The organism is Luteimonas sp. S4-F44 (genome assembly GCF_022637415.1).
GTDB lineage: Bacteria > Pseudomonadota > Gammaproteobacteria > Xanthomonadales > Xanthomonadaceae > Luteimonas.
Map to the genome: position 1 here is coordinate 2,778,428 of NZ_CP093340.1, position 55,838 is coordinate 2,834,265.

A 55,838-nucleotide genomic window follows, 5' to 3' on the forward strand; every position below is an offset into this window, starting at 1 on the left:
GCCTTGTCGCTGGTCGGATAGCGCTGCAGCAGCGCGCGGAACTGTTCTTCGGCCAAGGCGTAGTTCTGGGTGACGTAATAGCTCTCGCCCAGCCAGTACAGCGCGTTGGGCGCGTAGGTGCCCTGCGGGTGCTGGGCCAGGAAGCCCTGGAACAACGTGGCCGATTCGGCGTAGTCGCCGTTGCGCAGCGCGGCGAACGCCTGCTCGTAGGCGCCGCGCTCGTCGGCCGGCGCCTGGGCCGTGGCCGGTGCGGCGGCAGGCGGCGGCGTGAGCGCACCTTGCGCCCCCGTCCCCGTCGCCGGGGCCGGTGCGGACCCGACGGCCCCGCGTCCAAGTTCGGGCAGTTCCATGCCGCCGGCACCGCCGGCGCCACCCGCTTCGCCACCCGTGCCTTCGAGCCGGTTGAGCCGGCCGTCGATATCCAGGTACTGGCTGCGGTTGCTGTTCTTGAGCTGTTCGTTCTGCTGCTGCAGCTCCTCGACCTGCGAACGCAGGGCGACGAGTTCCTGCCGCAGCTGATTGACCTGGTTGAGCAGGTCCATGTTCGCGCTGGTATCTCCCGAGCGGGCCTCGAGCGCGGCGACGCGGTCGGCCAGGCTCGCGCGCTGCGCGGACGCGGGCGCGGCGACCACGAGGGTCGCCGCGAACGCAACTGGGAGCACCAGCCATTGACGCATCGAAGGCATCAGCGGGCGGTGTAGATGATCTCGACGCGACGATTGCGGGCCCAGCAATCTTCGTTCGACTCGGTGCACACCGGACGCTCTTCGCCGTAGCTCACGACGGCCAACTGGGCGGCCGAACCACCGTTGGCCTGCAGCGCCGAGGACACGCCATTGCCGCGGCGCTCGCCCAGGCCCTGGTTGTACTCGCGGCTACCGCGCTCATCGGCGTGGCCTTCGAGCGAGATGCGCGCCGAGCTGCGGTCGCGCAGGTACTTGGCGTGGCAGCTGACGATGGCCTGGAACTCCGGACGCAGCGAGTCCTGATCCAGATCGAAGTAGACCACGCGCTGGCGCAGGCAGGCATCGCTGTCCAGATCGGCCGGCGTGTAGGCACCCGCGGTCGACGGGGTCGGCGCGACCGTGCCGGTGGACGGACCGGTGTCGACCGGCGCTTCTTCCTTCACCTTTTTGGAACACGCGACGGCGGCGGTGCAAAGCAGCGCTGCCAGCATCACACGGGTGGTCGTCTTCATCTCGTCGATCCTTGGTTATGTCGAATCAGGGCAGTGAGTATTGTTATGAAGGACGTGCAGGCAGCGTCAGCGCTGTTCCCGAAACGGACCCCATGCCGGTTCGCGCACATCACCATCGGCGAGGACGAGGCGCTGGCGTACCCGGCCGTCCGAAGAGACCGCATACAGCACACCCCTACGCCCCTCGCGCGCCGCGTACAGGACCATGCTGGCGTTCGGAGCGAAACTCGGCGATTCGTCGAGCGACCCGGGCGACAGCGTGGACCAGCGGGGCGACCCCAGGCTGCGATCCAGCAGTGCAATACGGTACACGTTGCCCGATCCTTGCGCCACGACGATTTTCTTGCCATCGAAGGAGACCGACGGGTCGGCGTTGTAGCTGCCCTCGAAGGTCACCCGGGTGGCGTTGCCGCCGCTCGCCGGCGCCTGATAAACCTGCGGCCGGCCGCCCCGGTCGGAGATGAAGTACAGGCTGGCGCCATCGGGCGACCAGACCGGCGAGGTGTCGATCGCGAAGTGGTCGGTCACCTGAGTCAGCGCCTTGCTGCCCAGGTCCATGACGTAGATCTCGGGGTTGCCGCTGCGCGAGAGCGACAGCGCCAGACGCCGGCCGTCGGGCGAGAACGCCGGCGCGCCGTTGATGCCGCGGAAGCTGGACACCAGTTCGCGGCCACCGGTGGAGATGTCCTGGATGTAGATCGCCGAATTGCCGCGCTCGAAGCTCACGTAGGCGATGCGGCGGCCGTCCGGGCTCCAGGCCGGCGAGAGCAGCGGCTCGTTGGAGCGCACCACGGTCTGCGGGTTGTGGCCATCGGAATCGGCGACAACCAGCGCATAGCGGGCATCCTGCCCCAGCCCGGTCTGGGTCACGTAGGCGATCCGGGTCCAGAACGCGCCGCGCACGCCGGTGATTTTTTCGTAGATCGCGTCGGCCATCTGATGGGCGACATCGCGCATCGCGTTGGCGCGTGCGGTCATCGCCAGGCCGAGCATGCGCTCCTGCTTGGCGACGTCGAACAGCTCGTACTCGACCCGGTAGCCACCGCCGCCGGCGTCGACGACCCGGCCCACGACCAGGAAGTCCTGACGCAGCGCTCGCCAGGTCGGGTACTGGACCTCGCTGCCGCGGGTCGGACGCTCGACGATGTCGCGGTCGGGCAGCGTGCGGAACTGCCCGGAGCGGTCGAGGTCGGCGCGGATCACCGCGGCCACGTCGGTGTCGGGGGCGGTGCCGCTGCCCTGGTAGGGCATCGGGACGACCGCGATCGGCATCGCCTGCGCGCTGCCGCCGGTGATGTCGATCTCCAGGCCCTGCTGCTGCGCGCTTGCCATCATCGGCAGGGCGAGCGCGAACAGGACGATCAGACAACGGATCAGGATGGGTTTCATCGGCCTACCGGACATGGGAATGAGAAGAGACCCGCGCAGCTTGGCCGCTGCACGGCGCAACAAGATGAATCCGGGCGCAATCATGGCGCGCCGGCGGTGAAGGTGATGATGAGCTCACGCTCGAACACCCGCTCGAAGCCCGGGTACGGCAATGGGGAGGCCCAGTACACCGCCTCGAGCAAGGATTGCCGGGCGCCCGCATCGAAACCGCACTCGAGCGCGGGCTCGACCGACACCACCTCACCGCCGGGCAACTGATGGACCAGACCCCTGGCAGCGCACATCGCCGGCGATGTCGGGCTTGCACCACTGGCTCTGCACGGCCTGATGCAGCGCCATCCGATAGCGGGCCTCGAGCCCGTCGCCGGCCCGGCTGGTCCCCGGTGTCGCCAAGCCGCACACTGCCAGCACGCCTCCTGCGAATGCCGCCTTAGCCGTGGAGGCCGCACCTGGCATCGTCAGTCCTGCGCGGTGAAGTTGAAGTTGAGCCGGCGGTTGAAGACCGATTCGAAGCCGGCGTACGGCAGCGGCTCGGCGGCGCGCACCGCGGCCTCGACCGATCGCCGGCCCTGGGCGTCGTACGGGCACGACGGATCGAATTCGACGCTGATCACCTCGCCGCCCGGCAACTGAGTGATGTACAGGCGACAGCGCTGGCCCAACTGGATATTGTCGGGGCGGCGCCAGTTGCGGCGCACGGCCTCCTGGATGGCTGCCGCGTACTTGGCGGCCAGGCCGCTGTCGCCGTCGGGACGGCCGGGCGGCGGGCTCGCCGCCGACGACGCCGCGGACGCGGCCGCACGCTCGGCCGCCTGACGCGCCTCGCGGTCGGCGATCTGCTTGAGCCGCTGTTCGGCCAGGCTCGCCTCGCGCTGGGCTTTCTCGCGCTCTGCGCGCAGCTTCTCCAGCTCCTGGCGGGCGAGCCGGCGCTTCTCTTCGGCTTCCTGCTGCTTCTGCTGCTCGGCCAGCTCGATCTGCGCCTGCCGGCGCTTCTCTTCTTGCTCTCGTTCACGCGCCTCGGCAGCCTGCGCCTCTCGACGCACGGCGTCCTGGGACACGGTGTCGGGCTTGGGCACAACCTCCTGCGGCGCCGGCTGGCGACGCTCGACCGCATCCTCGGGACGCGGTTCGGGCAGCGGCTGCGGCGGTGCGGCGACCGGTTCGGGCTCCGGCTCGGGCAGCGGCTCGACCACCGGCTCGGGCGTGGGGGCTGGCACCGGTTCCGGCGCGGGTTCGGGTACGGGCTCGGCGACCGGCTCGGGGCGGCTGGCGAGCGCGCGCCGGTCGGCCGCGCTCAGCGCGTTGGGGTCGATGACGTCAGCCGAGACCGGCGAGCCGGCGGCCGAGGTCGGGCGCGACGACGCGCTCCACAGCGCGCCGAGCAGGATCAGCCCGAACAGCAGCACGTGGACCAGGATCGCCAGTCCGACTGCGATCGCGTCGTCGGTGCGCGATTCACGCATTCAGTTCGCGCCCTCCTGCGGGCGGCTGATCAGGCTGACCTTGGAGATCCCGGCCTCGTTGATGAGGTCGATGGCGTTCATGATCCGCTGGTAGCTGGCGGCGCCGTCGCCGTTGACCAGGATCGTGGCCTCCGGATTCTGCGTGTGGATGCCGCGCAACCGCGCGACCAGATCCTCGCGCGTGACCGAGGTGTTCTGCTGCTCGACCATCAGCGCTAGCTGGCCGTCGGGGTAGACGCTCACGACCACCGGGTCTTTCGGCGTACCGAGCGATTTGGCGCGCGAATCGGGCAGGTTGATGTCGGTGCCCAGGTTCATCAGCGGCGTGGTGACCATGAAGATGATCAGCAGCACCAGCATCACGTCGATGTAGGGCACGACGTTGATTTCATTCTTGAGCTTGCGCCGCTTGGCACGGCGAAGGGAGATCGACGACATGGCGAGGTCCGGGTTCGTGGACGGTCCAGCGACCGCCCGGCGCGGCTGGGATCAGTCGGCGCCGGTCTGACGTTCGAGGATCGAGGAGAACTCGTCGGAGAAGGCCTCGTAGCGCGTGGCGATGCGCTCGACCTTGGTCGCAAAGCGGTTGTAGGCCCACACCGCCGGGATCGCTGCGAACAGGCCCATCGCGGTCGCGATCAGCGCCTCGGAGATGCCGGGCGCGACGGTGGCGATGGTCGCCTCCTTGACGCTGGCCAGGCCGTGGAACGAGATCATGATGCCCCACACCGTGCCCAGCAGACCGACGTACGGCGCGATCGAGCCGACGTTGGCGAGAAACTCCAGGTTGCGCTCCAGGCCGTCGAGCTCGCGGGCACCGGCCACGCGCATGCCGCGCTGCGCACCCTCGAGTTGTGTGCGGCTGTCGATGCCACGGCGCTGGCGCTGGCGCGAATACTCGCGATAGCCGGCCTCGAAGATTGCCTCCAGGCCTTCAATCTCACGGCTGCGTTCGGTCGCCGAACTGTAGAGCTTGCCGATCTCGGCGCCCGACCAGAAGCGCTCCTCGAAACGGTCGGCCTCCTTCTCGGCGCGGTCGAGCATGCGCTTTTTGCGGAAGATGATGACCCACGAGGAGATCGACGCCAGCAACAGCAGCAGCATCACCAGCTGGACCGGGATCGAGGCATGCAGGATCAGGTCGAGGATGCTCAGGTCATTGGGCAGCGGCGCGGTCGCGGCGGCAGCCGCACCGGTGTTCACCAGATCGGTGGCGCCGGCGGCAGCCTCCTCGGGCAGGGCCTGCACCTGGGTGGCGGACTGCAACAGCACGGGCATAGGGCTCATCCAGGATTACTCCGCTGACGTTTCGAGTGACTTGAGTTGGGTGTACAGCGCATCGGGCAGCGCGCGCGGGCGGAAGTCGGCCGTTCCCAGCGCGGCCACGCGCACCTCGGCGTCGACCAGCAGCACGCCGTTCCGGCGGATCCGCTGGACGAACACCGCGCTCGCGCGTCGGCACTCACGCAGCACCACCTCGACCTCCAGCGCATCGTCCAGACGCGCGGGACTGCGGAAATCGATCCGCATCGCGCGCACCGCGAACAACGTGCCGTGCGCCTCCTGCAGCGAGGTCTGGCCATGACCGTGGGCACGTAACCACTCGCTGCGTGCGCGTTCCATGAAGGCGACGTACTGCGCGTGATAGACGACACCGCCAGCGTCGGTATCTTCCCAGTAGACGCGTGTCGGCCAACTGAATGCAGGCGAACCGGAATCGGGCATTGGAGAGGGGGAAGTCATCGGGTCGGCTGACGGTTGGTGGCGTGGGATGGGGCGCGGGCACTCAGAACAAGGCTCCGGATTCCCCATTGCCTAATGCGGGTTCCCTGGGCTTGAGCCCCAGATGCAGGTACGCCTTGCGGGTCGCCATGCGACCACGCGCGGTGCGCACCAGAAAGCCCTGCTGGATCAGGTAGGGTTCGATCACGTCCTCGAGGGTGCCGCGTTCCTCGCTGAGCGCGGCGGCCATCGACTCGACGCCGACCGGACCGCCGTCGAAGTTCTCGATGATCAGCTGCAGCAGGCGCCGGTCGAGCTCGTCGAAGCCCTCCGGATCGACTTTGAGCATCTGCATCGCGGCATGCGCGACGGCGTGATCGATGCGACCGCCGGCGCGGACCTGGGCGTAGTCGCGCACCCGCCGCAGCAGGCGGTTGGCGATGCGCGGAGTGCCGCGCGCGCGCCGCGCGATCTCGGCCGCGCCTTCCGGCTCGCAGGCCATGCCCAGGATCTGCGCCGAACGCCGGACGATGCGGGTCAGCTCCTCGGTGCTGTAGAACTCGAGGCGCTGGACGATGCCGAAGCGATCGCGCAGCGGGGCGGTCAGCAGCCCGGCGCGGGTGGTCGCGCCGATCAGCGTGAACGGCGGCAGGTCGATCTTGATCGAGCGCGCAGCCGGCCCCTCGCCGATCATGATGTCGAGCTGGAAGTCCTCCATCGCCGGATACAGGACTTCCTCCACGACCGGCGACAGGCGGTGGATCTCGTCGATGAAGAGCACATCGTGCGGCTGCAGGTTGGTCAGTAACGCGGCCAGGTCGCCGGCCTTCTCGATCACCGGGCCCGAGGTCACGCGCAGCGCCACGCCCAGTTCATTGGCGATCACATGGCTGAGCGTGGTCTTGCCCAGCCCGGGCGGTCCGAACACCAGCACATGGTCCAGCGCCTCGCGGCGCTGCCGGGCCGCCTCGATGTAGATCGCCAACTGCTCGCGGACCGGCTGCTGGCCGAGATAGTCGTCCAACCGCTGCGGCCGGATGCTCGCCTCGACGGCATCATCCTCACGGGTGGCGTCGGCGGCGATGATGCGATCCTGAGTCATCCCGGCATGATCGCACGCCATCCCCCCGAACCAGAACCCGGGTCAGAGTGCATTGCCTCGCACGCCGGCTCGCCGGGGGTTTTCAACCGGGGCAGCGTCCATTTCCTGGAAAAAAACGCTCTGGCCCCGGTTTTGGGGTTAGCGGCGCATGGCCTCGGCGGCCAGGGCGAAGCTGTGGCGGCGGGCGTTGTGGTCGAAGATGTTGGCGGTGAGCATCAACTCGTCGGGACGGTGCCGGGCGACGAACTCGGCGATGCCGTCGCGCACGTCGGCCGGATCGCCGACCACCGAACAGGCCAGGGCCTGGGCGACCATGGCCTTCTCCGCCGGGTTCCAGAACCCCTCGATATCATCGATCGGCGGAGGAATCAGGCCCGGCATGCCGCGACGCAGGCGCACGAAACTCTGCTGCTGGGTGGTGAACAGCCGCTGGGCCTCGGCGCGCGTGTCGGCGGCGACAACGTTGAGCGCGAGCATCGCATGCGGCTGCTGCAGCCGCTTCGACGGGCGGAAGTCCCGGTGGTAGAGCGCCAGCGCCTCGGTCATCGCGGCCGGTGCGAAGTGCGAGGCGAACGCATACGGCAGGCCGAGGGAGGCGGCCAGCTGCGCACCGAACAGGCTCGAGCCGAGGATCCAAACCGGCACATCCAGGCCGGCGCCGGGCACGGCCTGGACCGGCTGACCAGGCTTGGCGGGCTCGAAGTAGCGCAGCAACTCCATGACGTCTGACGGAAACGCGTCGGCGCCCGCGTAATAGCGCCGCAGCGCCTGGGTGGTCGCCTGGTCGGTGCCCGGCGCGCGGCCCAGGCCGAGGTCGATGCGTCCGGGGTAGAGCGAAGCCAGTGTGCCGAACTGCTCGGCGACCTGCAGCGGCGCATGGTTGGGCAGCATCACACCGCCGGCGCCGACCCGGATCGTCGTGGTGCCGCCGGCGATATGGCCGATCAGCACCGCGGTCGCGGCGCTGGCGATGCCCGGCATATTGTGATGCTCGGCCAGCCAGTAGCGGCGGTAGCCCAGCGCCTCGGCGTGGCGGGCGAGGTCGAGCGAGCGGGCGAACGAGTCGGCAGGCGTCGAACCTTCGGTGACGGGCGCGAGGTCGAGAACGGAGTACGGAATCATCAGTGGGCCTGGAGGGGGCATGTCCAGCGAGATGGGGCCGCCGTCGGAGAACTCCATCCGGGCCGGTGGAACGCTGCCGTGCGGTTACCGTTACGACGCGCGGCGCCAGCCCCGGCCCGCGTGCGGACGTCCACCGACGGCGGTGCGCGCCCGGATTCGGCCGCAAACTGCGGTCAGCCAACCATCACCACGCGATTGCGGCCGCCAGCCTTGGCCAGATAGAGGCGGCGGTCGGCCTCGGCCAGCAGCCGGTGCAGGTCGTCGTCGGTCGACGCGGCGCACACGCCGATGCTGACGGTCATCCGCAGATCGCCGCCGCGCACCGGCACCCGCAGGTCCTCGACGCTGCCGCGCAGGCGCTCGAAGTACGCGGCCAGCGCGTCGGCATCGAGCCCGGGCACCAGCAGGCAGAACTCCTCGCCGCCGAAGCGCGCGATCAGGTCCTGCGTGCGGGCATGCGCCGACAGCGTGGTCGCCAGCGCACGCAGCGCATGGTCGCCGGTCTCGTGCCCCCAGCTGTCGTTGATGTGCTTGAAGTGGTCGACATCGAGGATCGCCATCGCCACCGAACTGCCGCCGTCCTGCAGGTCAGGCAGTTGTTGTTCGGCGCGCTCGAGAAAACAGCGCCGGTTGGGCAGGCCGGTGAGGAAATCGCGCGTCGCCAGGTCCTGCAGGCTGCCGATGAGTTCGAGCTGGTCGACGTTCTGCGAGACGCGGCAGAAGAACTCCTCGCGCGAGTAAGGCTTGCGCAGGAAATCGTTGGCGCCGTTCTTGAGGAAACGCGCGACCAGGTCGGCATCCTCGCAGCCCGATACGCCGATCACCGCGACCCGGTCGCGGGCGCGCAGCGCGCGCAGGCGCCGCGTGACTTCCACGCCCTGCATGCCCGGCATTTCCTCGTCGATCAAGGCCAGGCGGATCGTCGGGTCGGCTTCGAGTGCGCGCAGGGCGGCATCGCCCTCGGCGGCCTGCACCACCCGGTAACCGAACATTTCCAGCAACCAGGCGGTGCGCTCGCGCGCGGAGGCCGAATCGTCGACCACCAGCGCCGAGATCCGCCGATTGCGCTCGAGCCGTTGCACCAGCCAGACGATGTAGTCCAGGCTGCCCGGCGTGCTCTTGAGCACGAAGTCGATCACCTGCCGGCGCAACAGCCGGTCGCGCAGCTCCCGGTCGTAGACGCCGCTCACGACGACCGTCGCCAGGCCCCGGGCCAGGAAGAAATCGACCACCGAGTCGCGATCGCCGTCGGCCAGCACCAGCCCGGTCAACACCAGAAACCAGTCGTCGTGCGCGTCGAGCGCCCGCTTGGCCTCAGCCAGCGAGCCGGCGACGGTCACCGGCAGTTCGAGCCGGCTCTCGATGGTGCCGGCGACGGCCTGGGTGTAGGCACGCGAGTTCTCCACCAGCAGCACGCGCTGCGGCAGGGGCGAGGTCGGGATCCTGGGCAGGAGCGCGTGCATGCGGTTCGGCGTCCGGCGGTACTCGCCCAACTTATCGACCTCCGGTGCGCCGCCTGAACGCGACACAACGTCGCACCCGCCCGGCGGGCGCGGGATCCCGGTTAGATCTGCACCTGCGATCCGAGCTCGACCAGGCGGTTGCCGGGGATGCGGAAGAAGCCGGTAGCCGGTGCCGCGTTGCGATGCATCAGCGCGAACAGCTTGTCGCGCCACACCGGCATGCCCCGCCGCGGCGTGGCGACCACGGTCTCGCGGCTGGTGAAGTAGGTGGTGTCCATCGGGTCGATCACGATGCCGCCCTCGATATCTCCGCACCGCATCAGCGCCATCGGCACGTCCGGCGTTTCCATGAAGCCGAAGCGCAGTGTGACGCGATGGAAATCGTCACCGACATGCTCGATCCGCATCCGCCGCGATGGCGACGCGTAGGGCACGGCGAGGGTCTCGACAGTCAGGAACACATTGCGCTCGTGCAGCACCTTGTTGTGCTTGAGGTTGTGCATCAGCGCCTGCGGCACGACGCCACGATCGGCGGTCAGGAACACTGCGGTGCCTGGCACCCGGACCGGCGGGGCGAGCATCAGGCCCGGCAGGAAGGTGTCCAGGCGGATGCCCTCCTTCTGGATCTCGTCGCGCAGCAACTGGCGGCCGCGCCGCCAGGTCCTGAGCAGCGTGAACAGCGTGATGCCCAGCACCAGCGGAAACCAAGCGCCCTGCAGCACCTTGGCGCCGTTGGCGATCACGAAGGCGATATCGACCAGGATGAACACCGCACACGAGGGCAGCACCCAGCGCCGCCAGCGCGGCCACAGCGCGCGCGCCACCACGATCAGCAGCAGCGTGTCGATGAGCATCGTCAGCGAGACCGAGATGCCGTAGGCGGCCGCGAGCGCCGACGAGGTCTGGAACGTGAGCACCAGCGCGATCACCACCACCGCCATCGCCCAGTTCACACCGGGGATGTAGATCTGGCCGATGGTGTCGCTGGAGGTATGGCGCACATGCATGCGCGGGATATAGCCCAGCTGCATCGCCTGCCGCGCAACCGAAAAGCCGCCGGTGATCACCGCCTGGGACGCGATCACCGTCGCCGCGGTCGCCATCACGATCATCGGCCAGCGCGCCCACTCAGGCACACCGACGTAGAACGGATTGCGGATCGCCGCCGGGTCCTCCAGCACCAGCGCGCCCTGCCCCAGGTAATTGAGCATCAGCGCCGGCAACACGAAGAAGTACCAGGCGTAGCGGATCGGCCGCGCACCGAAGTGGCCCATGTCGGTGTAGATCGCCTCACCGCCGGTCACCGCCAGCACCACCGCGCCGAGGATGAACACCCCGCCCCAGCTGTGCTCGACGAAGAACCGCCCCGCCCACCACGGATTGAGCGCGTGCAGCACCTCGGGCGCGTGCAGGATGTTGAGCACGCCCAGCATCGCGAGCGACGCGAACCACAGCGCCATGATCGGGCCGAACACCCGCCCTACCTTGGTGGTGCCAAAGCGCTGGGTCGCGAACAGGATGCCGAGCACGAGCACGGTGATCGGAATGATCCACGCGTGCAGGCCCGGGGCCACGACCTCCAGGCCCTCGACTGCCGACAGCACCGAGATCGCCGGTGTGATGACGCCATCGCTGAAGAACAGCGAGGCGCCGAAGACGCCGAGGATGCCGACCAGATACGCAGACTTCCCGCCCTTGGCGAGGCAGCGCTGGGCCAGCGCCATCAGCGCCATGATGCCGCCCTCGCCGTCGTTGTCGGCGCGCAGGATGATGGTGACGTACTTGTAGGTCACCACGATCGTCAGCGACCAGAAGATCATCGATAGCACGCCGAGCACGGTGTCGTGATCGGCCACCAAGCCGTAATGCGACGAGAACGCCTCACGCAGGGTGTACAGCGGGCTGGTGCCGATGTCGCCGAACACGACGCCGATCGCACCGGCGACCAGCCCCGCCAGGCCGATCTGGCCATGGGTCTGGCCGTGGCCGGGCGGACTGCGCGGATCGGGCGCCGCCTGGCGCGTGGACTGGGTCATGACGTGGAGGGCCCCTGACGGGCGGAGGGTCAACGAAGCGCGGACTGTAGCGCTTTGCGGATGATGATTTCGGCCGCATCGCCATCACGCGCCGCGGCCTTCGCCATCTTGGCCGCCTCGGCCGGTTTGTAGCCCAGTTGCTGCAGGGCGACGGTCGCCTCCGACAGCGGATCGGCGGGCCCGACGCGTCCGTCCATCGCCCCACCCGCGCCGCCGAGGTCAGCGACGCGATCGCGAAGTTCGACGACGATCCGTTCGGCGGTTTTCTTGCCGATGCCCGGAATCCGGGTCAACGCGGTGACGTCGCCGGCCTGCACCAGTTGCGCGAACGCATCGACGCTGACCCCCGACAGCACCGCCAGCGCGATCTTGGCGCCGATGCCGCTGACCTTCTGCACGTCGCGAAACAGCCGGCGCTCGGACTCGTGCAGGAAGCCGTACAGCGAGACGGTGTCCTCCTTGTGCGCGTAGTGCGTGAACAGCGCGACCTCGCGCCCCACCTCGGGCAGGTCGTAGAACGTGCTCATCGGGGCTTCGAGCTCATACCCCACCCCGCCGACGTCGACGACCAGCCAGGGGGGCGCCTTGTGCACGAGTTTGCCGCGCAGTCTTCCGATCATCGGGCACCTCCGGCCGCAGGCCGGTCGTGGAACTTGGAGAGGGGGACGGACAGGGCCGCGGTGTTGCTCATTTCCTGCTCCAGGCCTGGCGCGCGTCGAGTCCCAGCCGGCCAGCGGTCGCGCGCACGTGCGCATGGGTGATCGCCACCGCCAGCGCATCGGCGGCGTCGGCCTGCAACTTACCGGTCAGCCCGAGCATCAACCCGACCATGTGCTGGACCTGGCCTTTTTCGGCACTGCCGCGGCCGACGACCGCGAGCTTGATCTCGCTGGCCGCGTACTCGTGGACCGGCAAGTCGCGCAGCACGACCGCACCGATCGCAGCCCCGCGCGCCTGACCGAGCTTGAGTGCCGAGTCGGGATTGCGCGACATGAACACCCGTTCGATCGCGACCTCGTCGGGCCGGTGCAGCTCGACCAACTCGCCCAGCCCCACCAGCAGCCGGCGCAGCCGCGCCGGAAAATCGCCGGCCGACAGCAACGACAGCGGCGCGTGATGCACATGCGTGACGCGACCGGCCGCATCGACGTCGATGATGCCCACGCCCGTGCGCTGCGAGCCGGGATCGATACCGAGGATGCGGGTCATCGGGCGACGGACACCGGCGCCCTCAGGCGCCGTCCAGTGATGCCTGGTCCACGTTCGAGTACACGTCCTGCACGTCGTCGAGATCCTCGAGCAGATCCAGCAGCTTGCGGACCTGCTGCGCGGTGTCGGCATCGACCGCGACGTCGTTGTCGGCGCGGAACGTCAGTTCTGCGTGCTCGGGCGCCAGGCCCGCGGCGATCATCGCCTCGCGCACCGCGGCGAAATCCTCGGGCGCGGTGACCACGTCGATCGCACCGTCCTCGGGATAGACCACCACGTCGTCGGCCCCGGCCTCGATCGCAACCTCGGTGATCCGCTCCTCATCAGCGCCGGCGTCGTAGCTCAACACGCCCAGGCGCTTGAACATGAAGGCCACCGAGCCATCGGTGCCGAGGTTGCCGCCGCACTTGCCGAACGCATGGCGCACGTCGGCCACGGTGCGGACCTTGTTGTCGGTCAATGCATCGACGATCACCGCCACCCCGCCCGGCGCGTAACCCTCATAACGGATCTCCTCGTACTCGATCCCTTCCAGCTCACCGGTCGCCTTCTTGATCGCGCGCTCGACCACGTCCTTGGACATGTTCTGCGCCATGCCCTTGTCGATGGCGGCGCGCAGGCGCGGATTGTTGGCCGGATCGCCGCCGCCGGCACGGGCGGCGACGCCGATCTCGCGGATGATCTTGGTGAAGATCTTGCCGCGCTTGGCGTCGGTCGCGTTCTTGCGGGCCTCGATCGAAGGTCCTCGTCCCATGGTCGTTCTTTTCAGGCGTCGAAGGCGCGATTTTAGCGCGCGAAGCGCCCTTCGCGCAGGAACGCGGCGGTCTGGGCCACCGCCTGCGCAGAGAACAGCAGGCCGCTGTGGCTGGCCTCGACGACCACATGGTCGGCCAACCCCGGCGCGCGCGTCTCGGCCACCGCGACGGTGCCGTCATGGGGGCCGTCGAAGCGTGCGAACAGCGCCCCCAGCCCGCGCGGCACCTGGCCGGCGACCATGCCCACCTCTGCCTGCGGCGGCCAGTCGGCACAGCCGTCGAGCAGGATGTCGGCGCTGCGCCCGAAATACAGCCGCGAGATCGGCAGCCGCGACAGCGCGGCCGCCGCACCGCTGCCACACACCGGCGAGCCCAGGCAGACCACGCGCCCGACCGGCAATTCCGGCGCCTGCGCCAGCGCCTGCAGCGCCACCAGACCGCCGAGGCTGTGCCCGACCAGATGCGCCGGGCCGTCGCGGCGCAGCTGCGCAAGCAGGCCGTCGACCGCGGCCTGCGGCCCGCCGGTGACGCTGGGATAGCCGAAGATCTCCGGGGCAAACCCCATCGCCTCCAACCGCCGCGCGAAGCGCCGCATCGTCAGGCCGACCATCCAGATCCCGTGCAGCAGCACGACACGTCGCAGCCCACCACTCATGCGGCCGCGTCCACCAGACCCGCGGTTTGCCGCCAGGCCCGCGGCGACAGTCCACTGCGCGCCTTGAACGCCCGCGACAGCGCCGCCTCGCTGCCGTAGCCGACCTCGTCGGCGATCACCTTCAGCGGCCGCCCCCGCCGCAGCGCCCGCTGCGCGAGCGCGATTCGCCAGTCCTGCAGGTACTGGCCCGGGGTCTGCCCCAGCGCCTCGCGAAAACTCTGCGCGAAGGCGCTGCGAGACATTCCGGCGACCTGCGCCAGCGACGCCAGCGTCCAATCGCGCGCCGGCGCCTGGTGCAGCGCGACCAGTGCGCGTCGCAGCCGCGGGTGCGCCATGCCCGCCAGCAAGCCGCTGCGCAGACCGCCCGATTCCATCTGCTGGCGCAGCACCTGGACCAACAGTGCCTCGATCAGCCGATCGAGCAGCACCGTGCGCCCACAGCGGCCATCGAAGGCCTCCTCGAACACCAGCGCGAACAACCCGGCCGAGCCCGGCACGGCGTCGGCAGGCAGCCACAACACGGAGGGCAAGGCACGCACCAGCGGGTTGTCGGCACCGCCCTCGAAGCGCAGCCGGGCCGCGAGCACCCGCGCCCCGGGCCCGGCGACGACCGCGTCTGCCAAGGCGCGCTGCGGGGCGAGCAGCAGGCCCGGGCCGGCCATCGGTTGCGACGGGACGGCCGCGGTGTGCAGCGCGCCGGCCGCGACCAGCCACAGCGCACCGTCATCGTGGGCGCCGACCTCGCCGGGGCCGGCGTCGACATCCGCGGTGATCCGGAACCGATCCAACAGCACGGCCAGACGATCGACCACATCAGGACTCCAGGTCAAGTTTCATGGACTTTGCATACCCAAACGTATCAGTGAACCGTGCACAGTGTCGATACCGCACCGGCATCCCGCCGCCTGCCACCTAAGGAGACCTCTTCGCATGTCCCTCGACACTGTGCTCTACACCGCAACCGCGACCGCAACGGGCGGACGCGAAGGCCGCGCCGCCTCCAGTGACGGCGCGCTCGACATCGCTCTCTCCACACCGCGCGAACTGGGCGGCGCAGGCGGCCCGGGCACCAATCCCGAGCAACTGTTCGCCGCCGGCTACTCGGCATGCTTTCTCGGTGCGCTCAAGCTCGTCGCCGGCAAGCAGAAGGTGACGCTGCCCGCCGACACCACGATCACCGGCGAGGTCGGCATCGGCCCGATTCCGGCCGGCTTCGGCATCCAGGCCACGTTGACGGTCCGCGCCCCCGGCGTGCCGCGCGAGCAGTTGCAGCCGCTGGTCGACGCCGCGCATGAGGTCTGCCCCTACTCGAACGCGACCCGCGGCAACATCGATGTGACCCTGGTCGTGGCCTGAGCGCCCCCGCCGGGCGCCGACACCGGCGCCCGGCTCAGTGCTGTGCGGGCCGACGCAGGATGAACTCCAGATCTTGCGTCGCGCCGACCGGAAACAGGTACTCGCCGACCTTGCCGAAGCCGTAGCGGCCGTAGAAGCGTTGCGCGCCGAGGTTCTCCGACCACACACCGACCCACAGCGTGCGCGGGCCGTCGCGCAGCAGCCAGTCCATCGCGGTCTGCATCAGCCGCGCGCCCAGCGAGGCCCCCTGCAGGCCGCGGACGAGATACAGGCGCTTGAGCTCGCCATCGCCCGGCGCGACCTCGGCGTGCGGCAGGCCGCAGGGCCCGGCGGCGGCATGGCCGACGGCCTGGCCGTCGATGTCGAGCAGCCACACCGCATAGTCCGGATGCGCCAGGATCGTCCGTTGCTTCTCGACCGCGTAGGCATCGGCGAGGAAGTCCGCCAGGTCCTGCGGCGGATACAGATGGCCGAAGGTTTCAGTGAAGGTGCGCGCGGCCAGCCTCGACAACGTGGCGGCGTCGTCGACCGTGGCGCGGCGGAGCGTCGCTGAGTCGGCACGCTGAAAAGCGGGAGATCGAAAGCCGTTCGTGTCCATCCGGCTATTGTCTCAGGCGTCCGGGGCACGCCTCCAGCGGCCGCGTGCCCGGGACGTCGGCTGATACTCTCCTAACGGCCCCGGAGCTCCACCGATGAACGCCTCGATCCGTCTGCGCTGAGCGCACCAGCAAGTGTCCAAACACCGCTTGAGCTGCCTTTCCGGCAGTTCACGTGGCTTGCTGCGCCTCATCCGGAGATTCAATCATGCCGAGTTTCAAGCTCCCGGCCGACCCTGCCTTCTGGCAGAACCCGGCGCCCTTCTTCCATGCCGCCCTCGACTGCGGCGCTGCCCTGTTCGACGCAGGCGGCGGTGCAGTGGCCGTTCTCGGACACCCCGCGCTGTTCGCGCTTGCCAGGGATGCGCGCGCCGACGGCCATCCGCTTGCGGAAGACCACCGCCACCCGGAAATCAACCGACTGCTGCGCTGGGGGCTGTTTCTGCAAACCGCGCCCATGCACCGCCCGCTGCGCAACGCGGTGGTCGCGGGTCTGTCGGCGAGTCGCGTCGACGCTCTACGCCCCCGGCTGGCGACGATCGCCGCGGACCTTGCGTTCGCCCTGCGGTCGCGTCCCGCGCCCGACCTGACCGAACACTTCGTCCGTCCGTTCGTGGCCCGCGCATTCTGTGCGCTGTGCGCATTGAATGAAGGGCTCGCAGATGCACTCGCCGAGGACATGACGGCGATTGCGGCTGCGCTCCATGACCCTGTCGACGATGGCGTGTCGGTCCGGGCTGAAGACGCTGCCGCACGCGTGCTCCAACTGCTGCGCGACCTCGAGCACAGCGGAACGTCCGCCCTCCTGTCGGACATGGCCGCACGCATTCGGCCGTCCTGCGATGTGCACGCCGCCGACCTCGCCGCAGCGTTCTCGTTCGATGCAATCGAAACGTCCACCGGCGCCATTGCCTGCGCGCTCGACGTGCTATTGCGCGAAGCCGGGCTCGCTCGCGCCCTCTCGGAGGGGCGATGGACACTCGACGCTGTGGTGCAGGAAGCGTTCCGAGTGACCTCGCCTACGTTGCTGACCGTACGCATGGCGCGGGACACCATCCCGTTGGACGGGACTCGGATCGACGCTGGCACGACACTCGTGATGTGGTGGGCCTCGGCCAACCTGGATGCCCGCGCCTATCCGCGGCCGGGCGTCTTCGATCCGGTCCGCGGCGCACGCGGGCATCTTGCATTCGGCGGTGGCGCCCATGCATGTCTGGGACGCAGGCTAGCGACGATGCTCACCGAGGAAGCACTGCGTGCCTTGCGCCTTGCCCCCGGACCAAGGCTCGAGCGCGTCGGACAGACGGTGTATCTCCCCCGCCTGGGCCGGATGCCGAGGGAGGCGCCGTTGAAGCTCGTGTACGACTGACCTCCACGGCCCCTGCAGCTGCGGCAGCGCGATGGCCGCTGCCGCGGCGGCGATCAGCCCTGCTGTTCGCGCACGCGGATATGCACTTCCGCCAACTGTGCATCGGCGATCGGCGACGGTGCATCGGTCATCAGACACTGCGCGCCGGTGGTTTTGGGGAACGCGATGACATCGCGGATCGACTCGGTGCCAGCCATCAAGGCCGCGAGGCGATCGATGCCGAACGCGATGCCGCCGTGCGGCGGCGCGCCGTACTTCAAGGCATCGAGCAGGAAGCCGAACTTGGCCTGCGCCTCGTCGGCGCCGATGCCGAGCAGGTCGAACACCGCCGACTGCATCGACGCGCGGTGGATGCGGATCGAACCGCCGCCGACCTCATTGCCGTTGAGCACCATGTCGTAGCCGCGCGAGACCGCAGTTGCCGCATTGGCACGCAGGTCGGCTTCGTCATCGACCGCCGGCGCGGTGAAGGGATGGTGCAAGGCCACGTAGCGCTGCGCCTCGTCATCCCATTCGAACATCGGAAAATCGGTCACCCACAGCGGTTTCCAGCCGTCGGCCACCAGGCCGAAGTCCTTGCCGGCCTTCAGCCGGACCGCGCCCATGAAGTCACTGACGGTCGCGTACTTGCCCGCACCGAAGAACACCAGGTCGCCGTTGCCGGCACCGACGTGCGACACCAGCGCGGCGAACGCCGCCTCGTCGAAGAACTTCTGGATCGGCGAGCTGATTTCACCGGACTCGGCGATCTTGATATACGCCAGGCCCTTGGCGCCGTACTTGCCTGCATGCGCGGCATACTCGTCGATCTGCTTGCGGCTCAGTGACGCGCCGCCGGGAATGCGCAGCGCGCAGACGCGGCCGTTCGCCTCGTTCGCAGGACCCGCAAACACCGCAAAGCCGCAGTCCTTGACCAGATCGGCGACATCGACCAGTTCCAGCGCGATGCGCAGGTCCGGTTTGTCGGAGCCGTAACGGCGCATGGCCTCGGCCCAGGTCATGCGCGGGAACTGCGCGTCGAGCTCGACACCGGCGACCTCGCGGAACACATCGCGGATCATCGCCTCGACCGTGTCCTGCACGTCGCGCTCGGACACCCAGGCGAACTCCATGTCGAGCTGGGTGAATTCCAGCTGCCGATCGGCACGCAGGGCTTCGTCGCGGAAGCAACGCGCCACCTGGTAGTAACGGTCGAAGCCGGACATCATCAGGATCTGCTTGAACAGCTGCGGCGACTGCGGCAGCGCGTAGAACTCGCCTGGGTGCATGCGCGCGGGCACCAGGAAGTCGCGTGCGCCTTCCGGCGTCGCCTTGGTCAGGATCGGGGTCTCGATGTCCTGGAAACCACGCGCGTCGAGCCAATGGCGCAGCGCACTGACCAGTTTGGTACGCGTGCGCATGCGGCGCTGCATCTGCGGATGGCGCAGGTCGAGATAGCGGTACTTGAGCCGCGTGTCCTCGCCGGGGTTCTCGTGGTGATGGAACGGCAGCGGCTCGGCCTTGTTCAACACCTCGATGGTCTGCGCCACGACCTCGACCTGGCCGGTCCGAATCTTCGGATTGACCGAGTGCCGGCGCCGCACGACGCCGGTGATGCGCAGGCAGTCCTCGTAACCCACCTGCTCGGCCCGGGCCAGCACGTCCGCGTTGCCCGGCGCGGCCGACGGCTCGGCGACAACCTGGACGATGCCCTCGTGGTCGCGCAGATCGATGAAGCAGACGCCGCCGAGGTTGCGGGCGACATCGGCCCAGCCGCACAGGGTGACGGTCTGGTCGATCAGCGCCTCGTCGACGAGGCCGCAGAAATGGGTACGCATGGACACTCCGAACGCGGAAAAGACACGGGATACCGACCGCCCGGCGGGCGGAACCCGATAGTGTAAGGCGTGCGCGGCGGTCCGCGCGCGCCTACGCTCGGAGCGGCGGGCCGCGTCGCGTCAGTCGGCAGCTGCCGGCTTCGCGGCGGGCTTGGCGTCGGCCTTGGCTGCGGGCGCATCCGACTTGGCCGCCGGTGCCGGGCTCGCGGCGGCGTCGCCGGCGGGCTTGGCCGACTCGCCGCCTTCGGCCAGGTTGCGCTTCTTGTCGCCGTCCTTCTTGAAGTCGGTCTCGTACCATCCGCTGCCGGCCAGGCGGAACGCAGGCGCGGTGAGCTGGCGCTTGACGGCTGCGGCGCCGCAGGCCGGACAGGTCTCGGGATCGGGATCGGAGAGCTTCTGCAGGCGGTCGAAATCGTGGCCGCAGTCGGCGCAGCGGAAGGCGTAGATCGGCATGGTGGGAAGAAAGGGAGCGTTGGCTGGGCGTCGACATGGGGGCGCCGGCGCCCGGATCAAGTCCACCGCACGCCGTCACGACGCGCTCTCACCGTTGCCGACCCGGCCCCTTATCGGTTGCCGCCAAGGGACCTCTGCTCGCCTTGGACGCTACGCGCTTCGCACCTGGGCGAACGCCAACTCGCTGGCGCGACGCAGCACGGCATCGCGCGCCGCACCGTCGAGCGCCGAGCCCTGTAGATAGCAGGCCAGTAGCCACGGCCGCCCGCCGTCGGCAGGCCACAGCACCGCGATGTCGTTGCTGATGCCGCTCGCGCCGCCGGTCTTGTCGCCGACCCGCCAGCCGGCGGGCGCACCGGCGCGGATGCGCGCATCGCCGGTGCGGTTTCCGATCAGCCAGTCGGTCAACTGCAGGCGCGAGGATTGCGACAGCGCGTCGCCGAGTACGAACCGCTGCAGATTGCCGGCCATCGCCAGCGGGGTGGTGGTATCGCGCGGATCGCCGGCCGCGAACAAGTTGACGTCCGGCTCATTGCGGGCGCAGACCGTGACCGCGTCGCCGGTCGCGCGCAGGAACGCAGTGAGTCCGGCCGGGCCGTCGACCAGCGGCAGCAGCAGGTTCGCCGCCGGGTTGTCGCTCCAGATCATCGTGGCCTGGCACAGGTCGCGCACGGTGAGGTCGCGCCCGACATGCCGCGCGGTCACCGGCGCGTGCTCGAGCATGTCGGCCTGGCGGACTGCAAGCCGCCGGTCCAGCGACAACGTGCCGCGATCGACGCGGGCGAGCACCGCCGAGGCCAGCAGGTACTTGAAGGTGCTGGCCATCGGGAAGCGCGCGTCGACCCGGTGTCCGACACGCACGGCCGGCTCGGCGTCGCGCAGCAGCGCCACGCCGAGCCGGCCACCGCTGGCCGCTTCGAGGGCGGTGAGATCCGGCGCGGCGGCAATCGCGTCGGGACCCGCAGCCGACGCCGCAGCCGGCAATGCGGCCATCGGCAGCGACAGGGCAGACAGGCCGGCGAGTTTCAACAGCGCGCGTCGCGATGCCATCAGGCGGTCTCCGAAGCTGGGGGAGCCCCGATTCTCCCGCCCGCGCGGCGGTCGCCACCAGTGCGAAGAATCAGGGGCAGCCATGAGCGAATTCGATGACAGGACGGCGATTGACGCCATTCGACGCTCGAAATGCGATCATCGATCGATTCCGCTCACCCCTGCCGCCATGTCGCGTCCGCCGCTGCCGCTCAACGCATTGCGCGCCTTCGAGGCCGCCGCGCGGCACCAGAACTTCACCCGCGCCGCGCTCGAACTGTGCGTGAGCCAGGCCGCGCTCAGCCACCAGATCCGCAGCCTGGAGGATCGCCTGGGCGTGCGCCTGTTCCATCGCCTGCCGCGCGGCGTCGCGCTGACCGACGAGGCCAGCGCGCTGTACCCGGTCCTCCATGACGCCTTCGACCGCATCGCCACCGCGGTCCAGCGCGCCGGCGGCACCGCCGAGCGCCAGGTCCTGAGCCTGGGTGCGGTCGGCACCTTCGCCACCGGCTGGCTGCTGCCGCGACTGCCGGCGTTCGAGGCGGCGCATCCGGAGGTGGAACTGCGCCTGCAGACCCACAACAACCGCATCGACCTCGCCAGCGAGGGACTGGATGCGGCAGTGCGCTTCGGCGACGGCGACTGGCAGGGCCAAGCCTGCACGCCGATCGTCGACACGCTGTTCGCACCGGTCTGCGCGCCTGCACTGGCGCGCCGCCTGGCGAGCCCGCACGACCTGGTCCGCACGACGCTGCTGCGCTCCTACCGCGGCGACGAGTGGCCGCGCTGGCTGCAGGCGGCCGGTGCCGACGCGATCGTCGCACGCGGGCCGGTCTTCGATTCGTCGCTGGCGCTCGCCAGTGCTGCCGCGGCCGGCGCCGGCGTGGCGCTGCTGCCGCTGGCGATGTTCGAACGCGAACTGCGCGACGGCCGGCTGGTCCAGCCCTTCGACACCGGCATCGCGCTGGGCCGCTACTGGCTGACCCAGTTGCGCTCTCGACCGGAACCGACGCCGCTCAAGCAATTCCGGCTGTGGCTACAGGCGCAGAAGGCGCTAGAGCCCGAGCGTGCGCCCTGAGCTGACGCCGCGAACGCGGTGTGCGGCGATCAGTAGCCCCAAGGCGTCGGCGGGGCGGCGACGGTCTTGGTCAGGTCGAACTCGACCTGGAACTTGCGTCCGCCTGGCCGGGTGAGTTCGTAGACGAAGCGCTCGCCAGGATGGATCTCCATCGCCCAGGTGTTGGTGACCGAGTCGTTCAGGCCTTCCTTCTCGAACAGCGCGATCGATTCGGCATCGACCGGGAACTCCTGGCGCTGGTCGGTGCCGGCGTTCTGGGTCTCGCCGCCGTACATCGTCACCGGATCCTCGCTGCCGTCGGGCTTGCGGTGGTCGTGCTTGAGCTGCAGGCCGTGTTCGGTGCGGGTCAGAATCCAGGTCCGCGAATGGTCGTCGCCGACATGAAACGGAATCCGCAGTTCGCGCGTCTTGTCGCTGCAACCGCGCACATGCATCACCAGTTCCTTGCCCTCGAACGGATCGGGCGCGGCATCGGCGGCCGGCGCGGGCTCGTTGGCGACGATACGGCCGGCGAAGGCCTCACCGCAGTGGCGCGCGATCGCCGCCAGGAACGCATCGGCGGGCACCTGTTCGCGCGCGGCAGCCTCGGCGGCCGCAGCCGCGGCGGCATCGGCGGTCGGATTGGCCGGCGGCGGACGGGTGTCGGCGGCCGGTTCGCTGTTGCCGCAGGCGGCGAGCACGAGGGCGGCGGCCAGGGCGGTCGGGATCAGGAGTCGGTTCATCGCGCCACCCTACCCGCCCATGCCGCGCAACGGCAACTCGGGGCTGCCCGGGTTGCCGATCAGGCGTCGTACAGCGCCAGCAGCTCGGCCTCGGCGGTTTCCAGCTCGCCACGCAGCGCCGCCTGGCGCTGGCCGAGCTCGGCCACGCGCGGGCCGTCGGCATAGGTGGCCGGGTCGGCGAGCGTCGCCTCGATCCGCTCCAGTTCAGCCGCAAGTTCGGAGACCCGCGTCTCGACCTTCTGCAGCCGATGCGGATTGACCTTGGTGCGCGGCGCCGGCGGGGGCGTCGGCGCCGCGGCAACGGGCGTGGCGGCCGGGGTGCGCAGCTCACCGGCATTGCCGCGCGCGCGCAGCCACGCCGCGTACTCGTCGAGGTCGCCATCGAAGGGCACGACCTTGCCATCGGCGACACGCCAATAGATGTCGCTGACCAGGCCGATGAGGTGGCGGTCGTGCGAGACCAGCACGATGGCGCCGGGGAAGTCGCTCAGCGCTTCGGCCAGTGCCTCGCGCATCTCCAGGTCCAGATGGTTCGTCGGCTCGTCGAGCAGCAGCACGTTGGGCTGCAGCCAGGCGATCAGCGCCAGCGCCAGTCGCGCGCGCTCGCCGCCGGAGAAGCCGTCGATGCTCTCGAACGCGCGGTCGCCGGGAAAGCTCCACTTGCCCAGGAAGTCGCGGAAGGCCTGGGTGGCGACGTTGGGCGAGAGTTCGCGCAGGTGGTCGATCGGCGAGGTGCCGGCAACCAGCGACTCGACCGTGTGCTGGGCGAAGTAGCCGATGCGCAGGTCCGGATGCGCGTAGCGCTCGCCGGCCAGCAGCGGCAGGTCGCCGACCAGCGACTTGACCAGGGTGGATTTGCCGGCGCCGTTGGGGCCCAGCAGACCGATGCGGTCGCCGGCCTCGAGACCGAAGCCGACCTTGTCCAGAATCACCACCTGCCCGTCGGCCGACGGATACCCGCAGACGCTGTCGTTGATGCGCAGCAGCGCATGCGGCAGCTTCAGCGGCTGCGGGAAGTCGATCCGCACCTCGCGCTCGGCGCGCACCGCCTCGGTGTCGGCGAGCTTGGCCAGGCGCTTGACCCGCGACTGCGCCTGCTTGGCCTTCGCCGCGCTGGCCTTGAATCGGTCGATGAACTTCTGCAGGTGCGCGCGCTCGGCCTGGGTCTTCTCGTGGGTGATCTGCTGCAGGCGCAACTGCTCGGCGCGCTGGCGCTCGAACGCGGTGAAGTTGCCGGTGTAGAGCTTCGCGCCGCCGCCGTGCAGGTGCAGGGTGTGGGTGCAGACGTTGTCCAGGAACTCGCGGTCGTGGCTGATCAGCAGCAGCGTGCCGGGGTATTTGAGCAGCCACTGCTCCAGCCACAGCACCGCGTCGAGGTCGAGGTGGTTGGTCGGCTCGTCGAGCAGCAGCAGGTCGCTGGGCGTCATCAGCGCGCGCGCCAGATTCAGGCGCACGCGCCAGCCGCCGGAGAAGGTGGCGACCGCGCGCTGGTGGGTCTCGGCCGGAAAGCCCAGGCCATGCAGCAGCTTGCCGGCGCGCGCCGAAGCGTCGTAGGCGCCGAGCTCGGCCATGCGCACATGCGCCTCGGCCACGGCCTCCCAGTCCTCGGCGGCCATCGCCTCGGCCTCGGCCTTGAGCACGCCGGCCACCGCGGCGTCGCCGCCGAGCACGAACTCGATCGCCGGGTCGGGCAGCGACGGCAGTTCCTGGGCGATGCTCGCCACGCGCAGCCGGTTGGGCAGGTCGAGGTCGCCGCGGTCGGCCTCGACCTCACCACGCACGGCCGCGAACAGCGACGACTTGCCGGCGCCATTGCGGCCGACCACGCCGGCGCGCCAGCCCGAATGCAGGGTGAGGTCGACGTCGGACAGCAGCAGGCGTTCGCCGCGCCGCAGGGCGAAATTCTTGAAAGAGATCATCGGTCGATTTTACAGGAGCGCGCCCCGGAACCCGTCGACCCGGCCGCAGCGTCTCAAAAAGAGAACAATCAAAACCTATTGCTGGCCGCATTGACGCCTTTGAAACGCAGCTGTTAAATCGCCATTAACACGCCTCCAACGTCCCCCAGCTCGAGGTCCGTCATGTCCCGCCATCGCCTCACCCTCGCCGTGCTCGCGGCCCTGTTGCCCGTCGCCCCCACCGTGCTCGCGCAGGAGGCCCAGCCGCAGACGCGCACCTCCACGCTCGATACGCTGATCGTCACCGGTACCCGGGTCAGCGACCGCACCGTCGCCGAATCGCAGTCGCCGATCGACATCATCACCGCCGAATCGCTGCAGGCCACCGGCACGACCGAGCTGGCGACCGCACTGGCACGTGCGCTGCCGTCGCTGAACTTCCCCAGGCCGGCGCTGGTGGACGGCTCCTCGGCGATCCGTCCGGCGCAGTTGCGCGGCCTCTCGCCCGACCAGGTGCTGGTGCTGGTCAACGGCAAGCGCCGGCATGCCTCCTCGCTGCTCAATCTCAACGGCACGATCGGTCGCGGCTCGGCGCCGGTCGACCTCAACACGATCCCGGTCTCGGCGATCGAGCGCGTGGAGGTGCTGCGCGACGGCGCGTCGGCCCAGTACGGCTCGGACGCGATTGCCGGCGTGGTCAACATCGTGCTCAAGGGTGCCTCGCAGGGCGGCAGCCTGGCGGTGAACCTGGGCCAGTCCTCGGCCGGCGACGGCACTCAGCACCAGATCGCCGGCGACACCGGCCTGGCCCTGGGCGAGCGCGGCTTCCTGCACCTGTCGGCCCAGGTCGGCCAGCAGGAGGCGACCAACCGCGCGCGCCCGTTCGCCGGCACGCCCGGCCCGACCCAGCCCGCGCTCGGGCAGAAGGCGTTCGTGATCGGCGAACCAGAGGTCGACTTCGGCGCCGTCGGCTTCAACACCGACATCGCGCTGACCGATGCGATCAGCGTCTACGGCTTCGGTACCGCCAGCAACCGCGATGTTACTTCGTTCGCGCTCTTCCGCGCCCCGGCCAATCCGACCCAGAACATCCGCAGCATCCACCCCGACGGCTTCCTGCCCGAAATCAACAACATCTCCAAGGACCGCTCGATCGTCGCCGGCCTCAAGGGCCACACCGCCAGCGAGTGGAACTGGGACCTGAGCTACAACTACGGCTACAACCGTCTGGAGTTCTATACCCGCAACACGCTCAATGCGAGCCTGGGCCCCGATTCGCCGACCTCGTTCTACGACGGTGCGCTGGAGACCACCCAGAACATCGTCAACCTCGACATCAGCCGGCAGTTCGACTGGGGCCTGGCCTATCCGGTGACGCTGGCCTTCGGCGCCGAGGGTCGTAACGAGAAGTGGAACCAGTCACCGGGTGAACCGGGTTCCTACATCAATGCCCGCGCAGGCGTGCCCGGTGCGGCACCCGGCGCGCAGGGCTTTGGCGGTTTCGCGCCGGACGTCGCCGGCGCCTACGACCGCGACAGCCACGCGGTCTACGCGAACCTGGAGGCGGATCTGACCGAAAAGTTCTCCAGCGGCGTGGCCGCACGCTGGGAGGACTACGACGACTTCGGCAGCCAGCTGTCGGGCAAGCTGTCGGCGCGCTATGCCTTCACCGATGCGGTGGCGCTGCGCGGTACGGTCTCGAGCGGCTTCCGCGCGCCGTCGCTGGCCCAGCAGTACTTCCAGACCGTGAGCACGGTGTTCCTGCCCGGCATTTCCACGCCGTTCGAGATCCGCACGTTCCCCGCCAGCAGCGCGGTCGCGCGGGCCTTCGGCGCCGAGCCGCTCAAGCCCGAGGAGTCGCTGTCCTACAGCCTGGGACTGGTGCTGCAGCCGATCGACAATCTCTACGTCACCGTCGATGCCTACCAGATCGACGTCGACGACCGCATCGCGCTGTCGTCGAACCTGACCGGCGACGCGGTGCGCGCACTGCTCGAGTCGCAGGGCATCACCGGGGACAACGGCGTGCGCTACTTCACCAACGCGATCGACACCCGCACCCGCGGCGTCGATGTGGTCGGCACCTACCGCTGGGATCTGACGGCCGGCAGCCTCGACCTGACCGCCGGCTACAACCACTCCAAGACCGAGATCACCCGCATCGCCGACAACCCGGCCGCACTCGAGGCGATCGGCGTGGATCTGGAACGCATCGACCGCGTCGAGGCCGGCCGCATCGAGCAGGGCTTCCCGCGCAACAAGCTGCTGCTGGCCGGCACCTGGAACGCCGCCGACTGGGGCTTCTCGCTGTCGACCACCCGCTACGGCAGCGTGCGCACCACGCCCAACAACGCGGCGCTGGACCAGAAGTACGGGGCCAAGTGGCTGGTCGACGTGTCGGCGACCTACAAGCCGGGCGAGAACTGGGCATTGACGCTGGGCGCCGACAACGTGCTCAACGAGTACCCGGACGAGAACATTTTCGGCAACTCGACCAACGGGCAGTTCCCATACAGCAACCTGTCGCCGTTCGGTTTCGGCGGCGCATTCGGCTACGCCAAGATCGCCTACACCTGGTGATCCACCGCCCGGCGCCCGCGCGGCGCCGGGCATCCAATGCGCCGTCGGCCGTGCAGGCGACGGCGCGCCGATGTCCGTGACCGCAGCCGTGAAGGCGCGCATCGCCGCGCCCGTATGCCTGCGGATGCGGCTTGCCTGGATGCGGACGCGTCGGCGACACTGCAATACTTGTCCCCCACACTTCGCCGATGCCGCACAATACCGACCTGATCAACATCGTCGCCGTCGGCCTGGGCATGGCCTTCGTGTTCGGCGCGCTCGCCAACCGGCTCCGGCTCTCGCCGCTGGTGGGCTATCTGGTCGCAGGCATCCTGGTCGGCCCGTTCACGCCCGGCTTCGTCGCCGACCAGGCGCTGGCCGACCAGTTGGCCGAAATCGGCGTGATGCTGCTGATGTTCGGCGTCGGCCTGCACTTCTCGCTCAAGGACCTGCTCGACGTGAAGTCGATCGCGATCCCGGGCGCGTTGACCCAGATCACCGTGGCCACCCTGCTGGGCTGGGGGCTGGCGGCGCTGATGGGCTGGCCGACCGTCCAGGGCATCGTGTTCGGCTTCGCGCTGGCGACCGCCAGTACCGTGGTGCTGCTGCGGGCGATGGAAGAACGCCGGCTGCTCGACACCACGCGCGGCAAGATCGCGGTCGGTTGGTTGATCGTCGAGGACCTGGCCTGTGTGATCGCGCTGGTGCTGATGCCGGTGCTGGCCGATGTAATGCACAGCACAGGCGGCGAAGAAACCACGGTCGGCTCGGTGCTGCTGAGCATCGGCTGGACGCTGCTCAAGGTCGCGATGTTCGTGGCGGTGATGCTGCTGGTCGGGCGGCGCGTGATCCCGTGGGTGCTCGAGCGCATCGCCGGGACCGGCTCGCGCGAGCTGTTCACGCTGTCGGTGCTCGCGATCGCGCTGGGCGTGGCCTTCGGTTCGGCGGCGATCTTCAGCGTGTCGTTCGCACTCGGCGCGTTCTTCGCCGGCATGCTGCTCAACGAGTCGGAGCTCAGCCACAAGGCCGCGAACGATTCGCTTCCCCTGCGCGACGCGTTCGCCGTGCTGTTCTTCGTCTCGGTCGGCATGTTGTTCGACCCGCACATCCTGCTGCTGCATCCTTGGCAGGTGCTGGCGACGGCGCTGATTATCATCTTCGGCAAGTCGGCGGCCGCGTTCCTGATCGTGCGCGCGTTCAAGCACCCGACCAGCACCGCACTGACGATCTCCGCCAGCCTGGCGCAGATCGGCGAATTTGCTTTCATCATCGCCGGGCTTGGCGTGGCGCTGGACATCCTGCCGGCCGATGGCCGTTCGCTGGTGCTCGCCGGCGCGCTGATCTCGATCATGGCCAATCCGCTGATCTTCGGCCTGCTCGACAGCTGGCAGGCGCGTCGCGCCGCCGCCACGGCGGCATCGCCCCCCGAACCGGCGCAACCGGTCCAGGCGATCCCGGCCGACCTGCGCGGCCACGCGATCCTGGTCGGCTACGGGCGTGTCGGCCGGCAGCTGGCCGAACTGTTGCAGCAGCGCGAGGTGCCGCTGGTGATCATCGAGGACGATCCGGACCTGGTGCGCAAGGCCCGCGACCGCGGCCTGCTGGTGGTGCGCGGCAACGTCGCCTCCGAGCCGGTGATGCGCGACGCCGCCCCCGAGCGCGCCGCGCTGGCGATCTTCGCGATCCCGCAGGCGCTGGAGGCCGGCGAGGCGATCGAGCGCATGAAGGCCATCAATCCGGGGATCACCGTGCTGGCACGCGCGCACAGCGACGGCGAAGTCCGTCATCTGCTCGAGCACGGCGCAGACGGTGCGGTGCTGGCCGAGCGCGAACTGGCCTATTCGCTGGCCGAGATGGTCATGTCGACGCCACCCTTCCGCCCGGTGCGCCCGGGCAGCGACGCGGCCGCACCGCCGTCGCCGCAGCCGGGCTGAGCGCGCGGCAGGCTCAACGCAGTTCGGCGTCGAGGTAAGGCGCCAGGCGCGGCCATGCGAATTCGAAGCCGGACGCCAGCAAGCGCGCCGGCAACACACGCTGCCCGTCCACCAGCAGCGTGGCCATCTCGCCCAGACCCAGCGCCAGCGCACGGGCCGGCACCGCCAACAGCACCGGGCGCCGCAAGGCATCGGCCAGCGCGCGGGTGAATCCGGTGTTGTCCACCGGCTCGGGCGCCGTGAGATTGCACGCGCCGACCGGCGCCTGCCGCTCGCCGCGCAGATGCGCGTGCAGCAACGCGACCACCGCCCCCACCCAGTCCTCGCGTGCGATCCAGCTCAGCATCTGGCGGCCGTCGCCGAGCCGGGCCCCGAGGCCGAGCCGGAACGGCGGCAGCAACCGCTGCAACATGCCGCCGTCTGGATGCAGCACCACACCGGTCCGCAGCCGCACCACCGGCACGCGGTCCTCGGCGGCGCGGGCCGCGGCCTCCCATTCCTCGCACAGGCGATGCTGGAACTCGTCGTGTGGCGCGCCGTCCTCCTCCAGCGGCAGATCGCCCTGGGCGCCGTACCAGCCGACCGCCGAACCGCTCAGCAGCACCTTCGGCGGGACGTGCGCCGAGCGGATCCAGTCGACGAGCACGCGCGTGGGGATCAGGCGGCTGTCGCGCAGGACCTGTTTGCGCGAGGCGCTCCAGCGGCGCTCGGCGATGCCGGCACCGGCCAGATTGACCACCGCATCGAACCGGTCATCCGCCCACAGCGCGGCGTAGTCGCGCACTTCGACGCCGTCCGGAGCAGGCGTCGACGCCCGGCGCGACAGCCAGGTCACGCGCGCGCCCTCGCGCTGCAGCGCGCGGGTCAGCGCGCTGCCGAGAAACCCGCTGCCGCCGGTGATCAGGATCTGCATGCGAAGGGCTCCGCCGCGTTGCCGGGATGCTGCCGCAGGCACGGGGAAGCGGGCGTCAAGGCCGGAGGCGCTTCGACAGATCGAACGATTGTGTAACGGGGAAGGCCCGTGCCCGCACCCGGCGCGCCTGCGCGCGCCGACCTCCCCCCGGGCGGGGGAGGTGCTCACAACGACGGCACGACAACTACAACGGCGCGCGGGTCCGCCGCTTGCATCGGCGCGGTCAGCGCTTGGCGAAGACCAGTTGGCCGCCGGCCGCGTCGACCGCGATCGTGTCGCCGCTGGCGAACTCGCCGGCGAGGATCCGCGAGGCCAGCGGATTCTCGAGTTGCTGCTGGATCGCGCGCTTGAGCGGCCGTGCGCCATAGACCGGATCGAAGCCGACATTGCCCAATAGATCGAACGCCGCATCCGAGACCTCGATACGCAGCCCGCGTTCGGCCAAGCGCTTTTCCAGTCCGCGCATCTGGATCTTCGCGATCTCGCGGATCTGCGCCTTGCGCAGCGGGTGGAACACGACGATGTCGTCGAGCCGGTTGATGAACTCGGGCCGGAAATGCGCCTGCACCACACCCATCACCGCGGCCTTCATTTGCGTGTAGGCCTCTGCCGAATCGTCGCCGGCCAGCTCCTGGATCTGGTGCGAGCCGAGGTTGGAGGTCATCACGATCACCGCATTGCGGAAATCGACCGTGCGGCCCTGGCCATCGGTCAGACGGCCATCGTCGAGCACCTGCAACAGGATATTGAAGACGTCGGGATGCGCCTTCTCGACCTCGTCGAGCAGGATCACGCTGTAGGGCCGACGCCGCACCGCCTCGGTCAGGTAGCCGCCCTCCTCGTAGCCGACGTAGCCCGGAGGCGCGCCGATCAGCCGGGCGACCGAGTGCTTCTCCATGAACTCGCTCATGTCGATGCGCACCATCGCGTCCTGGCTGTCGAACAGGAACTCAGCCAGCGCCTTGCACAGCTCGGTCTTGCCGACGCCGGTCGGCCCCAGGAACAGGAACGAACCGGTCGGCCGGTCGGGATCGGACAGCCCGGCGCGCGAGCGACGCACCGAGTCGGAGACGACCTTGATCGCCTCCTCCTGGCCGACCACGCGCGCATGCAGCTGCGACTCCATCGCCAGAAGCTTCTCGCGCTCGCCCTCGAGCATCTTGCTGACCGGGATGCCGGTCCAGCGCGCGACGACCTGCGCGATCTCCTCGGCGGTGACCTTGTCCTGCAACAGTTGGAAGCCCTGGGTCTCGGCCTCCTGCGCCGCCTTGAGCTGCTTCTCCAGTTCCGGAATGCGGCCGTACTGGATCTCGCTCATGCGCGCATAGTCCTGCGTGCGCTGCGCCGATTCGAGATCGAGCTTGGCCGCCTCGATCTGCTCCTTGATCTTGGTCGCGCCCTGCACCGTGGCCTTCTCGGCCTTCCAGACTTCCTCCAGGTCGTTGTACTCGCGCTCCAGGGTGCCAATCTCGGCCTCGAGGTCGGACAGGCGCTGTTTCGACTCGGCGTCCTTCTCCTTCTTCAGCGCCTCGCGCTGGATCTTGAGCTGGATCAGCCGGCGCTCCTTGCGGTCGAGTTCCTCGGGCTTGGAGTCGATCTCCATGCGGATGCGGCTGGCCGCCTCATCCATCAGATCGATGGCCTTGTCGGGCAACTGGCGGTCGGCGATGTAGCGATTGGACAGCGTGGCCGCGGCGACGATCGCCGGATCAGTGATTTCCACGCCGTGGTGCACCGCATAGCGCTCTTTCAACCCACGCAGGATCGCGATCGTGTCCTCGACGCTGGGCTCGCCGACGAACACCTTCTGGAAGCGGCGCTCGAGCGCGGCGTCCTTCTCGACGTACTTGCGGTACTCGTCGAGCGTGGTCGCGCCGATGCAGTGCAACTCGCCGCGGGCAAGCGCGGGCTTGAGCATGTTGCCCGCATCCATCGCGCCGTCGGCCTTGCCGGCGCCGACCATCGTGTGCAGCTCGTCGATGAACAGGATGATCTGGCCCTCGTTCTTGGCCAGATCGCTCAGCACGCCCTTCAGGCGCTCCTCGAATTCGCCGCGATACTTGGCGCCGGCGATCAGCGCGCCCATGTCCAGCGAGAGCACGCGCTTGCCGCGCAGGCCTTCGGGCACCTCGCCGTTGACAATGCGCTGGGCCAGGCCCTCGACGATCGCGGTCTTGCCCACGCCGGGCTCGCCGATCAGCACCGGGTTGTTCTTGGTGCGCCGCTGCAGCACCTGCACCGTGCGACGGATCTCTTCGTCGCGCCCGACGACCGGATCGAGTTTTCCGCTCTCGGCGCGCGCGGTCAGGTCGATCGTGTACTTCTCCAGCGCCTGGCGCGCGTCCTCGGCGTTTTCGTCCTGCACGCTCTCGCCGCCGCGGACCTTCGCGATCGCGGCCTCGAGCCGGGCCTTGTCCGCACCGGCCGCCTTCAGCGCCTTGCCTGCGTCGCCGCCGTCGTCGAGCGCGGCGAGCACGAACAGTTCGGAGGCGATGAAGGCGTCGCCGCGCTGCTGGGCGAGCTTGTCGGTGACGTTGAGCAGGCGCGAGAGGTCGTTGCCGACCGACAGTTGGCCGGCTTGCCCGGTCACCTTGGGCATGCGCTCGAGCGCCTCGGTCAGCCGCTCGCGCAGCACCGGTACGTTGACGCCGGCCTGGCCCAGCAGCGGCCGGGTGCCGCCGCCCTGCTGGTCGAGCAGCGCCAGCAGCAGATGCGCCGGCTCGATGAAGTTGTGGTCGCGGCCCACGGCCAGCGACTGCGCGTCGGCCAGCGCCTGCTGGAAACGCGACGTGAGCTTGTCCATCCGCATGACGGGTGTCCTCGAAGAGAGAGACCGGCGCTTGCCGGCGATGTTCACCAGATGCGGTCGAAGCGGCCGGTTGCAAGCGCCCGTGGCGCCGGACAACGCCCGCGGCTGGCCCGCCGGGCTGTCGGGCGTCCTCACCCCGCGCTTGCGCGGTGGCGGGCAGGATGCGGTTCGACCGCGCCTGGAGTCCCCGCATGCAGTACCGCCTCTACTACTGGAACGGCATCCAGGGCCGCGGTGAGTTCGTACGCCTGGCGCTCGAGGACGCGGGCGCCGACTACATCGACGTGGTGCGCGAACAGGGCGACACCGCGATGGACGCGTTCCTGGACGGCCGGGCCGATGGCATGCGCCCCTTCGCCGCCCCATTCCTGGAGGCCGGCGGCCAGGTCATCGCCCAGGTCGCGGCGATCCTGCACTTCCTCGGCCCGCGGCTGGACCTGGTGCCCGACGATGCGGTGGGCCGGCTGCAGGCGCTGCAACTGCAGCTCACGATCGCCGATCTGGTGACCGAGGTCCACGACAGCCACCACCCGATCGCCAGCGCCGCGTACTACGAGGACCAGAAGGACGCCGCCGTGCGTCGGGCGGCCGACCTGCGCCAGCACCGCCTGCCGAAGTTCCTCGGCTACTTCGAAGCCGTGCTCGAACAGGCCGGCGGCGCGTGCGCGCTCGGGCGCCACTCCTATGTCGACCTGTCGCTGTTCCAACTGCTGCGCGGCCTCGACTACGCCTACCCCAACGCGATGGCGTCGCTGTCGCCGAGGCTGCCGCGGCTGCGCGCGCTCGAGGCCCGGATCGCCGAGCGTCCGGCCCTCGCGGCCTACCTGGCCTCGACGCGTCGGCTGCCGTTCAACGAACACGGCATCTTCCGCCATTACCCCGAACTCGATGGCGCGATTGCACCCTCGAACAGGTGACAGCCTGCACGGATTCACATTGGTTTATCGGCGCGCACGCAATCATGCTGCGATGCGCCAATCACTGGAAGCCACCGCGCCCTCGCCCCCCCATCCCGCCCCGCACCGCGGGTCTCCCCCCCCTCCAGCTGACGACTGGGCCCTGTTCCTCGATGTCGACGGCTGCCTGCTGCCGTTCGCCGAACGTCCCGACGCGGTGTCCGTGCCCGCGGCGCTGCTCGCACGCCTGATCGCATTGCGCGCCTCCCTGGGCGGTGCGCTGGCGCTGGTCAGCGGACGCAGCCTGGCGACGCTCGATCACCTGTTCGCACCCGAGCAGTTCACGGCCGCGGGTCTGCACGGTGTCGAGCGGCGCCGCGCCGATGGCCTCGCCCATGGCGCACCGTCGCCGGCCGCACTGGCCACGATCCGCGACAAGGCACTGGTGGTCGCACGCCGGTATCCCGGCGTCGTGGTCGAAGACAAGGGCGCGGCGCTCGGCCTGCACTGGCGAGGTGCTCCGCAGGCCGAGGTCGCGCTGCGCGCGTTCGCCCAGGCGATGCTGCCACGGCTGCCCGGCTACCAGCTCCAGCCCGGCGACCATGTCGTTGAACTGCGCCCCGAGCATGCCGACAAGGGCAGCGCGATCCTCGCGTTCCTGGAGGAGCCGCCGTTCGCCGGCCGCCGTCCGGTATTCGCCGGCGACGATCTGACCGACGAGACTGGCTTTGCCGCGGTCAACGCCCGCGGCGGCATCAGCGTGTTGGTCGGCGACCGCGCCGCGTCGGCTGCCCGGTTCGCGCTGGCCGACCCGGCCCAGGTCCACCGCTGGCTCGGCGTGCCCGTCCCCCTTCCCCCCCCGCCTCCTGAGATCTCCCGATGACGCCAGCTGACACCTCCACCCTCGACCTGGGCCTCGTCGGCAACGGCAGCTTCGGCGCGCTGTTCGACACGAAGGCCCGGTTGGTCTGGTCGTGCCTGCCGGCCTTCGACGGCGATCCGGCGTTCTGCGCACTGCTCTCGCCCAAGGCCGGCCACGGTGACTGGTCGATCGAACTCGATGATTTCGCGCGTAGCGAGCAGGCCTACATCGAGAACACCGCGATCCTGCGCACGGTGCTGCACGACCGCCACGGCGCGTCGATCGAGATCCTCGACTTCGCGCCGCGCTGGCGCCAGCACGGCCGGTTCTACCGGCCGGTCATGATCACCCGCCGGGTCCGCCTACTCTCGGGCAGCCCGCGTATCCGCATACTGCTGCGCCCGCTCGCCGACTGGGGCGCGCGCACGCCCGAGTACACCTGGGGCAGCAACCACATGCGTTTCCTGCTCCAGGACTTCGCGCTGCGCGCGACCACCGACATGCCGATCCGGCTGCTGCGCGAAGGCCTGGCGTTCGTGCTCGACCGTGACCTGCATTTCGTGCTCGGCCCCGACGAAACGCTGACCCAGCCGATCGACGAGTTCGTGCGCGACGCCCTGCATCGCACCACCGATTACTGGCGCGAGTGGGTGCGCTACCTGTCGATCCCGCTCGATTTTCAGGAGGCGGTGATCCGCAGCGCGATCACCCTGAAGCTGTGCCAGTACGAGGACAGCGGCGGCATCATCGCCGCGATGACCACCTCGATCCCAGAGGCGCCAGGGACCGCGCGCAACTGGGACTATCGCTACTGCTGGCTGCGCGACGCGGCGTTCGTCGTGCGCACGCTCAATCGCCTGGGCGCGACCCGGACGATGGAGGAATACATCCGCTACATCTTCAACCTGGCAGTCAGCGACGACGGCGACATGCAGCCGGTCTACGGCATTGATTATGCGCACGAGCTGACCGAGGAGGAGATGCCGGCGCTGGCCGGATACCGCGGCATGGGTCCTGTGCGTCGCGGCAACCTGGCCTATGTGCAGCGCCAGCACGACACCTACGGCAGCGTCGTGCTGGCCTCGGCCCAGTTGTTCTTCGACCGCCGCCTGGAACATCCGGGCGATGCGGCGACGTTCGCCAAGCTCGAACCGCTTGGCAACCTCGCCTGGAAGCAGTACGACCAGCCCGATGCCGGCCTGTGGGAATTCCGCGGCAAGGCCCACGTGCACACCTACTCCAGCGCGATGTGCTGGGCGGCCTGCGACCGGCTGGCGCGGATCGCGGTTCAGCTCGGCCTGGACGCGCGCGCCACGCACTGGCGCGAGCGCGCCGACACGATGCGCACGCGGATCCTGGCCGAGGCCTGGAACGCCGAGGCCGGCCATTTCGCCGATGCCTTCGGCGGCGATCGCCTCGACGCCTCGCTGCTGCTGCTCGCCGACCTCGGCTTCGTGACGCCTGAAGATCCGCGCTTCGTCGCCACCGTCGATGCGATCGGACGCACGCTGCGCCACGGCGACGGCCTGTTCCGCTACGTCGTGCCCGACGATTTCGGCGCGCCGGAAACGAGCTTCACGATCTGCACGTTCTGGTACATCGACGCGCTCGCATCGATCGGACGGCAGCACGAAGCACGCAGCCTGTTCGAGACCATGCTCGCACGGCGCAATCACCTGGGCCTGCTGTCGGAGGACATGTCGTTCGAGGACGGCGAGGCCTGGGGCAACTTCCCGCAGACCTATTCGCATGTGGGCCTGATCATGGCGGCGATGCGGCTCTCGCGTTCCTGGCAGGAGGCGGCATGAGTCGCTTGGTCGTCGTCTCCAACCGGGTGGCGCTGCCGGACTCGGACCAAAGCGGCGGCCTGGCGACCGCGCTCGATGCCGCGCTCAAGGAGGCCGGCGGCCTGTGGTTCGGCTGGAGCGGCAAAGTCGCCCGTGCACATTCGGGCGAGCTGCATCGCGCCACGCACGAGAATATCGATTATCTGACCATCGATCTGTCGCGTGAGGACTACGAGGGTTACTACAACGGCTTCTCCAACCGCACGTTGTGGCCGCTGCTGCATTTCAGGCTGGACCTGGTCGACTACAACGCGATGACCCAGGCCGCCTACCGCGGCGTCAATGCGCTTTTCGCCGAGAAGCTGGCCAAGGAGATCCGCGACGAGGACATCGTCTGGGTCCATGACTACCACCTGCTGCCGCTCGCGCAGGAACTGCGCCGACGCGGCGTGCGCGCGCGCATCGGTTTCTTCCTGCACGTGCCGTTCCCGTCGGCCGACATCGTGGCCGGTCTGCCGCACCACGAGAAGACCTTCGGCGCGCTGGCCGCCTACGACCTGGTCGGCTTTCAGACCGAACGCGACCTGGAGCGGTTCCAGGACTACATCCGCCTGTTCCGCGGCGGCAGCGTGACCGCCCGCGGGACGCTGCGCGACCACGATGGGCGCAGCTTCCAGGCCGACGCTTTCCCGATCGGCATCGATGCCTCGGCGATCGCGACGCTGGCGGCCAACGCCGCGCGCAATCCGGCGGTGCGGCGGATGCAGGCCAGCCTCACCGGCCGCGCGCTTGCGATCGGCGTGGACCGACTCGACTACTCCAAGGGCCTGCCCGAGCGCTTTCGCGCCTTCGAGCGCGTGCTCGACAAGCACACCGACCTGCGCGGCCAGCTGACCTACCTGCAGATCGCCCCGGTCTCGCGCGGTGGCGTCGCCAGCTACCGCGCCCTGCGCCGTGAACTCGAGCAGTACGCCGGCCATATCAACGGTGCCCACGCCGACCCCGACTGGACGCCGGTGCGCTACGTCAACCGCACCTACCCGCACGCGACGCTGGCCGGCTTCTACCGGCTGGCGCGCATCGGCCTGGTCACTCCACTGCGCGACGGCATGAACCTGGTCGCCAAGGAATACGTCGCCTCGCAGGACCCCGGCGACCCGGGCGCGCTGGTGCTGTCGATCTTCGCCGGCGCGGCGCGCGAACTCGACGGTGCGCTGCTGATCAACCCCTTCGACAGCGACGGCGTCGCCGATGCGATCGCCGCCGCGCTGAAGATGCCGTTGGACGAACGCCGCGAACGCTGGCAGTCGATGATGCAGCGTATCTCCAGCTACGACATCCACGCCTGGCGCCGCGACTTCCTCGAGCGCCTCCAACAGACCCGCTGAAACCGGGGTCAGAGTCGCTTTTCCAAACTGGGGTCAGAGTCGCTTTTTTCGTGCGAACCGGTCTACCGGCGCCAGGCGTTCCGGAGCAAAAAGCGACTCTGACCCCGGTTCTAGTGGCCGGTTTTACAGGGGCGCGGGCTGGATGATCTCGACCCAGTAGCCGTCGGGGTCTTTGATGAAGGCGATCGAGCGCATGCTGCCGTCGCTCAGCCGCTTCTGGAACGGGACCTGCAGCGCTTCGAACCGAGCGCAGGCGGCGCGGATGTCGGGCACGCTGACGCAGATGTGGCCGAAGCCTCGCGGGTCACGGTTGCCGTCATGGTAGACGGGGCCGTCCTGGTGTTCAGTGCCGTGGTTGTGGGTCAATTCGAGCACGCCACGCTGCTCGGCCAGCCACTGACGGCGCGCCTCGTCGTCGTCGGGAAGGATGCCGGCGTCGTCGATCAGTACGAGGAAATACAGCGAGAACTTCGCGTCGGGGAAATCCACCTTGCGCGCGAGGGTGAACCCGAGCACGCGGGTATAGAAGTCCAGCGATGCGACCGGATCCTTGATCCGCAGCATCGTGTGGTTGAAGACGAATTGGCGCGTGGCGGTGTCGCGTTCGGCGGCGACACCGGGGACCTGGGCGAGTGCGGCACGGGTCTGTGCGGTCATGGCACGGCTCCAAAAGGCGGGGGATGCGCCATTATCGGCGATCGGCCGACGGCCTGCGGCGACCTCGCGCAACGCTGCGTCGCAGACGTAAGTGCCTCGCCTCCCGTCAGCCCTCGCCCTTCTCCGGTTGAAGCCAGCCGCGGGCGCGGAACACCGGGCCGACCAACGGCAGCACCGCTTCCACCTCGTACACGCAGCGTCCGTCGACCTCGCGCTCGTTGCCGCGCACGTCCGCCAGCAGCCGTGCCGGCAGCGGCAGCACGCCGAGCACGCGCGCACCGACCACGTTCCAGTACAGCGTCCCGCCATGGTGGTGGAGGACGCAGCGCAGTTGCAGCGCGCCGCGGCGCAGCCGCAACTGGCCGTCGCGGTGCCACAACCGCCAGCGCGCCGGGGCCCGTCGCGGCGTCGTGTCCAGTTCGCGCAGCCAGATCTCTCCGCGCGGCCCGGTCGTGCAGTCCAGGGTCAGCGCCGCGTCCGTGGCCGCGCCCGGCACGCCGGCCAGGCGCGCGCACAGCCGCGCCAGCAACCCACGACTGCGCTCGATCGTCATCGCGCCGGCATGGCGCGCATGCCCGCGCACGCCATGCAGCGTGCGCAGCGCATCGGGCATCCGGAAGAACGCGGCGCCGAGCAGGGTCTGGAACAGCGTCGGCGCCATCGCGCGGCCTGAAGCGGATCGGGCGCGCAGGATAGCGCTTGCGCGCCTTGCGTTCAGCCCGGATCGATCGCCGCGGGCGGGTGCCGCTGCAGGCCGAGCAGCCCGATCGCCAGCGCCAGCACCGCGTACGCGGCCGCGAACTGGAACGCGATCGCCTGGCGCAGCCCCTCCAATTGCCACGGCAGCACCAGCGCGCCGGCCGGGTGCACCGAATGGATCACCCCGAACAGGGTCGCGACCGCGGCCACCAGCAGCGTCGCCACGGCCGTGCCCGGGCGCCGATCGACCAGCGCGACCAGCGCCGTCGCCCACAGCATCGCAGTGATGATGAAGCCGTTACCGAGCACGACGATCGTCGCCATTTCGGGCAGGCCATGGCCGGCATCGACCTGCGCGTACAGCGCGGCCATGCGCGCAGGATCGATCCAGGCCGGATTGCCGAACTTGATGTTGAGCAGGTAAGCGATGGCCGGCAGGAATGCGAGCGACACCGCGATCGCGTGTTCGCGCCGGGTGCTGTGGAAGGCCTGCACGGTGATGCCGATGCCCACGAACACGATGATCGGCGCCAGCACCGCCACCGGCAGCCACTGCACCAGCCCCGAGACCAGGCCCAGCATGCCGCCCAGGCCGACGAACAGCCCGGTCAGCAGCGTATAGCCGCTGCGCGCGCCCATTTGTTTGTAGGCCGGCTGGCCGATATAGGGCGTGGTCTGGGCGACGCCGCCGCAAACGCCGGCCACCAGCGTGGACACCGCCTCGACCAGCAACACATCGCGCGTGCGGTAGTCGTCGCCAGCCGCACGCGCGCTTTCACTGACGTTGATCCCGCCGACCACCATCAGCAGGCCGAACGGCAGCAGCAGCGACAGGTACGGCAGCGTGGCCGGCAGTCCGTCGACGAAGCCCAGGGTCGGCCACGGCCAGGCGGGTGCGGGCCAGGCGACGTCGGGCACGGCGAAGCCCGGCGACAAGCCGGCCAGTCCGAGCCCGTAGTACAGCACCAGTCCGACCAGCAGCGCGAACGGCACGCCGGGCAACCGCAGCGGCACCGGTCCGCGTGCGACCAGCACGTACAGCAGCAAGCCCAACGTCGCGAAGCCGGCGACCGGCGCGCGCAGGGTCTCGATCAGCGGCAGGAAGCCCAGCAGCATCAACGCCGCGCCGCCGATCGAACCCAGCAGCGCCGCGCGCGGCACGACTCGGGCGATCCAGTCGCCGGCGAACGACAGCACGAGTTTGAGCGCCCCCATCACCAGCAGCGAGGCCATGCCGAGTTGCCAGGTCGCGATGCCCGCCGCCTCGGAGTCCAGGCCCTGCCGGCCGAACGCGAGAAACGCCGGGCCCAGCACCAGCAAGGCCATGCCGATGCTGGTCGGCGCATCCAGACCCAGCGGCATCGCGGTGACGTCATCGCGGCCGCTGCGCCGTGCCAGGCGCCGCGCCATCGCCGTGTACAGCAGGTTGCCGACCAGCACGCCGAGCGCGGTGCCCGGGAACATCCGTCCGAACACGATATCGGCCGGCACGCCGAAGAGCCCGATCAGGGCTGCGGCGATGAAGCCCAGGATCGAGAGGTTGTCGACGACCAGGCCGAAGAAGCCGTTGATGTCGCCGGCGACGAACCAGCGAAGACGAGAGCGGGAGGCAGCAGCGGTGGACATCGGCGTTCCGTGACAACGGGAGGGATCGAGCGCAGATCATCCCGGCAACTGCCGGCGCGCCGCCACCAGGACGATGCCATGCTGACAGATGCCGCGTGCGCCGACATCGCGAGCTTGCGGCGCGCGCAGGGGCCGGCAACGGGCGGGCGCCCCCTATGCGGTGCGCGCGACGCCGGTACCCGCCGCGCCCTCGGCGGCGGGCCGGGTCAGCCTTTAGAACTTCGCCATGAACTCCACGCCCCAGGTCCGCGGCTCGTTGATGAATCCGGTCAGATTGTTGAAGTCGATACCGCCAACGATGCGCGTGCTGTCGGTGATATTGCGGCCGAACACGGCGAGATCGTAGCGGCCCTGGTTCCAGTTCGTGCCCACGCGCAGGCCGCCTTCCAGGGTCGAGCGGCCGCGAAACTCGGGCGACTCGTAGAGGAAGAAGTTGACCTGTCCGCGATACGCCCAGTCGGTGTAGACGTAGAACTCCGCGTCGTCGCCGACCGGCACGCCCCAGCGCGCGGTGAGGTTGTGGATCCACTTCGGTGCCTGCGGCAGCGCATTGCCGTCCACGCGCGCGAAGGTCTGGCCGTCGATGACCACCGTGGGATCGGTGACCGTGCAACCACCGCCGCAGATCGCCACCGCCAGGTTCGGGTCGCGGATCTCGGTGTCGTTGTAGCTGGTGCCCCAGGTCACCAACAGGGTGTCGGTAAGCCAGGCCTGCAGGTCGAGCTCGGCACCCTGGCCGATCGACTTGTCGGCATTGAGCAGGATCGCCTGGTTGGTCGCGCCGCCCACGGCGATCAGTTGCTGGCCGTCGACGTTGAAGCGGAACAGATTGAAGCCGATCCGGCCGCGGCGGTCCCACAGGTCCGCCTTGATGCCGACCTCGTAGGAAATCACTTCTTCCGAATCGGCGACCGAGATGCCGCCAAATGCCAGCCGCCCCTGGATCGACGGCGCACGGAATCCCTTGGCGACCCGGCCGTAGACGTTGACGTCCTCGTTGAGCTCGTAGACCGCGCTCGCATCCCAGCTGATGTCGTCGACATCGGTGTCGGCGAAATAGGGACCGCCGACCGGCGTGCCGAACGGCACCGCCTGCAGCACGCTGGCGCTGAAGTCCTTCTTGTCCTGGGTGTAGCGCAGGCCGCCGCGCAGTTTCAGACGATCGGTCGCGGCGTATTCGCCGGACGCAAACAGCGCCCACGCGGTATTGCGCTGCTCCTGCACGGCATGGCCGGTCTGCGGATTGCCGGGGCTGAGCGAATCGTAGTTGAGGCTGTCGACGGTCAGTTCCTCGCGGAACCAGAACGCGCCGGCCTGCCAGTCAAACGGGCCGTCGAGATTCGACTCCAGGCGCACTTCCTGGCTGATCTGCTTGTGGTCGGGAATGCCGTCGGCCGATTCGGAGGAGAAGGGAATCAGCCCCGGCCCCGAGTCGGGCAGGAAGGCCGCGCCGTAGCCGCCGTCGATGTCGCCGCGGTTCAACGACTCCAGGGTCTCGTAGCCGGTGATCGAGTACAGGCTGTACTGCCCGAAGTCCCAGCGCAGCCGGGCGCTGGCGCCCCAGGTCTGGAGATCGGAGAAATTGACGCCGTCGAGCGCGACGCGTTCGCGGTCGAAACCGGGACGGAACCGGTTGCTGCCCGGCGAGACGAGGTTGGCGCGGAACAAGCGCGCCGTGCCATTGAGATCGCGCCGATGCAGGTTGAACAGCCCTTCGAAGCCGTCGCCCTCATACAGGAACTGCACGCGCGCGGCCGATTCGTCGTAGCCCTCGAAGCCGTCGTTGGGTGCACCGGCCAGGGTGTTGCGCACCGAATCGTCGCGGCGCTGGTACAGCGCCGACACACGTGCCGACCAGCGCTCGGTCAGCGCGCCGCCGACCGCGCCCTCGAAGTTCCACATGTTGTCGCTGCCGTAGGCGAGCTTGCCGTAGCCCTCGAAGTCCTGGCTCGGGCGCACCGAATCGAACTTCACCACGCCGGCCGGCGTGTTGCGGCCGAACAGCGTGCCCTGGGGGCCGCGCAGCACCTCCACGCCGGCGATGTCGAACACAGGGAAGCCCTTCAACAGCGGGTTCTCCAGCACCACATCGTCGTAGATCAGCGACACCGGCTGCGAGGCGTTGAGATCGAAATCGGTATTGCCCAGGCCGCGGATGTAGAAGCGCGGAAATGCGCGCCCGTAGCTCGATTCGATATTGAGGCTGGGCACGCGGCCCGACAGGAACCGGATGTCGGTGCCGCCGCTGCCCAACACGCCGAGCTTCTCGGCATCGAGCGTGGTGATCGAGACCGGCACGTCCTGGATGTTCTCCACGCGCCGCTGCGCGGTCACTTCGACCGCATCGAGCGTGGCGGCCGTCGTCGATGGTGCGTCGGTGACCTGGGCGAAGGCGACCAGCGGCAGTGCACTGGCGAGCGCTGCGGCGAGCTGCGAACGGGACGGACGGCGCGCTTGGCGGAAAGGCTTGAGCGACATGGCGGGGATCTCGAACAGGGAGGAGGAAGATCGGCTGGAGAACGATAAGTCGACGCGCGGCCACGCGCGACGCACGCGCAGCCGACGCCGGGCGGCTCGGACAGCAGACGCACAACGGACACGGCAGGACGATCGTCGGCGAGGCGGGGCGCATCCCGGAACCGGGGCGCGCCGCCCACTGTATTGCGATCTCCGGCTGGACGCCTAAACCGGTTGTGCGGACCTAGTCGCCGATCCAGGCGAGCGTCGCCAGCCGGCCGCTGCGGCCGTCGCGCCGGTGCGAGAAGAACGCCGACGGCTCGGAGATCGTGCAGCGTCCGCCGCCGTGCAGGGCGCCGGGGCGCAGGCCTGCAGCGACCAGCCGGCGGCGCGCCAGCGCGAACAGGTCGACCCGCCAATGGCCGGGCCGGGTGGCGACGAAGGCCGCTGCCGCGCCCGCATCCGGCCCGACGAAGGCATCGTGCACCTCGGCGCCGACTTCATAGGCCCGCGGGCCCGCCGCCGGGCCCAGCCAGGCGCGCACGTCGCCGGGCGGGGTGCGCATCGCGCCGAGCGTGCGTTCGAGCACGCCGGTGGCCAGGCCGCGCCAACCCGCATGCGCCGCGGCGACCTCGCGGCCGTCGTTGGCGGCGAACACCACCGGCAGGCAGTCGGCGGTCAGGATCGCCAGCACCGTCCCGGGCACCGACGTCACCGCCGCATCGGCTTCGGGCTCGGCATCGATCGACTGGGCGCCGATGGCCGGCGCCTCGAAGCGCAACACCGTGGTGCCATGCACTTGGCGCAGCCAGTGCGGCGGCGACGGCAGCGCGAGCAGTCGCGTCAGCGCGGCTCGGTTGCCGTCGACGACCTCCGGGTCGTCGCCCTCGGGCGAATAACGATTGCCGAGATTGAACTGGTCGAACGGCGGCGCCGACGCGCCCGCGCCATGACGCAGCGTGGTGCCGGCGCGCACGCCCGGCGGCGCGGGCCAGTCGGCGGGCAGCCAGGCGCTCATCGGCGCGCCAGGTCGCCGTGCTCGGCGGCGTCGGCGCGCAGCGCTTTGAGCAGGGCCTGCATGTCGGCCGGCAGCGGCGCGTTGCAGCGCACCGCCTCGCCGGTCGTGGGATGGCGGAACTCCAGCGTTTCGGCATGCAGCGCCTGGCGGCGGAAGCCGCGCAGCATCGCCGCGGTCTCCTCCGACGCGCCCTTGGGCAGCTTCAGCGCGCCGCCGTACAGCGGGTCGCCGAGGATCGGATGGCGCAGATGCGCCATGTGCACGCGGATCTGGTGGGTGCGGCCGGTCTCGAGCCGGCATTCGAGCGCGGTGTGCGCGCGGAACCGCTCGCGCAGGCGGTAGTGGGTGACCGCCTCGCGGCCATCCTCGCGCACGGCCATGCGCAGGCGATCGCGCGGGTGGCGGTCGATCGGCGCGTCCGCGGTGCCGCCCGAGACCAGCGCCCCGACGACGATCGCCAGGTACTGGCGATGCACGTCGCGCGCCGAGAGCTGCTCGACCAGCGCGTTGTGCGCCTCGAGCGTGCGCGCGACGACCATCACGCCCGAGGTGTCCTTGTCGAGCCGGTGGACGATACCCGCGCGCGGCAGCGCGGTCAGCGACGGATCGCGGAACAGCAGCGCATTGACCAGGGTGCCGTCCGGGTTGCCGGCGCCCGGGTGCACGACCAGGCCGGCCGGCTTGTCGATCACGAACACCTGCGCGTCCTCGTACAGCACCGACAGCGGGATGTCCTGTGGCATCGCCTCGGTCTGGACGTCGAGGACGACGTTCAGGCGGACGGTCTCGCCGCCGACCACCGGGTCGCGGGGGCGCGGCACGGCGCCGTCGAGCAGGACATCGCCGGCCTTGATCCAGGCGGTGAGGCGAGAGCGCGAGAACTGCGGAAACAGCTCGGCCAGGACCGCGTCGAATCGGCGTCCCGCGGCGGCGTCGGGCACTTTGGCGGTGCGCTGGTCGGGAAGGTCGCTGGGGGCTGGCTGCATTGGACGGCTCGGATTCAGGCGTGGGCGACGGGCACGGGGCCCGGACTGGTATTATCCGCGGTTCGTGCCCCGACCGCCCACCGCCTCCATGACCCCACGCCTTGCAACGACGACCCGCGCCCTGGTGTGCCTGCTGCTGGCCGTGCTGGTCGCCACTGGCTGCTCCCGCGGCAAGACCAAGGACGACGAGAACGAGGGCGTGCCGGTCACCGAGCTCTACGACAAGGGCCACGCGTCGATGCGCATGGGCAACTGGAGCAACGCGGCGACGACGTTCCGCCGCCTGGTCGCCCAGTACCCCTACGGGCCGCACACCGAGCAGGCGCTGATCGAGATCGCCTACGCGCAGTACAAGATGGGCAACAACGAGGAAGCGATCTCCAGCATCGACCGCTTCATCCGGACCTATCCCACGCACCGCAACATCGCCTACATGTACTACCTGCGCGGGCTGGTGAACTCCAGCCGCGACACGGTGTTCCTGCAGCGGGTGTGGAGCCTGGACAGCAGCCGCCGCGACCTGGCCTCTCCCAACCAGGCCTACGCCGACTTCAACACCGTCACCGAGCGCTTCCCCAACAGCCGCTACGCCGCCGACGCGCGTCAGCGCATGGTCGCGCTGCGCAATATGTTCGCGCGCCACGAGATCGAGACCGCGCTGTACTACCTGCGCCGCGGTGCGTACGTCGCCGCGACCGAACGGGCGACCTACCTGCTGGAGACCTATCCGCAGAGCGAGTACCAGAACGATGCGGTCGCCGTGCTCGCGCTCGCCTACGACCGGCTCGGCAACGACACGCTGTCGGCCGATGCGCGCCGGGTGCTGGAGCGCAACGAACCCGATCACCCGTATCTGACCGGGTCCTGGCCGAACGAGCCCTGGCGCATCCGCCGCCTCAACCCGTTCGCGACCGAGCGTACCGCGATCGACAGCGACCGCGACTGACGACACGCAACGCCGCCCTCTAAGGCGGCGTTCTTCGTTCGGGGCCCGGGCGCTTAAACTCCCCGCATGCCCGCCTTCCTCGCCCGCCTGCTGTATCTGCTCGCCACGCTGGTCGGCCTGTTGCCGCCCGTCGCACAGCGCGCGATCGCCACCGCCGTCGCCACGCTCGGGCGCATCGCCGGCAGCCGCGAAAGCCGTGTCGCGCTGCGCAACCTCGAACTCGCCTATCCCGAGCTCACGCCCGACGAGCGCGAGGCGTTGCGACGCGCGGTACTGCGCACCACCGCGCTGCAGATGCTCGAAACGCTGCGGCTGTGGACCCGCCGACCGGCGCATAACCTGCGCGCGATCCGCGAGCAGCACGGCGTCGGGCTGTTCGATGCGGCGCTCGCGTCGGGCCGCGGCCTGATCGTCGTCGCGCCGCACTACGGCAACTGGGAACTGCTCAACCAGTGGCTGGCCGCGCGCACACCGATCTCGATTCTTTACCGCGCCCCGGAATCGGCGGTCGGCGAAGCCTTCCTGCGGTTGGTGCGTGCGCGCGCCGGCGACGACAGCCGTGTAACCCAGGTGCGCGCCGAGGGCCCGGCGGTGCGCCAGTTGTGGAAGACCCTGCGCGACGGTGGCGTGGCCGGCATCCTCCCCGACCAGCAGCCCAAGGCCGGCGACGGCGAATTCGTGCCGTTCTTCGGTCTGCCGGCACTGACGATGACCCTGGTGCCGCGGCTGGCCGAACGCACCGGCGCGACCGTGCTCTACGCCTACTGCGAGCGCATCGGCGATGGCTCCGGCTTCGCACTGCGCATCGAACCGGCGCCCGAGGGCATCGCCGATGCCGACGTGCCGCGCGCGACCGCCGCGCTCAACGCCGGCGTCGAGCACATCGCCCGCCGCGATCCGGCGCAGTACCAGTGGACCTACAAGCGCTACAAGGCGCGGCCGTCGGGTTCGCACGACGACAACCCCTATCTCGACCTGGAGCGCCGCCGATGACCCTGCCGACCGAGGGTCGCGACGACACGGCGGCCGATCCGTTGCCGCAAACGCCTGTCACCGATCCCGCGGCCCCGGTCGAGACCGGCGCCTGGCAGCCGCTGCCGGTCGCCGCACGCACGCTGGCGACGATCACCGCGTTGATCGGCACGCTGCTGCCGCTGGCGGTCTTGCTGGTGCCGGGGCTGCTCACGTTCGGCCGCTCGCCGCTCTCGCTGGCTGCACACGCGGGCGCGCTGGTGTTGCTGCCGGCATGGACGGTGTGGATCGCACGGCGGCGTTGGCTGCGCACACGCTGGCGGCTCGACGACGACGGCCTGGGCATCCGCCGCGGACACCTGTGGCGCAGCGACGTGCGCGTGCCGGGCAACCGCGTGCAGCACCTGGACATCCGGCGCGGGCCGCTGGAACGCGCGTTCGGCCTGTCGACGCTGACCGTGCACACCGCCGGCACCCGCAACAGCGCGGTGGCGTTGTCGGGCCTGGACCACGCCCAGGCCGAGCGGCTGCGCGATGCGCTGGCCGCGCGCGCGGCGCGCGACGACGACCATGACGACACCTGAGCCGCCACCGCTGCCGCCCCTCGCCGCTGCGCCGGGCGATGCCGAGCGCCGGCTGCATCCGGCCTCGTGGCTGTTCGTGCTGCTGCAGAACCTGCGCCAGTTCATCGTGCCGCTGATCGTGCTGCTGGTCGCCGGCCGGCGCGCCGACGACGGGCCTGCGTGGTTGCCGCTGATCGGCATCGGCGCACTGGTCGCCGTGTCGGTGTGGCAGTACCTGACCTTCCGCTATCGCATCGCCGACGACCGTCTGGTGGTGCGCAGCGGCCTGCTCGAGCGCAGCGTGCGCCAGATCCCCTACTCGCGCATCCACAACGTCGCGATCCACCAGTCGCTGCTGCATCGCCTGGTCGGCGTGGCCGAGGTCCGGCTCGAGTCGGCCGGCGGCACCCGCCCTGAGGCGCAGATGCGAGTGTTGCGCCTGCCCGACGCGTTGGCGCTGGAGCAACTGATCCGCGACCGCGGCCGGACCGATGCGAGCGCGCCGCAGCCGGCGTCGACGGCCACGCCCGGTGTCACGTTGCTGGCGCTGTCGACGGCCGAGGTCGTCAAACTCGGGTTGATCTCCAATCGCGGCATGATCGTCATCGCCGGTGCGCTGGCGCTCGCCTTCCAGTCGCTGCCCGACCGCACCGCGGGACGTTGGCTCGTTGAGGGCGGGCGCGAGGCATTCGGCTACGCCAACACCTTCGCCGCGACCTGGATGGCGAAGGCGCTGGTGCTGGCCGGCGCGGTGGCGCTGGCGCTGCTGGCGATCCGCGCGTTCTCGGTGCTGTTGGCGCTGGTGCGCTATCACGGCTTCCGGCTGCAGCGGCAGGGACGGCGGCTGACCGTCGAGCGCGGCCTGCTGAGCCGGTCGCGCAGTTCGGTACCGCGCCGGCGCATCCAGGCCTGGACGCTGCGCGAAGGCGTGCTGCATCGGCTGTTCGCGCGGCGCACGCTGGAGATCGACACCGCCAGCGCGCGTGGCAGCGACGGCCAGGGGCAGCAGAACGGCCGCGGGCTCGATGCACTGGCGCCGATCGCGACCGCGGCGACCTGCGACGCGATCGTGCGCGATGTGGCCGCGCTCGCCAGCTGGCCGCCGACGCAGTGGCGGCCGCTGCACCACCGGGCCTGGCTGCGGCTGGCGCTCGGCGCGTGGCTGCCGACGACCGTGCTGTGCCTGGTGCTGGGCTGGTTCTTCGGCCGCTGGGGCCTGCTCGGGCTGCTGTGGCTGCCGTGGTCGGCGTTCGTCGCGCATCGGCATGCGGCTCGCGCCGGCTATGCGATCGATACGACGATGGTCGCGGTGCGCGAGGGTTGGTGGCGCCGGCACTGGCGCTTTGCCGAGATCGGCAAGCTGCAGGCGGTGGAACTGCGCCAGTCACCGCTCGACCGCTGGACCGGCATGGCCGCGCTGTGGCTCGACACCGCCGGTGCGCAGCCGCTGGGCCCGCCGCTGCGGCTGCGCTTTGTCCCGCTCGCCGAGGCCGAACGCCTGCATGCGGCGCTGTCGCGCGAGATCGCCCGGCGCCCGCTGCGCTGGTAGGCGGACGAAGCGCCCCCGACAAAATGAGAATGAATGTCATTTATACTGGGCGACTGTATCCCAACGCCCAGGCCCCGCGTGCCTTCGATCTTTCGCTTCCGCCCGCTTGCCAAGTGGCTGGTTGCCGCCCTCGCCGCCCCCTCCCTCGCCGCTGCGGCCGAGCCGCCGCAGGCTACCGACCTTGACGCAGTGCGCGTCGTCGGCCGCGCGCAAGCGCTCTATCGCAGCGACGACGCCGCGGTCGCGACCCGCACCGGCACGCCGCTGTCGCAGGTCCCGCTCTCGGTCCAGGTGCTGCCGCGCGAGCTGATCGACGACCAGGCGGCCTACGAGGTCACCGATCTGTATCGCAGCATCAGCGGCGTGAGCTTCTTCAGCTACGCCGGCGTCACCCTGCGCGGTTTCCGCCAGGAAAACGTGCTCTACGACGGCCTGCGCGGCGACCCCTATGCCGGCTTCTCGGTGCCGCAGTTGTTCAACATCGAGCGGCTGGAGGTGCTCAAGGGGCCGGCCGGCGCGCTTTACGGCGGCGGCGAGCCCGGCGGCATCATCAACTATGTGACCCGCAAACCGCAGCGCCGCGCCCTGCGCCGGGTCCAGTTGGCCGCCGGCAATGCGGCGTTCGCGGCCGGCTCGTTCGAGGCGACCGGGCCGCTGTCGGAGCGCGTACGCTACCGGCTCGGCGTGCACGCCGACGGCGACGAAGGCCTGCGCTGGAACGCCGACAGCGAAAGTCAGATCGGCGATGCGTCGCTGGCCTTCGACATCGGCGACACCGGCGAGCTGACGCTGCAGGTGACCGACATCGCGCAGAACCTGGGCGGCAACCGGCTGCGCGGCGTGCCGGTCAACGACGACGGCGTGTTCCTGACCGATCGCCGATGGAACCACAATGAGGCGACCGACTTCCTCGACATGGACGCACGCGTGGCGCTGGTGCAGTACCGCGCCTCGCCGTCGGCGGACTGGGACGTGGACCTGGCGGCGCGCTGGTTCGAGAACGGCGAGCACCAGATCTACCACGAGCCGATGGGCCTGATCGACCGTGACGGCGACGGCCGTGCCGAATGGATGACCCGGCAGTTGCGCAACCAATGGCGCGACAACACCGGCCTGACGGTGGCCGGCAACGCGGTCTGGCGTTTTTCGACCGGCGGGCTTGGCCACACGCTGCTGTTCGGGGCCGACGGCTACCGGCTGGATGCCGACTTCAGCGCGCAGACTGCCAACAGCGCCGACCTGCCGCGTGGCGCCGGCCCGGTGCCGGGCCTTGACCTGCGCGCGCCGGAGTACGGACGCAGTTCGTACCTCGACTACGGGCTCGACGCCCTGCCCTGGCGCAGCACCCGCACACGCGGGCTGCGTTATGGCGGATACGTTCAGGACGAGATCGCGATCACGCCGCGCTGGCAGGTGCTCGCCGGGCTGCGCTGGGACGGCTTCGAGGATGAGGACCGCATCGGCGGCAGCCGGATCGAGGGGCGCGATCTGAGCTGGCGCCTGGGCAGCACGGTGACGTTGCGCGAAGGCATCAACGCCTATGCCAACGTCGCCAGCGGCTTCCTGCCACAGGCCACGTCCAACCAGGACCCGGCGGCCGGTGGCCCGTTCGACGCCGAGCGCAGCCGGCAGTGGGAGGCCGGGCTCAAGACCGCGCTCGCCGACGGCCGCGTGACGCTCGGCACCGCGCTCTACCGCATCGAGCGCAGCAACATCGTGCAAGCCACCGGCGCGATCGTCGATGGCGTCAACCAGCTCGCCCCGCTGGGCCTGGTGCGCAGCGAAGGCCTGGAGGTCGACCTGCTCGCCGATCTGACCGCGCATTGGGTGCTCAACGTGGCCTACGCCTACAACGATGCGCGGGTGATCGATGCCGGCAGCAACGGCATCGTCAACGCCGCCGGTGACCGCTTCGCCAACGCGCCGCGCAACAAGCTGGGCGTGTGGACCCGCTACGACCTGCCGGCGCTGGCCTCGGCAGTCGGTTTCGGCCTGGACCACACCGGCGAACGCGTGAGTTTGGACGGCCAGCGGGTCAAGCCGTACACCGTCTTCGACCTGAGTTGGCAGACGCACTGGCAGCGCTGGAAGTTCCAGGCCAACGTCAAGAATCTCTTCGACAAGGTCTACGCGGCCAGCGGCTTCACCGAGCGCACAGGCCATTTCCCCGGCGAGCCGCGGCGGCTGTACCTGCAGGCTGCGTACACGTTCTGATCCCATGCCCGCCGACGCGTCCGCCTGCCTCCAGCGTCCGCCCGCCGCCGCGAAAAAGACCGGCGGACGCCGGCTGTGGTTCGACCTGCACAGCTGGATCGGGCTCAAACTGTCGCTGCTGATGGGCTTCGTGTGTCTGACTGGCACCCTGGCGACGGTGTCGCAGGAAATCGACTGGCTGGTCTTCCCCGAGGCGCGGGTGGCGCCCTCCACCCAGCATGCGAGTTGGGGCACGCTGGTGGCCGCGGTGCAACGCGCCTATCCGGCGTGGACACTCGAATCGCTGGCCGCGCCGCACGCGTCGCGCTTCGCCGCGCGCGCGGTGATGCGCCTGCCCAACGGCGAACGCCGCTTCGTCTGGGTCGACCCGGGCAGCGGCAGGGTGACCGGCGACACCCCCTGGTTCAACGCCCAGCGGATCCTGCGCAACACCCATCGCCATCTGATGCTGCCGCTGAAGATCGGCGTGCCGCTGGTGACGGCGCTGTCACTGCCGCTGCTGCTGTCGCTGGCCACGAGCCTGGTCATCTACAAGCGCTGGTGGCGCGGATTCGGCGCCTGGCCGCGCGGCGACCGGCCCCGCCGACTGTGGGGTGATGTGCATCGGCTGGCCGGTGTCTGGAGTCTGTGGTTCATCGCGCTGATCGGGTTGACCGGAGGCTGGTACCTGATCGAGTCGCTCGGCGGCGGCGCCGGGCCAGCGACGAAGATCGCATTGCCCGGGCACGACGCGACCGCCACGCCGGCAGACTCGGCGGCGATCGACCGCGCGATCGCCGAGGCGGCGCGACGCTGGCCGCAGTTGCGGATCGGCGGCGTGCACGAGATCTCGCCCGTATCGCTGCTGGTCGACGGCCAGGCGCAGGCCTGGCTGGTGCGCGACCGCGCCAACGCGATCGGGTTCGATCTGCGCGACGGCACCGTCGCCGGCCTGCGCGACGGCCGCGACATGGACCTGCACCAGCGCATCGCCGAACTGGCCGACCCTTTGCACTTCGGCACCTTCGGCGGCTGGCCGGTGCGCTGGCTGTGGTGCGCGTTCGGCGCCCTGCTGACCGCCCTGTGCGCGACAGGCGTCTACCTCTACGGCCTGCGCATCACCGATGCCCTGCGCTCGGCGCGGCGCCGGAGGCCGACGTGACCCCGCCTGGCCCCTGGCGGACTGCCTGGCGCGGCATGGGGCGCTGGCGCTGGGCGTGGCTGCCATTGCTGGCGCTGTGGGCCGCGCTGCTGGTGGACGCCTTGCGGACGGCGTAAGCCGAGGAGACACCGACGCCGACCTCCGCACATCGGGCTGGCGCTTCCATCATCACGTGATACTGCGCCCAGGTCGGACCGGGCGGATTCCGGCCAGCCATTCTTCAGCTGGGCGTGGCTACGGTGTGATCGTCCTCACTCCACCTACCAAGGACCCATCATGGCAGCAGGTTTGCGCATCGCGCTCGTTTTTGCAGCGCTGTCCCTTGTCGGTACGGGCACCGCTCAGGCGTTTCAGGATGGCGATCGGCGCGGATACGACCATCGCCACGAGCGTGACGATCGAAACGAACGGCGGTGGCGCGGAGACCGTGACGGGCGTTCCAACCGCTACGGCCCGTCGATCACGGTGTACGAACACGCCGATTTCCAGGGCCGCACGCAAACGTTCAGTCGCGGCATCCGCGATATGCGAAGTGCCGGAATGAACGACATGATCAGCTCGGTCGAGGTGCGTGGCGCATGGGAAGTGTGCGAGCACGCAGATTTCCGTGGCCGCTGCGAAATCATCAATCGGGATGTGCGCAATTTCGAACGCATGCGCATGAACGATCAGATCTCGTCGCTGCGGCCCGTCGAGTCTCGCCGAGGCGGCTGGTAGCCCATCGCTGCCGCCGCCGGTCTCAACTCAACGAGGCGCGGCGGCAGCGATCGCCAGGCATTGCGGTACCAGCGTGTTGCGGAAATGGGCATCGCGGTCCAGGAAGCGTCGACGCGCGCCGGCGCGCCGACGGGCCAACTCGGCGTCATCGAATGCCAGCGCCCTGGTAACCCCTGCTTCGATCGCAGCGACGTCGACGACGAACCGTTCGGCCAGCCCTTCCGGGATGCGCGCGCTCGGCGTGAGCAGTACACCGTCATCGGCTGACACCAGCTCGTTCATCGGCGCGCCATCTGTCGTCAACACGACTGCACCGACGGACATCGCCTCGTTGAGGTAATGCCCAAAGCCCTCCATCTCGGACGGACACAGATGGAAGAGGCTCGCGTTCTGCAACTGGCGCAGTTCGTCCGCCCCCAGGTACTCGAGTCGGTGCGAGACATTCGCAAGCGCCGTCCGTCTGACTGCGGTCTTGGGGTTCTGCACGACCACCAGGTTCGGCCATTCGGGGTGCCGCTCCCAGGCGTCGAGCACGACGTGGGTCCCCTTCGCGCTGCTTCTGCCGGCCAGGTGAAAGAACTGGCGCACACGGGCGACTTCGGGATCGAACACGTCGTCACTCGTGAACCCGATCTCGCGCACCTCGCAGCCCAAGGCCGCGAAGGCTTGGGCACCATGATGAGTTTTGCACAGCACCGCATCGAATCGGGGCAAAAACCGCTGCCAGGCCGGCTGGAACCACTCCGGGTTCGGGATCAGCAGATTGCAATCTGCCAACGATAGGAACCGGTGGTACACACGTTCGAGAAAGATCTGCACGTCCACGCGCCGGCCCAATGCATGTCGCACACGGTGTCCGATCTCCATGCAGCGATCCAAGGTCCGGTTGCCGCCGTAGGCGACGACCTCCACCGCATGCCCGGCGTCCCGGAACAAGGCGGCGACCAGCGCCATATCCCGGCTCAGTCCGACCCCGTTGTCGCGGGAAATGATGCGGATGTTCGCCATGCCCTGCCGGTTCGCTGAAAATCGAATCAACACAGAATGCATGATGTGTCCCGGCAATGCGATTGTAGACAATCGCGCTTTCCCCGGCATGCTTGTCCTATGTCCGCCCCACTTCCCCTCTCCGGCGTCGTCATCACCCGCAACGAGGCCGACCGCATCGGCCGCTGCCTCGATTCGATGCGCGGGCTGTGCGCAGAACTGCTGGTCGTCGATTCGGGCTCAACCGACGACACGGTCGCGGTCGCCACCGCACACGGCGCTCGGGTCGTGCACCAGGACTGGCTGGGCTACGCCGCGCAGAAGACCTTCGCCAATACGCTGGCCGCGCACGACTGGCTGCTGCTGCTCGATGCCGACGAGTGGCTTTCGCCCGGCACCGCCGACACGATCCGCACGCTGTTTTCGAGCGGGCGCGTCGAGCAGGCCGATGCCTGGCTGCTGACTCGCCGCAACTGGTTCCTTGGCCACCGCCTGCGCGGCGGCGAACCGATGGAGCGGCTGGTGCGCGCAGGCTGGCGCTACCTGCCCTCGCAGGTGCACGAACGGCCGGACCTCGCCGGCAAAACCGTGCGCGCGCTCGATGCCGACTTCGAACACGACACCTCGCGCAGCCATGCCGAGCACGTCGCCAAGCTCTCGCGCTACGCCCAGCTCTGGGCCCAGCAGCGCTTCGACGCCGGCAAGCGCGCCGGCCCACTCGACGGCCCCCTGCACGCCGCCGCCTACCTGCTCAAGCAATACCTGCTGCGTGGCGCCTTCCTCGACGGCGCCGCCGGCTGGCGCTTTCACCGCGCTCAAGCGGGCTACGTGCTGGAGAAGTATCGACGCCTGCGCGCGCTCGCCGCCTGAAGGCAGGGTCGGGGTCGTATTTCCAGTCAGACATTGTGATTGCCGCGCAGTTCTGCCCTGGAAATACGCCTCTGGTCCCGGTTTTGCCGAAAAAAAGCGACTCTGCCCCCCGGCTCAGGGCGGTGGGCCGGGGACGAGGCCGTAGTCGGTCCAGGTGCGGCGGCCGGCTTTGACGGCATCGCGGATGGCTTGGTTGGCGGCCTTCATTTCGGGCTTGACGTAGCCGCGGGCGTGGTCGAGGTGCACGCACACCGCCGAGAAGCGGATCTGCTTGCCGGTCACGCCGGCGTTCGCCAGGCGTTCGCCCAGCTCCAGGTCCTCGCCGCCGTAGGTCATGCGCTCGTCGAAGCCGTTGACGCGGACCAGGTCGGCCTTCCAGCCCGAGGCGTTGTTGCCGGCCCAGCGCGGCGGCGTCGGAGTGACGGCGTTGAGCAACCGCTCGCGCCAGCCAGGCCGTGCCCACAGCTTGAGCGAGCGCTTGTTGCGCGGCAGACCGTTGATCTTGAGCCAGTCAAGATCGGTATGCAGACCGCGCGCGATGACCTCACGGTCGATCTTCAGGCTCACGTCCATCGGCAGCTTGCAGTAGCCGCCGCCCAGGTAACGGCCCGACTCGCGCAGGCGTAGGTGCTGGGAGACGAAATCGGCCCGCGGCACACAATCGCCGTCGGAAAAGATCAGGTAGTCGGACCGCGCGTCCTCGATCCCGCGATTGAGGATGGTGCACTTCCGGAAGCCCGCGTCCTCGTGCCAGACATGCCGCAACGGATACGGCAGCGTCGGCGCCATCGCCTCGAGCATCTCGCGCGTCGCCGGGCCGGAGCCGTCGTCGGCGACGACCAACTCGAAATCCAGG

Annotated in this window: 50 protein-coding genes (2 of these 50 running past the window's edge); 17 read left to right on the forward strand and 33 right to left on the reverse strand. The window is 69.6% G+C overall.

Translation table 11 applies throughout. The annotated features are described in order from the left end of the window. The 17 genes from ybgF to MNO14_RS12730 all read right to left on the reverse strand — a co-directional run. Positions 1-677 carry the 5' portion of a tol-pal system protein YbgF gene (ybgF, locus tag MNO14_RS12650; RefSeq protein ID WP_241946338.1) on the reverse strand. It extends 163 nt beyond the left edge of the window, so only the first 677 of its 840 coding nucleotides appear in the window; the start codon lies at positions 675-677; its stop codon lies beyond the left edge, outside the window. Between the two features lie 8 nt (positions 678-685). Then, on the reverse strand, positions 686-1,198 hold the full coding sequence (gene pal, locus MNO14_RS12655; protein ID WP_183426648.1) for a peptidoglycan-associated lipoprotein Pal: 513 nt from the start codon (positions 1,196-1,198) through the stop codon (positions 686-688). A gap of 66 nt (positions 1,199-1,264) precedes the next feature. Continuing rightward, positions 1,265-2,587 (reverse strand): Tol-Pal system beta propeller repeat protein TolB, encoded by a 1,323-nt coding sequence (gene tolB / locus MNO14_RS12660; RefSeq protein ID WP_241944076.1) that lies wholly within the window; start codon positions 2,585-2,587, stop codon positions 1,265-1,267. 80 nt (positions 2,588-2,667) lie between these two features. After that, positions 2,668-2,871, reverse strand: a complete 204-nt coding sequence (locus MNO14_RS12665) for a hypothetical protein (protein WP_241944077.1) — start codon at positions 2,869-2,871, stop codon at positions 2,668-2,670. Between the two features lie 174 nt (positions 2,872-3,045). Continuing rightward, a complete protein-coding gene (gene tolA, locus MNO14_RS12670; RefSeq protein ID WP_241944078.1) occupies positions 3,046-4,050 on the reverse strand; it encodes a cell envelope integrity protein TolA in 1,005 nt (334 codons plus the stop codon). Continuing rightward, positions 4,051-4,488 (reverse strand): protein TolR, encoded by a 438-nt coding sequence (gene tolR, locus MNO14_RS12675; RefSeq protein ID WP_241944079.1) that lies wholly within the window; start codon positions 4,486-4,488, stop codon positions 4,051-4,053. A 51-nt stretch (positions 4,489-4,539) separates the two neighbouring features. Next, complete coding sequence (gene tolQ / locus MNO14_RS12680) at positions 4,540-5,337, reverse strand: protein TolQ (protein WP_241944080.1); 798 nt, start codon at positions 5,335-5,337, stop codon at positions 4,540-4,542. Positions 5,338-5,343: 6 nt separating this feature from the next. Further along, positions 5,344-5,793 carry a tol-pal system-associated acyl-CoA thioesterase gene (gene ybgC, locus MNO14_RS12685; protein WP_241944081.1) on the reverse strand — a complete coding sequence of 150 codons (450 nt, stop codon included), beginning with the start codon at positions 5,791-5,793 and terminating at the stop codon, positions 5,344-5,346. A 43-nt stretch (positions 5,794-5,836) separates the two neighbouring features. Then, the gene (gene ruvB, locus MNO14_RS12690; protein WP_241944082.1) at positions 5,837-6,874 is read right to left on the reverse strand and encodes a Holliday junction branch migration DNA helicase RuvB; all 1,038 of its coding nucleotides are present in this window, start codon (positions 6,872-6,874) and stop codon (positions 5,837-5,839) included. Positions 6,875-7,012: 138 nt separating this feature from the next. After that, positions 7,013-7,996, reverse strand: coding sequence for an LLM class flavin-dependent oxidoreductase (locus MNO14_RS12695; RefSeq protein WP_241944083.1), 984 nt, complete (start codon positions 7,994-7,996; stop codon positions 7,013-7,015). 173 nt (positions 7,997-8,169) lie between these two features. Next, positions 8,170-9,459, reverse strand: coding sequence for a diguanylate cyclase (locus MNO14_RS12700; protein WP_241944084.1), 1,290 nt, complete (start codon positions 9,457-9,459; stop codon positions 8,170-8,172). 101 nt (positions 9,460-9,560) lie between these two features. Further along, a complete protein-coding gene (locus MNO14_RS12705) occupies positions 9,561-11,423 on the reverse strand; it encodes a potassium transporter Kup (RefSeq protein ID WP_343226422.1) in 1,863 nt (620 codons plus the stop codon). Positions 11,424-11,524: 101 nt separating this feature from the next. Further along, positions 11,525-12,115, reverse strand: a complete 591-nt coding sequence (gene ruvA / locus MNO14_RS12710; protein WP_241944086.1) for a Holliday junction branch migration protein RuvA — start codon at positions 12,113-12,115, stop codon at positions 11,525-11,527. Positions 12,116-12,182: 67 nt separating this feature from the next. Beyond that, a complete protein-coding gene (gene ruvC, locus MNO14_RS12715) occupies positions 12,183-12,704 on the reverse strand; it encodes a crossover junction endodeoxyribonuclease RuvC (RefSeq protein WP_183426630.1) in 522 nt (173 codons plus the stop codon). Between the two features lie 22 nt (positions 12,705-12,726). Beyond that, positions 12,727-13,458 carry a YebC/PmpR family DNA-binding transcriptional regulator gene (locus MNO14_RS12720; RefSeq protein WP_241944087.1) on the reverse strand — a complete coding sequence of 244 codons (732 nt, stop codon included), beginning with the start codon at positions 13,456-13,458 and terminating at the stop codon, positions 12,727-12,729. A 32-nt stretch (positions 13,459-13,490) separates the two neighbouring features. Continuing rightward, positions 13,491-14,114 (reverse strand): alpha/beta fold hydrolase, encoded by a 624-nt coding sequence (locus MNO14_RS12725; protein ID WP_241944088.1) that lies wholly within the window; start codon positions 14,112-14,114, stop codon positions 13,491-13,493. Beyond that, positions 14,111-14,926, reverse strand: a complete 816-nt coding sequence (locus MNO14_RS12730) for an AraC family transcriptional regulator (RefSeq protein ID WP_241944089.1) — start codon at positions 14,924-14,926, stop codon at positions 14,111-14,113. Before MNO14_RS12730 ends, MNO14_RS12725 begins: the two co-directional genes overlap by 4 nt. A gap of 118 nt (positions 14,927-15,044) precedes the next feature. Between MNO14_RS12730 and MNO14_RS12735 the strand changes: the two genes are divergently transcribed. Then, a complete protein-coding gene (locus MNO14_RS12735; protein WP_241944090.1) occupies positions 15,045-15,470 on the forward strand; it encodes an organic hydroperoxide resistance protein in 426 nt (141 codons plus the stop codon). 34 nt (positions 15,471-15,504) lie between these two features. Here the strand turns inward: MNO14_RS12735 and MNO14_RS12740 are convergent, their stop codons facing one another. Then, the gene (locus MNO14_RS12740; protein ID WP_241944091.1) at positions 15,505-16,068 is read right to left on the reverse strand and encodes a GNAT family N-acetyltransferase; all 564 of its coding nucleotides are present in this window, start codon (positions 16,066-16,068) and stop codon (positions 15,505-15,507) included. 206 nt (positions 16,069-16,274) lie between these two features. Between MNO14_RS12740 and MNO14_RS12745 the strand changes: the two genes are divergently transcribed. Beyond that, positions 16,275-17,435: a cytochrome P450 gene (locus tag MNO14_RS12745; protein ID WP_241944092.1), complete on the forward strand. Its 1,161-nt coding sequence runs from the start codon at positions 16,275-16,277 to the stop codon at positions 17,433-17,435. A gap of 53 nt (positions 17,436-17,488) precedes the next feature. Here the strand turns inward: MNO14_RS12745 and aspS are convergent, their stop codons facing one another. From aspS to bla, 3 genes are all read right to left on the reverse strand, one after another. Beyond that, positions 17,489-19,252: an aspartate--tRNA ligase gene (gene aspS, locus MNO14_RS12750; protein ID WP_241944093.1), complete on the reverse strand. Its 1,764-nt coding sequence runs from the start codon at positions 19,250-19,252 to the stop codon at positions 17,489-17,491. Positions 19,253-19,372: 120 nt separating this feature from the next. Then, entirely contained in the window at positions 19,373-19,705 is a 333-nt protein-coding gene (locus tag MNO14_RS12755; RefSeq protein WP_241944094.1) for a zinc ribbon domain-containing protein, read from the reverse strand. Positions 19,706-19,855: 150 nt separating this feature from the next. Continuing rightward, on the reverse strand, positions 19,856-20,755 hold the full coding sequence (gene bla, locus MNO14_RS12760) for a class A beta-lactamase (protein WP_241944095.1): 900 nt from the start codon (positions 20,753-20,755) through the stop codon (positions 19,856-19,858). A 169-nt stretch (positions 20,756-20,924) separates the two neighbouring features. On the opposite strand from bla, the gene MNO14_RS12765 reads away from it, so the two are divergent. Next, positions 20,925-21,812, forward strand: coding sequence for a LysR substrate-binding domain-containing protein (locus MNO14_RS12765; protein WP_241944096.1), 888 nt, complete (start codon positions 20,925-20,927; stop codon positions 21,810-21,812). Positions 21,813-21,841: 29 nt separating this feature from the next. On the opposite strand, the gene MNO14_RS12770 is transcribed toward MNO14_RS12765, so the two are convergent. Together MNO14_RS12770 and MNO14_RS12775 are read right to left on the reverse strand one after the other, a co-directional pair. Then, a complete protein-coding gene (locus MNO14_RS12770) occupies positions 21,842-22,534 on the reverse strand; it encodes a hypothetical protein (RefSeq protein WP_241944097.1) in 693 nt (230 codons plus the stop codon). 59 nt (positions 22,535-22,593) lie between these two features. Next, on the reverse strand, positions 22,594-24,453 hold the full coding sequence (locus tag MNO14_RS12775; protein ID WP_241944098.1) for an ABC-F family ATP-binding cassette domain-containing protein: 1,860 nt from the start codon (positions 24,451-24,453) through the stop codon (positions 22,594-22,596). A gap of 162 nt (positions 24,454-24,615) precedes the next feature. Here MNO14_RS12775 and MNO14_RS12780 point away from each other — a divergent pair, with 162 nt between their 5' ends. Both MNO14_RS12780 and ybaL read left to right on the forward strand, forming a co-directional pair. Then, the gene (locus tag MNO14_RS12780) at positions 24,616-27,012 is read left to right on the forward strand and encodes a TonB-dependent receptor (protein WP_241944099.1); all 2,397 of its coding nucleotides are present in this window, start codon (positions 24,616-24,618) and stop codon (positions 27,010-27,012) included. Positions 27,013-27,200: 188 nt separating this feature from the next. Next, positions 27,201-28,925, forward strand: a complete 1,725-nt coding sequence (gene ybaL / locus MNO14_RS12785) for a YbaL family putative K(+) efflux transporter (protein WP_241944100.1) — start codon at positions 27,201-27,203, stop codon at positions 28,923-28,925. Positions 28,926-28,938: 13 nt separating this feature from the next. On the opposite strand, the gene MNO14_RS12790 is transcribed toward ybaL, so the two are convergent. Then, entirely contained in the window at positions 28,939-29,838 is a 900-nt protein-coding gene (locus MNO14_RS12790; protein WP_241944101.1) for a TIGR01777 family oxidoreductase, read from the reverse strand. Positions 29,839-30,061: 223 nt separating this feature from the next. Further along, positions 30,062-32,647 (reverse strand): ATP-dependent chaperone ClpB, encoded by a 2,586-nt coding sequence (gene clpB / locus MNO14_RS12795; protein WP_241944102.1) that lies wholly within the window; start codon positions 32,645-32,647, stop codon positions 30,062-30,064. Between the two features lie 191 nt (positions 32,648-32,838). On the opposite strand from clpB, the gene MNO14_RS12800 reads away from it, so the two are divergent. Genes MNO14_RS12800 through otsA form a run of 4 tightly spaced genes read left to right on the forward strand, consistent with a single transcriptional unit; the run spans position 32,839 to position 37,580 of the window. Next, positions 32,839-33,564: a glutathione S-transferase gene (locus tag MNO14_RS12800; protein ID WP_241944103.1), complete on the forward strand. Its 726-nt coding sequence runs from the start codon at positions 32,839-32,841 to the stop codon at positions 33,562-33,564. 52 nt (positions 33,565-33,616) lie between these two features. Beyond that, positions 33,617-34,426, forward strand: coding sequence for a trehalose-phosphatase (gene otsB / locus MNO14_RS12805; protein ID WP_241944104.1), 810 nt, complete (start codon positions 33,617-33,619; stop codon positions 34,424-34,426). Further along, a complete protein-coding gene (locus MNO14_RS12810) occupies positions 34,423-36,213 on the forward strand; it encodes a glycoside hydrolase family 15 protein (protein WP_241944105.1) in 1,791 nt (596 codons plus the stop codon). Before otsB ends, MNO14_RS12810 begins: the two co-directional genes overlap by 4 nt. Continuing rightward, the gene (otsA, locus tag MNO14_RS12815; protein ID WP_241944106.1) at positions 36,210-37,580 is read left to right on the forward strand and encodes an alpha,alpha-trehalose-phosphate synthase (UDP-forming); all 1,371 of its coding nucleotides are present in this window, start codon (positions 36,210-36,212) and stop codon (positions 37,578-37,580) included. The genes MNO14_RS12810 and otsA overlap by 4 nt, the downstream gene beginning before the upstream one ends. Before the next feature lie 123 nt (positions 37,581-37,703). Here the strand turns inward: otsA and gloA are convergent, their stop codons facing one another. The 6 genes from gloA to rluD form a co-directional block, all read right to left on the reverse strand. Beyond that, the gene (gene gloA / locus MNO14_RS12820) at positions 37,704-38,237 is read right to left on the reverse strand and encodes a lactoylglutathione lyase (RefSeq protein ID WP_241944107.1); all 534 of its coding nucleotides are present in this window, start codon (positions 38,235-38,237) and stop codon (positions 37,704-37,706) included. Between the two features lie 106 nt (positions 38,238-38,343). Beyond that, positions 38,344-38,898 (reverse strand): DUF4166 domain-containing protein, encoded by a 555-nt coding sequence (locus tag MNO14_RS12825; RefSeq protein WP_241944108.1) that lies wholly within the window; start codon positions 38,896-38,898, stop codon positions 38,344-38,346. Between the two features lie 53 nt (positions 38,899-38,951). After that, positions 38,952-40,562, reverse strand: coding sequence for a hypothetical protein (locus MNO14_RS12830; RefSeq protein ID WP_241944109.1), 1,611 nt, complete (start codon positions 40,560-40,562; stop codon positions 38,952-38,954). Positions 40,563-40,775: 213 nt separating this feature from the next. Then, positions 40,776-43,040 carry a TonB-dependent receptor gene (locus MNO14_RS12835; protein ID WP_241944110.1) on the reverse strand — a complete coding sequence of 755 codons (2,265 nt, stop codon included), beginning with the start codon at positions 43,038-43,040 and terminating at the stop codon, positions 40,776-40,778. 223 nt (positions 43,041-43,263) lie between these two features. Then, the gene (pgeF, locus tag MNO14_RS12840) at positions 43,264-44,037 is read right to left on the reverse strand and encodes a peptidoglycan editing factor PgeF (protein ID WP_241944111.1); all 774 of its coding nucleotides are present in this window, start codon (positions 44,035-44,037) and stop codon (positions 43,264-43,266) included. Beyond that, complete coding sequence (gene rluD / locus MNO14_RS12845) at positions 44,034-45,023, reverse strand: 23S rRNA pseudouridine(1911/1915/1917) synthase RluD (protein ID WP_241944112.1); 990 nt, start codon at positions 45,021-45,023, stop codon at positions 44,034-44,036. The genes pgeF and rluD overlap by 4 nt, the downstream gene beginning before the upstream one ends. Before the next feature lie 88 nt (positions 45,024-45,111). Between rluD and MNO14_RS12850 the strand changes: the two genes are divergently transcribed. The 7 genes from MNO14_RS12850 (at position 45,112) to MNO14_RS12880 (ending at position 53,125) form a co-directional block, all read left to right on the forward strand. Beyond that, entirely contained in the window at positions 45,112-45,969 is an 858-nt protein-coding gene (locus MNO14_RS12850) for an outer membrane protein assembly factor BamD (RefSeq protein ID WP_241944113.1), read from the forward strand. 66 nt (positions 45,970-46,035) lie between these two features. Continuing rightward, a complete protein-coding gene (locus MNO14_RS12855) occupies positions 46,036-46,962 on the forward strand; it encodes a lauroyl acyltransferase (protein ID WP_241944114.1) in 927 nt (308 codons plus the stop codon). Next, positions 46,959-47,525 carry a PH domain-containing protein gene (locus MNO14_RS12860; protein ID WP_241944115.1) on the forward strand — a complete coding sequence of 189 codons (567 nt, stop codon included), beginning with the start codon at positions 46,959-46,961 and terminating at the stop codon, positions 47,523-47,525. Before MNO14_RS12855 ends, MNO14_RS12860 begins: the two co-directional genes overlap by 4 nt. Next, on the forward strand, positions 47,512-49,053 hold the full coding sequence (locus MNO14_RS12865) for a PH domain-containing protein (protein ID WP_241944116.1): 1,542 nt from the start codon (positions 47,512-47,514) through the stop codon (positions 49,051-49,053). The genes MNO14_RS12860 and MNO14_RS12865 overlap by 14 nt, the downstream gene beginning before the upstream one ends. Positions 49,054-49,140: 87 nt before the next feature. Beyond that, on the forward strand, positions 49,141-51,267 hold the full coding sequence (locus tag MNO14_RS12870; protein WP_343226423.1) for a TonB-dependent receptor: 2,127 nt from the start codon (positions 49,141-49,143) through the stop codon (positions 51,265-51,267). A 4-nt stretch (positions 51,268-51,271) separates the two neighbouring features. Beyond that, complete coding sequence (locus tag MNO14_RS12875; protein WP_241944117.1) at positions 51,272-52,408, forward strand: PepSY-associated TM helix domain-containing protein; 1,137 nt, start codon at positions 51,272-51,274, stop codon at positions 52,406-52,408. A gap of 276 nt (positions 52,409-52,684) precedes the next feature. Then, a complete protein-coding gene (locus MNO14_RS12880; RefSeq protein ID WP_241944118.1) occupies positions 52,685-53,125 on the forward strand; it encodes a beta/gamma crystallin-related protein in 441 nt (146 codons plus the stop codon). Positions 53,126-53,152: 27 nt separating this feature from the next. Here the strand turns inward: MNO14_RS12880 and MNO14_RS12885 are convergent, their stop codons facing one another. Next, on the reverse strand, positions 53,153-54,175 hold the full coding sequence (locus tag MNO14_RS12885) for a glycosyltransferase (protein WP_241944119.1): 1,023 nt from the start codon (positions 54,173-54,175) through the stop codon (positions 53,153-53,155). Positions 54,176-54,232: 57 nt separating this feature from the next. Between MNO14_RS12885 and MNO14_RS12890 the strand changes: the two genes are divergently transcribed. Further along, the gene (locus tag MNO14_RS12890; RefSeq protein ID WP_241944120.1) at positions 54,233-54,982 is read left to right on the forward strand and encodes a glycosyltransferase family 2 protein; all 750 of its coding nucleotides are present in this window, start codon (positions 54,233-54,235) and stop codon (positions 54,980-54,982) included. Between the two features lie 114 nt (positions 54,983-55,096). Here the strand turns inward: MNO14_RS12890 and MNO14_RS12895 are convergent, their stop codons facing one another. After that, a protein-coding gene (locus MNO14_RS12895; RefSeq protein ID WP_241944121.1) for a glycosyltransferase family 2 protein crosses the window boundary here: on the reverse strand, positions 55,097-55,838 show its 3' portion. 92 nt of this gene lie beyond the right edge of the window; 742 of the gene's 834 nt are visible here — the last part of the coding sequence; its start codon lies off the right edge, out of view — the gene reads right to left on this strand; the stop codon is at positions 55,097-55,099.

What these genes read in the sequence shown, in the direction of transcription:
- tolQ (WP_241944080.1), bottom strand. Translation starts at nt 5,337, where the DNA reads ATGAGCCCTATGCCCGTGCTGTTGCAGTCCGCCACCCAGGTGCAGGCC.
- MNO14_RS12800 (WP_241944103.1), top strand. Translation starts at nt 32,839, where the DNA reads ATGCAGTACCGCCTCTACTACTGGAACGGCATCCAGGGCCGCGGTGAG.
- clpB (WP_241944102.1), bottom strand. Translation starts at nt 32,647, where the DNA reads ATGCGGATGGACAAGCTCACGTCGCGTTTCCAGCAGGCGCTGGCCGAC.
- tolB (WP_241944076.1), bottom strand. Translation starts at nt 2,587, where the DNA reads ATGAAACCCATCCTGATCCGTTGTCTGATCGTCCTGTTCGCGCTCGCC.
- tolR (WP_241944079.1), bottom strand. Translation starts at nt 4,488, where the DNA reads ATGTCGTCGATCTCCCTTCGCCGTGCCAAGCGGCGCAAGCTCAAGAAT.
- MNO14_RS12890 (WP_241944120.1), top strand. Translation starts at nt 54,233, where the DNA reads ATGTCCGCCCCACTTCCCCTCTCCGGCGTCGTCATCACCCGCAACGAG.
- pgeF (WP_241944111.1), bottom strand. Translation starts at nt 44,037, where the DNA reads ATGAGCGCCTGGCTGCCCGCCGACTGGCCCGCGCCGCCGGGCGTGCGC.
- MNO14_RS12885 (WP_241944119.1), bottom strand. Translation starts at nt 54,175, where the DNA reads ATGCATTCTGTGTTGATTCGATTTTCAGCGAACCGGCAGGGCATGGCG.
- otsA (WP_241944106.1), top strand. Translation starts at nt 36,210, where the DNA reads ATGAGTCGCTTGGTCGTCGTCTCCAACCGGGTGGCGCTGCCGGACTCG.
- MNO14_RS12755 (WP_241944094.1), bottom strand. Translation starts at nt 19,705, where the DNA reads ATGCCGATCTACGCCTTCCGCTGCGCCGACTGCGGCCACGATTTCGAC.
- bla (WP_241944095.1), bottom strand. Translation starts at nt 20,755, where the DNA reads ATGGCATCGCGACGCGCGCTGTTGAAACTCGCCGGCCTGTCTGCCCTG.
- rluD (WP_241944112.1), bottom strand. Translation starts at nt 45,023, where the DNA reads ATGCAGCCAGCCCCCAGCGACCTTCCCGACCAGCGCACCGCCAAAGTG.
- MNO14_RS12880 (WP_241944118.1), top strand. Translation starts at nt 52,685, where the DNA reads ATGGCAGCAGGTTTGCGCATCGCGCTCGTTTTTGCAGCGCTGTCCCTT.
- ybgC (WP_241944081.1), bottom strand. Translation starts at nt 5,793, where the DNA reads ATGACTTCCCCCTCTCCAATGCCCGATTCCGGTTCGCCTGCATTCAGT.
- MNO14_RS12780 (WP_241944099.1), top strand. Translation starts at nt 24,616, where the DNA reads ATGTCCCGCCATCGCCTCACCCTCGCCGTGCTCGCGGCCCTGTTGCCC.
- tolA (WP_241944078.1), bottom strand. Translation starts at nt 4,050, where the DNA reads ATGCGTGAATCGCGCACCGACGACGCGATCGCAGTCGGACTGGCGATC.
- MNO14_RS12765 (WP_241944096.1), top strand. Translation starts at nt 20,925, where the DNA reads ATGTCGCGTCCGCCGCTGCCGCTCAACGCATTGCGCGCCTTCGAGGCC.
- MNO14_RS12810 (WP_241944105.1), top strand. Translation starts at nt 34,423, where the DNA reads ATGACGCCAGCTGACACCTCCACCCTCGACCTGGGCCTCGTCGGCAAC.
- ruvA (WP_241944086.1), bottom strand. Translation starts at nt 12,115, where the DNA reads ATGATCGGAAGACTGCGCGGCAAACTCGTGCACAAGGCGCCCCCCTGG.
- MNO14_RS12665 (WP_241944077.1), bottom strand. Translation starts at nt 2,871, where the DNA reads ATGTGCGCTGCCAGGGGTCTGGTCCATCAGTTGCCCGGCGGTGAGGTG.
- MNO14_RS12790 (WP_241944101.1), bottom strand. Translation starts at nt 29,838, where the DNA reads ATGCAGATCCTGATCACCGGCGGCAGCGGGTTTCTCGGCAGCGCGCTG.
- MNO14_RS12720 (WP_241944087.1), bottom strand. Translation starts at nt 13,458, where the DNA reads ATGGGACGAGGACCTTCGATCGAGGCCCGCAAGAACGCGACCGACGCC.
- MNO14_RS12875 (WP_241944117.1), top strand. Translation starts at nt 51,272, where the DNA reads ATGCCCGCCGACGCGTCCGCCTGCCTCCAGCGTCCGCCCGCCGCCGCG.
- MNO14_RS12740 (WP_241944091.1), bottom strand. Translation starts at nt 16,068, where the DNA reads ATGGACACGAACGGCTTTCGATCTCCCGCTTTTCAGCGTGCCGACTCA.
- MNO14_RS12700 (WP_241944084.1), bottom strand. Translation starts at nt 9,459, where the DNA reads ATGCACGCGCTCCTGCCCAGGATCCCGACCTCGCCCCTGCCGCAGCGC.
- MNO14_RS12835 (WP_241944110.1), bottom strand. Translation starts at nt 43,040, where the DNA reads ATGTCGCTCAAGCCTTTCCGCCAAGCGCGCCGTCCGTCCCGTTCGCAG.
- gloA (WP_241944107.1), bottom strand. Translation starts at nt 38,237, where the DNA reads ATGACCGCACAGACCCGTGCCGCACTCGCCCAGGTCCCCGGTGTCGCC.
- MNO14_RS12855 (WP_241944114.1), top strand. Translation starts at nt 46,036, where the DNA reads ATGCCCGCCTTCCTCGCCCGCCTGCTGTATCTGCTCGCCACGCTGGTC.
- MNO14_RS12725 (WP_241944088.1), bottom strand. Translation starts at nt 14,114, where the DNA reads ATGAGTGGTGGGCTGCGACGTGTCGTGCTGCTGCACGGGATCTGGATG.
- MNO14_RS12770 (WP_241944097.1), bottom strand. Translation starts at nt 22,534, where the DNA reads ATGAACCGACTCCTGATCCCGACCGCCCTGGCCGCCGCCCTCGTGCTC.
- MNO14_RS12825 (WP_241944108.1), bottom strand. Translation starts at nt 38,898, where the DNA reads ATGGCGCCGACGCTGTTCCAGACCCTGCTCGGCGCCGCGTTCTTCCGG.
- MNO14_RS12850 (WP_241944113.1), top strand. Translation starts at nt 45,112, where the DNA reads ATGACCCCACGCCTTGCAACGACGACCCGCGCCCTGGTGTGCCTGCTG.
- MNO14_RS12865 (WP_241944116.1), top strand. Translation starts at nt 47,512, where the DNA reads ATGACGACACCTGAGCCGCCACCGCTGCCGCCCCTCGCCGCTGCGCCG.
- ruvB (WP_241944082.1), bottom strand. Translation starts at nt 6,874, where the DNA reads ATGACTCAGGATCGCATCATCGCCGCCGACGCCACCCGTGAGGATGAT.
- aspS (WP_241944093.1), bottom strand. Translation starts at nt 19,252, where the DNA reads ATGCGTACCCATTTCTGCGGCCTCGTCGACGAGGCGCTGATCGACCAG.
- MNO14_RS12735 (WP_241944090.1), top strand. Translation starts at nt 15,045, where the DNA reads ATGTCCCTCGACACTGTGCTCTACACCGCAACCGCGACCGCAACGGGC.
- MNO14_RS12860 (WP_241944115.1), top strand. Translation starts at nt 46,959, where the DNA reads ATGACCCTGCCGACCGAGGGTCGCGACGACACGGCGGCCGATCCGTTG.
- MNO14_RS12775 (WP_241944098.1), bottom strand. Translation starts at nt 24,453, where the DNA reads ATGATCTCTTTCAAGAATTTCGCCCTGCGGCGCGGCGAACGCCTGCTG.
- pal (WP_183426648.1), bottom strand. Translation starts at nt 1,198, where the DNA reads ATGAAGACGACCACCCGTGTGATGCTGGCAGCGCTGCTTTGCACCGCC.
- MNO14_RS12695 (WP_241944083.1), bottom strand. Translation starts at nt 7,996, where the DNA reads ATGATTCCGTACTCCGTTCTCGACCTCGCGCCCGTCACCGAAGGTTCG.
- otsB (WP_241944104.1), top strand. Translation starts at nt 33,617, where the DNA reads ATGCGCCAATCACTGGAAGCCACCGCGCCCTCGCCCCCCCATCCCGCC.
- MNO14_RS12830 (WP_241944109.1), bottom strand. Translation starts at nt 40,562, where the DNA reads ATGTCCACCGCTGCTGCCTCCCGCTCTCGTCTTCGCTGGTTCGTCGCC.
- ruvC (WP_183426630.1), bottom strand. Translation starts at nt 12,704, where the DNA reads ATGACCCGCATCCTCGGTATCGATCCCGGCTCGCAGCGCACGGGCGTG.
- MNO14_RS12745 (WP_241944092.1), top strand. Translation starts at nt 16,275, where the DNA reads ATGCCGAGTTTCAAGCTCCCGGCCGACCCTGCCTTCTGGCAGAACCCG.
- ybaL (WP_241944100.1), top strand. Translation starts at nt 27,201, where the DNA reads ATGCCGCACAATACCGACCTGATCAACATCGTCGCCGTCGGCCTGGGC.